The organism is Massilia sp. SYSU DXS3249, from assembly GCF_053668055.1.
The window spans coordinates 56,081-110,631 of sequence record NZ_JBSIPX010000017.1; the positions used below are offsets into that span (position 1 = coordinate 56,081).

The 54,551-nt window shown below is 67.1% G+C and carries 54 protein-coding genes (2 of these 54 running past the window's edge); 25 read left to right on the forward strand and 29 right to left on the reverse strand.

The genetic code is table 11. The annotated features are described in order from the left end of the window. The 5 genes from ACWCIA_RS18345 to phbB all read left to right on the forward strand — a co-directional run. Positions 1-451, forward strand: the 3' portion of a protein-coding gene (locus ACWCIA_RS18345) for a winged helix-turn-helix domain-containing protein (RefSeq protein WP_454165567.1). 155 nt of this gene lie to the left of the window's left edge; 451 of the gene's 606 nt are visible here — the last part of the coding sequence; its start codon lies off the left edge, out of view; it ends in the stop codon at positions 449-451. A gap of 229 nt (positions 452-680) precedes the next feature. After that, complete coding sequence (locus ACWCIA_RS18350; RefSeq protein ID WP_454165569.1) at positions 681-1,430, forward strand: glutathione peroxidase; 750 nt, start codon at positions 681-683, stop codon at positions 1,428-1,430. 37 nt (positions 1,431-1,467) lie between these two features. Beyond that, complete coding sequence (locus ACWCIA_RS18355; protein ID WP_454165571.1) at positions 1,468-2,334, forward strand: M90 family metallopeptidase; 867 nt, start codon at positions 1,468-1,470, stop codon at positions 2,332-2,334. Between the two features lie 132 nt (positions 2,335-2,466). Then, positions 2,467-3,021, forward strand: coding sequence for a hypothetical protein (locus ACWCIA_RS18360; protein ID WP_454165692.1), 555 nt, complete (start codon positions 2,467-2,469; stop codon positions 3,019-3,021). A 158-nt stretch (positions 3,022-3,179) separates the two neighbouring features. Next, on the forward strand, positions 3,180-3,926 hold the full coding sequence (phbB, locus tag ACWCIA_RS18365) for an acetoacetyl-CoA reductase (RefSeq protein ID WP_454165572.1): 747 nt from the start codon (positions 3,180-3,182) through the stop codon (positions 3,924-3,926). On the opposite strand, the gene ACWCIA_RS18370 is transcribed toward phbB, so the two are convergent. From ACWCIA_RS18370 to ACWCIA_RS18405, 8 genes are all read right to left on the reverse strand, one after another. Then, positions 3,923-4,294, reverse strand: coding sequence for a TraR/DksA family transcriptional regulator (locus ACWCIA_RS18370; protein WP_454165574.1), 372 nt, complete (start codon positions 4,292-4,294; stop codon positions 3,923-3,925). The genes phbB and ACWCIA_RS18370 overlap by 4 nt on opposite strands. A 219-nt stretch (positions 4,295-4,513) precedes the next feature. Further along, positions 4,514-5,125 carry a hypothetical protein gene (locus ACWCIA_RS18375; RefSeq protein WP_454165576.1) on the reverse strand — a complete coding sequence of 204 codons (612 nt, stop codon included), beginning with the start codon at positions 5,123-5,125 and terminating at the stop codon, positions 4,514-4,516. Between the two features lie 16 nt (positions 5,126-5,141). Continuing rightward, complete coding sequence (locus ACWCIA_RS18380) at positions 5,142-5,999, reverse strand: hypothetical protein (RefSeq protein WP_454165578.1); 858 nt, start codon at positions 5,997-5,999, stop codon at positions 5,142-5,144. 146 nt (positions 6,000-6,145) lie between these two features. Next, complete coding sequence (locus ACWCIA_RS18385) at positions 6,146-6,442, reverse strand: hypothetical protein (protein ID WP_454165580.1); 297 nt, start codon at positions 6,440-6,442, stop codon at positions 6,146-6,148. A 2-nt stretch (positions 6,443-6,444) separates the two neighbouring features. Further along, on the reverse strand, positions 6,445-6,810 hold the full coding sequence (locus ACWCIA_RS18390; protein WP_454165582.1) for a VOC family protein: 366 nt from the start codon (positions 6,808-6,810) through the stop codon (positions 6,445-6,447). A 51-nt stretch (positions 6,811-6,861) separates the two neighbouring features. After that, positions 6,862-7,641 carry a 2-oxo-tetronate isomerase gene (gene otnI / locus ACWCIA_RS18395; RefSeq protein ID WP_454165584.1) on the reverse strand — a complete coding sequence of 260 codons (780 nt, stop codon included), beginning with the start codon at positions 7,639-7,641 and terminating at the stop codon, positions 6,862-6,864. Between the two features lie 335 nt (positions 7,642-7,976). Next, on the reverse strand, positions 7,977-9,392 hold the full coding sequence (locus ACWCIA_RS18400) for a DEAD/DEAH box helicase (RefSeq protein ID WP_454165586.1): 1,416 nt from the start codon (positions 9,390-9,392) through the stop codon (positions 7,977-7,979). A gap of 188 nt (positions 9,393-9,580) precedes the next feature. Beyond that, complete coding sequence (locus ACWCIA_RS18405) at positions 9,581-10,360, reverse strand: inositol monophosphatase family protein (RefSeq protein ID WP_454165685.1); 780 nt, start codon at positions 10,358-10,360, stop codon at positions 9,581-9,583. Positions 10,361-10,548: 188 nt separating this feature from the next. Between ACWCIA_RS18405 and ACWCIA_RS18410 the strand changes: the two genes are divergently transcribed. From ACWCIA_RS18410 to ACWCIA_RS18420, 3 genes are all read left to right on the forward strand, one after another. Beyond that, positions 10,549-11,298 (forward strand): RNA methyltransferase, encoded by a 750-nt coding sequence (locus ACWCIA_RS18410; RefSeq protein WP_454165587.1) that lies wholly within the window; start codon positions 10,549-10,551, stop codon positions 11,296-11,298. A 135-nt stretch (positions 11,299-11,433) separates the two neighbouring features. Continuing rightward, positions 11,434-13,653, forward strand: coding sequence for an ATP-binding protein (locus ACWCIA_RS18415; protein ID WP_454165589.1), 2,220 nt, complete (start codon positions 11,434-11,436; stop codon positions 13,651-13,653). Between the two features lie 40 nt (positions 13,654-13,693). Continuing rightward, positions 13,694-14,344 (forward strand): hypothetical protein, encoded by a 651-nt coding sequence (locus ACWCIA_RS18420; protein ID WP_454165591.1) that lies wholly within the window; start codon positions 13,694-13,696, stop codon positions 14,342-14,344. 395 nt (positions 14,345-14,739) lie between these two features. On the opposite strand, the gene ACWCIA_RS18425 is transcribed toward ACWCIA_RS18420, so the two are convergent. From ACWCIA_RS18425 to ACWCIA_RS18435, 3 genes are read right to left on the reverse strand one after another with little or no spacing between them, the layout of a single operon-like run. Continuing rightward, entirely contained in the window at positions 14,740-15,639 is a 900-nt protein-coding gene (locus ACWCIA_RS18425) for a DUF2145 domain-containing protein (protein WP_454165593.1), read from the reverse strand. Continuing rightward, a complete protein-coding gene (locus ACWCIA_RS18430; RefSeq protein ID WP_454165595.1) occupies positions 15,639-16,124 on the reverse strand; it encodes a hypothetical protein in 486 nt (161 codons plus the stop codon). Before ACWCIA_RS18430 ends, ACWCIA_RS18425 begins: the two co-directional genes overlap by 1 nt. Beyond that, positions 16,121-16,360 carry a hypothetical protein gene (locus tag ACWCIA_RS18435; RefSeq protein WP_454165597.1) on the reverse strand — a complete coding sequence of 80 codons (240 nt, stop codon included), beginning with the start codon at positions 16,358-16,360 and terminating at the stop codon, positions 16,121-16,123. Before ACWCIA_RS18435 ends, ACWCIA_RS18430 begins: the two co-directional genes overlap by 4 nt. Before the next feature lie 42 nt (positions 16,361-16,402). Here ACWCIA_RS18435 and ACWCIA_RS18440 point away from each other — a divergent pair, with 42 nt between their 5' ends. From ACWCIA_RS18440 to ACWCIA_RS18455, 4 genes are all read left to right on the forward strand, one after another. Then, a complete protein-coding gene (locus ACWCIA_RS18440; RefSeq protein WP_454165599.1) occupies positions 16,403-17,725 on the forward strand; it encodes an alpha/beta fold hydrolase in 1,323 nt (440 codons plus the stop codon). Positions 17,726-17,793: 68 nt separating this feature from the next. After that, positions 17,794-18,249 carry a phasin family protein gene (locus tag ACWCIA_RS18445; RefSeq protein ID WP_454165601.1) on the forward strand — a complete coding sequence of 152 codons (456 nt, stop codon included), beginning with the start codon at positions 17,794-17,796 and terminating at the stop codon, positions 18,247-18,249. 70 nt (positions 18,250-18,319) lie between these two features. Continuing rightward, the gene (locus ACWCIA_RS18450) at positions 18,320-19,006 is read left to right on the forward strand and encodes a TetR/AcrR family transcriptional regulator (protein ID WP_454165686.1); all 687 of its coding nucleotides are present in this window, start codon (positions 18,320-18,322) and stop codon (positions 19,004-19,006) included. 28 nt (positions 19,007-19,034) lie between these two features. Continuing rightward, entirely contained in the window at positions 19,035-19,586 is a 552-nt protein-coding gene (locus ACWCIA_RS18455; protein WP_454165603.1) for an LOG family protein, read from the forward strand. A gap of 135 nt (positions 19,587-19,721) precedes the next feature. Here ACWCIA_RS18455 and ACWCIA_RS18460 read toward each other — a convergent pair whose 3' ends face one another. From ACWCIA_RS18460 to ACWCIA_RS18495, 8 genes are all read right to left on the reverse strand, one after another. Beyond that, entirely contained in the window at positions 19,722-22,460 is a 2,739-nt protein-coding gene (locus ACWCIA_RS18460; protein WP_454165604.1) for a bifunctional diguanylate cyclase/phosphodiesterase, read from the reverse strand. A gap of 10 nt (positions 22,461-22,470) precedes the next feature. Beyond that, positions 22,471-22,863, reverse strand: a complete 393-nt coding sequence (locus ACWCIA_RS18465; RefSeq protein WP_454165605.1) for a phosphate ABC transporter substrate-binding protein — start codon at positions 22,861-22,863, stop codon at positions 22,471-22,473. Positions 22,864-22,922: 59 nt separating this feature from the next. Beyond that, entirely contained in the window at positions 22,923-24,170 is a 1,248-nt protein-coding gene (locus ACWCIA_RS18470) for a porin (protein WP_454165607.1), read from the reverse strand. Between the two features lie 194 nt (positions 24,171-24,364). After that, on the reverse strand, positions 24,365-24,883 hold the full coding sequence (locus tag ACWCIA_RS18475) for a YgjP-like metallopeptidase domain-containing protein (protein WP_454165609.1): 519 nt from the start codon (positions 24,881-24,883) through the stop codon (positions 24,365-24,367). A 206-nt stretch (positions 24,884-25,089) separates the two neighbouring features. Next, a complete protein-coding gene (locus tag ACWCIA_RS18480; RefSeq protein WP_454165611.1) occupies positions 25,090-25,473 on the reverse strand; it encodes a KGG domain-containing protein in 384 nt (127 codons plus the stop codon). A gap of 162 nt (positions 25,474-25,635) precedes the next feature. Continuing rightward, complete coding sequence (locus tag ACWCIA_RS18485) at positions 25,636-26,220, reverse strand: hemerythrin domain-containing protein (protein ID WP_454165613.1); 585 nt, start codon at positions 26,218-26,220, stop codon at positions 25,636-25,638. A gap of 27 nt (positions 26,221-26,247) precedes the next feature. Then, a complete protein-coding gene (locus tag ACWCIA_RS18490) occupies positions 26,248-26,670 on the reverse strand; it encodes a phasin family protein (RefSeq protein WP_454165615.1) in 423 nt (140 codons plus the stop codon). A gap of 152 nt (positions 26,671-26,822) precedes the next feature. Continuing rightward, entirely contained in the window at positions 26,823-27,848 is a 1,026-nt protein-coding gene (locus ACWCIA_RS18495; protein WP_454165617.1) for an NADP-dependent oxidoreductase, read from the reverse strand. 136 nt (positions 27,849-27,984) lie between these two features. Between ACWCIA_RS18495 and purU the strand changes: the two genes are divergently transcribed. The 3 genes from purU (at position 27,985) to ACWCIA_RS18510 (ending at position 30,063) form a co-directional block, all read left to right on the forward strand. Further along, positions 27,985-28,857, forward strand: coding sequence for a formyltetrahydrofolate deformylase (purU, locus tag ACWCIA_RS18500; protein ID WP_454165619.1), 873 nt, complete (start codon positions 27,985-27,987; stop codon positions 28,855-28,857). A 151-nt stretch (positions 28,858-29,008) separates the two neighbouring features. Then, positions 29,009-29,551, forward strand: coding sequence for a YaeQ family protein (locus ACWCIA_RS18505; protein ID WP_454165621.1), 543 nt, complete (start codon positions 29,009-29,011; stop codon positions 29,549-29,551). Between the two features lie 38 nt (positions 29,552-29,589). Next, positions 29,590-30,063, forward strand: coding sequence for a copper chaperone PCu(A)C (locus ACWCIA_RS18510; protein ID WP_454165622.1), 474 nt, complete (start codon positions 29,590-29,592; stop codon positions 30,061-30,063). A 48-nt stretch (positions 30,064-30,111) separates the two neighbouring features. On the opposite strand, the gene ACWCIA_RS18515 is transcribed toward ACWCIA_RS18510, so the two are convergent. Further along, complete coding sequence (locus ACWCIA_RS18515; protein WP_454165624.1) at positions 30,112-30,903, reverse strand: head GIN domain-containing protein; 792 nt, start codon at positions 30,901-30,903, stop codon at positions 30,112-30,114. A 209-nt stretch (positions 30,904-31,112) separates the two neighbouring features. On the opposite strand from ACWCIA_RS18515, the gene ACWCIA_RS18520 reads away from it, so the two are divergent. Together ACWCIA_RS18520 and ACWCIA_RS18525 are read left to right on the forward strand one after the other, a co-directional pair. Continuing rightward, the gene (locus ACWCIA_RS18520; RefSeq protein ID WP_454165626.1) at positions 31,113-31,586 is read left to right on the forward strand and encodes a DMT family transporter; all 474 of its coding nucleotides are present in this window, start codon (positions 31,113-31,115) and stop codon (positions 31,584-31,586) included. A 97-nt stretch (positions 31,587-31,683) separates the two neighbouring features. Continuing rightward, complete coding sequence (locus ACWCIA_RS18525) at positions 31,684-32,805, forward strand: type IV pilus twitching motility protein PilT (RefSeq protein WP_454165628.1); 1,122 nt, start codon at positions 31,684-31,686, stop codon at positions 32,803-32,805. Between the two features lie 133 nt (positions 32,806-32,938). Here the strand turns inward: ACWCIA_RS18525 and ACWCIA_RS18530 are convergent, their stop codons facing one another. After that, positions 32,939-34,207, reverse strand: coding sequence for a c-type cytochrome (locus ACWCIA_RS18530; protein ID WP_454165629.1), 1,269 nt, complete (start codon positions 34,205-34,207; stop codon positions 32,939-32,941). Further along, on the reverse strand, positions 34,204-34,911 hold the full coding sequence (locus ACWCIA_RS18535; RefSeq protein ID WP_454165631.1) for a c-type cytochrome: 708 nt from the start codon (positions 34,909-34,911) through the stop codon (positions 34,204-34,206). Before ACWCIA_RS18535 ends, ACWCIA_RS18530 begins: the two co-directional genes overlap by 4 nt. 226 nt (positions 34,912-35,137) lie before the next feature. On the opposite strand from ACWCIA_RS18535, the gene ACWCIA_RS18540 reads away from it, so the two are divergent. Then, entirely contained in the window at positions 35,138-35,929 is a 792-nt protein-coding gene (locus ACWCIA_RS18540; RefSeq protein WP_454165632.1) for a hypothetical protein, read from the forward strand. 42 nt (positions 35,930-35,971) lie between these two features. Here the strand turns inward: ACWCIA_RS18540 and ACWCIA_RS18545 are convergent, their stop codons facing one another. Beyond that, positions 35,972-36,568, reverse strand: a complete 597-nt coding sequence (locus tag ACWCIA_RS18545; protein ID WP_454165633.1) for a 3'-5' exonuclease — start codon at positions 36,566-36,568, stop codon at positions 35,972-35,974. Positions 36,569-36,587: 19 nt separating this feature from the next. Further along, a complete protein-coding gene (locus ACWCIA_RS18550) occupies positions 36,588-37,046 on the reverse strand; it encodes a ProQ/FINO family protein (protein ID WP_454165688.1) in 459 nt (152 codons plus the stop codon). 726 nt (positions 37,047-37,772) lie between these two features. On the opposite strand from ACWCIA_RS18550, the gene rpoD reads away from it, so the two are divergent. Together rpoD and ACWCIA_RS18560 are read left to right on the forward strand one after the other, a co-directional pair. After that, the gene (gene rpoD, locus ACWCIA_RS18555) at positions 37,773-40,481 is read left to right on the forward strand and encodes an RNA polymerase sigma factor RpoD (RefSeq protein ID WP_454165634.1); all 2,709 of its coding nucleotides are present in this window, start codon (positions 37,773-37,775) and stop codon (positions 40,479-40,481) included. Between the two features lie 234 nt (positions 40,482-40,715). Beyond that, the gene (locus tag ACWCIA_RS18560) at positions 40,716-42,929 is read left to right on the forward strand and encodes a family 10 glycosylhydrolase (RefSeq protein ID WP_454165635.1); all 2,214 of its coding nucleotides are present in this window, start codon (positions 40,716-40,718) and stop codon (positions 42,927-42,929) included. Between the two features lie 210 nt (positions 42,930-43,139). Here ACWCIA_RS18560 and ppc read toward each other — a convergent pair whose 3' ends face one another. Next, positions 43,140-45,983 carry a phosphoenolpyruvate carboxylase gene (gene ppc, locus ACWCIA_RS18565; RefSeq protein ID WP_454165636.1) on the reverse strand — a complete coding sequence of 948 codons (2,844 nt, stop codon included), beginning with the start codon at positions 45,981-45,983 and terminating at the stop codon, positions 43,140-43,142. 165 nt (positions 45,984-46,148) lie between these two features. Here ppc and hemC point away from each other — a divergent pair, with 165 nt between their 5' ends. The 5 genes from hemC to ppa all read left to right on the forward strand — a co-directional run bounded on the left by hemC (position 46,149) and on the right by ppa (position 51,235). Continuing rightward, positions 46,149-47,114 carry a hydroxymethylbilane synthase gene (hemC, locus tag ACWCIA_RS18570; RefSeq protein WP_454165638.1) on the forward strand — a complete coding sequence of 322 codons (966 nt, stop codon included), beginning with the start codon at positions 46,149-46,151 and terminating at the stop codon, positions 47,112-47,114. Beyond that, positions 47,107-47,874 (forward strand): uroporphyrinogen-III synthase, encoded by a 768-nt coding sequence (locus ACWCIA_RS18575; protein WP_454165640.1) that lies wholly within the window; start codon positions 47,107-47,109, stop codon positions 47,872-47,874. Before hemC ends, ACWCIA_RS18575 begins: the two co-directional genes overlap by 8 nt. Further along, a complete protein-coding gene (locus ACWCIA_RS18580) occupies positions 47,871-49,031 on the forward strand; it encodes a uroporphyrinogen-III C-methyltransferase (RefSeq protein WP_454165642.1) in 1,161 nt (386 codons plus the stop codon). The genes ACWCIA_RS18575 and ACWCIA_RS18580 overlap by 4 nt, the downstream gene beginning before the upstream one ends. A gap of 17 nt (positions 49,032-49,048) precedes the next feature. Then, positions 49,049-50,245: a heme biosynthesis HemY N-terminal domain-containing protein gene (locus ACWCIA_RS18585; RefSeq protein WP_454165644.1), complete on the forward strand. Its 1,197-nt coding sequence runs from the start codon at positions 49,049-49,051 to the stop codon at positions 50,243-50,245. Positions 50,246-50,695: 450 nt separating this feature from the next. After that, a complete protein-coding gene (ppa, locus tag ACWCIA_RS18590) occupies positions 50,696-51,235 on the forward strand; it encodes an inorganic diphosphatase (protein WP_454165645.1) in 540 nt (179 codons plus the stop codon). Between the two features lie 197 nt (positions 51,236-51,432). On the opposite strand, the gene ACWCIA_RS18595 is transcribed toward ppa, so the two are convergent. The 4 genes from ACWCIA_RS18595 to ACWCIA_RS18610 all read right to left on the reverse strand — a co-directional run. Further along, the gene (locus ACWCIA_RS18595; protein ID WP_454165647.1) at positions 51,433-52,854 is read right to left on the reverse strand and encodes a PA domain-containing protein; all 1,422 of its coding nucleotides are present in this window, start codon (positions 52,852-52,854) and stop codon (positions 51,433-51,435) included. Then, positions 52,847-53,278, reverse strand: coding sequence for a post-PEP-CTERM-1 domain-containing protein (locus ACWCIA_RS18600; protein WP_454165649.1), 432 nt, complete (start codon positions 53,276-53,278; stop codon positions 52,847-52,849). The genes ACWCIA_RS18595 and ACWCIA_RS18600 overlap by 8 nt, the downstream gene beginning before the upstream one ends. 105 nt (positions 53,279-53,383) lie before the next feature. Further along, a complete protein-coding gene (locus ACWCIA_RS18605) occupies positions 53,384-54,043 on the reverse strand; it encodes a choice-of-anchor J domain-containing protein (RefSeq protein WP_454165650.1) in 660 nt (219 codons plus the stop codon). A 313-nt stretch (positions 54,044-54,356) separates the two neighbouring features. After that, positions 54,357-54,551: the 3' end of a branched-chain amino acid ABC transporter permease gene (locus ACWCIA_RS18610; protein WP_454165652.1), read on the reverse strand. 879 nt of this gene lie beyond the right edge of the window; only the last 195 of its 1,074 coding nucleotides appear in the window; the start codon falls outside the window, past its right edge; the stop codon is at positions 54,357-54,359.

A 54,551-nucleotide genomic window follows, 5' to 3' on the forward strand; every position in this document is an offset into this window, starting at 1 on the left:
TACGCAGCGTCGGATCGAGAACATGCAAAAGCTGATCAACGAATTGTCGACCCATGAGATGCTCGCCGACGAGATCGCATGGTTCCTGAAGTTTTCGCCTTCCGGCGCCCGCAAATACATCCGCGACCTGCGCGAAGCCGGCGTCATCGAACTGGCCCGCTACATCGAAGGCACCGCCACCTACCTGGGCAAGGCCGTGTACCAGATCTGCCCCGACCAGGAACGTGTCAAGGCCTTCCTGGCAGCGATCTGCCAGCCGAAGCGCGAAGGCGCCGCCCCGCGCAAGGAGCGCCCAGGCCTGCGCGAGCAGAGCATGGCAGGCAGCGGCCGCCACTTCCACATCCTGGCCGACGACACCCACTACGCCATCCGCGTTAACCGCAGCCCGGTCACCCGCGATCCGCTGGTCGCCGCCCTGTTCGGCCCGGCCCCGGGCCAGGTCGCCAAATAAGGCGTCCGCGCTTCTACCGGAGGCGCGCGGCGGTGGAGACCTGCCGCACGCCTGCCGCTACCGACGATCGCTGTCGTCACGCAAACGCCGCGCACTGCGCGGCGTTTGCCGTTTACGTCCCCGGGCTTCCCTGGACGTGCTCGGGACAACATTGAAAACCCGGCAACAGGCCCCACCTGCGGGCGAGTGCGGCCCCCGTGCCGCGTTCCCACCTACAAAAGGAGTGCCCATGCTGCCGAGTGCCGAATCGCTGGAAGGAAAGCCCGTCCCCCAGGTCGCGTTCAAGACGCGTTTTGAAAACGGCTGGCGCGACCTGAGGACCGACGAGCTGTTCAAGGGCAAGACGGTGGTCCTGTTCTCGCTGCCCGGCGCCTACACGCCGACCTGTTCCTCGACCCATTTGCCACGCTATAACGAACTGGCCCCCGTGTTCCGCCAGAACGGCGTCGACGACATCCTCTGCGTGTCGGTCAACGACGCCTTCGTCATGGACGAATGGAAGCAGGGCCAGGATGCGGCCGACATCACCTTCGTCCCTGACGGCAACGCCGATTTCGCGCGCGGTATGGGCATGCTGGTCGACAAGCGCGAGCTCGGCTTCGGCATGCGCTCCTGGCGCTATTCGATGCTGGTGCGCGACGGCGTCATCGAGAAGATGTTCATCGAGCCGGAGGTGGAGGGCGACCCCTTCGAAGTCTCGGACGCCGACACCATGCTGCGCCACATCAATCCGGACGCCCGCGCGCCGGACCCGATCGTCATGTTCTCGCGCCCCGGGTGCCCATTCTGCGCGCGCGCCAAGGCGGCGCTGGCCGAGCGCGGCCTGCGCTATACCGACATTTCGCAGTCGCAGAAGATCAACACCAGCGTACTGCGCGCGGTCAGCGGACGCATGACCTGGCCGCAGGTCTTCATCGGCGGGCGCCTGGTCGGCGGCGCCGACGAGCTCGAATCGCACCTGGCCCAGGCGGGCCTGTGAAGGCCGCGGGAACCGGATTGCCAGCGGGGGAGGGACCATGGAAGCCGTGCTGACGCTCTCCCTGCTGGGAGCCCTGGGCCTGGCGCTCTGGGCGGTGCCGCGCTGGCGCCTGCGCCGGGCGCTGGCGCGCCCGCTCCAGCCGCACGAGCTCGCCATCCTGGAACGCAATGTCGCGCAGTACCGCGCCATGGACGGCGCGGCGCGTACCCGCCTCGAACGCCTGGTGCGGCGCTTCCTGCACGAAAAAACCTTTGTCGGCTGCGCCGGCCTCGACATCACCGACGAGATGCGCCTGACGATTGCCGGCCAGGCCTGCCTGCTGCTGATGGGCACGCGCGGCGATGCGGCGTATCCGACCCTGAACGCGGTGCTGGTGTATCCGGGCGCCTTCCTGGCGCCGCGCCGCCAGGTCGACACGGCGGGCGTCGTGACCGAGGAGCGCCAGGACCTGCTGGGCGAATCCTGGGGCGACGGCCGCGTCATCCTGTCCTGGGACCACGTGCGGCGCGCCGGCATGGCTGAACCGCCGGCCCACAACGTGGTGCTGCACGAGTTCGCGCACCAGCTCGACAGCGAGTCGGGCGCGACCAACGGCGCGCCCTACCTGGGCAGTCCCGAGCGTTACCGCAGCTGGTCGGAAGTGCTGTCGCGCGACTTCGCCGCCCTGCGCGAGGATGCCTGGTTCGGCAGGGAAGGCGTACTCGACCATTACGGCGCGACCGACCCGGCCGAGTTCTTCGCGGTCGCCACCGAGGCCTTCTTCGAGCAGCCGCACCGCCTGGCGAGCCGCCATCCGGCCCTGTACGAGGAATTCCTCAAGTATTACCGGGTCGACCCGCGCGCCTGGCAGGCCGCGCCCGAGGAACCTTCGTGGAACCCCGGTATCTACGGGCAATGGCAGTAGGAGCATCAGGCCGATGGCCTCGATGACAGGTTCACCGTGCGGCGCGAGCCGAACAGACTGCGTGCGTTTGCGTACAGAGCTTACTGTCCAGCAGGCGCATGCTTGTCAATACTATCGATGCAGGAGAAATCCATGTCCACCATTATTGCAGGGCATTTCCAGACACAGGAAGAAGTCGACGTGGCGCGCCGGGCGCTGGGCGAGGCCGGCTTTGCGCAGGAGCGCATCAGCGCCTTTTACCTGAGCCAGCCGGGCCAGCACGACATGACGCCGATCGGCGGCGACAACATCCAGTCGCCAGGCGCCAAGGAGGCGCCGATCGGCCTGGCCCAGGGCAGCGCCACGGGCGGCGCGGTCGGGGCCGTGGTCGGCGCCGCCACCTCGCCCCTGACCGGCCCGGCCGGCCCGATCGTCGGCGGCCTGCTCGGCGCCCACGTCGGTTCGCTGTTCAGCTTTTCGAAGATGAAGGAAGCCGGCGAAGCCGAGGCCGGCGGCCGTGCCCCGCTCGAGGTGCGCAAGGCCGGCATGCTGGTGGCCGTCGCCTTCGACGACGCCGGGATGGAAGGGCAGGCGGTCGACCTGCTGCGCCGGCTCGGCGCCTTCCAGATCGAGCGTGCACGCGGCAATATCGTCAACGGCGACTGGGCCGACTTCGACGCTTCCAGTCCGCCGGACGTCATCGCCTGAGCTTTTGCCGGGCACGGTGGTAGCCTGATGGGTCCTCGCGGCGTGCCGCGGGGACATGCTTTTCCATCATCCAAGCTTTGATCCATGTCAAAGGCGCCCCTTTCCAGACTCCTAGACTTGTCGCTTTCGGCCATTTGGCCGCTCGACAGGGGAGAAAAATGGAGAAGAAGAAATTGGCGCTGGTCACCGGCGGCATGGGTGGACTCGGCACGGCGCTCTGCCGCCGCCTGCATGACGCAGGCTTCCAGGTTGCACTGACCTATTCGCCAAGCAACACCACACCCGAAGCCTGGCTCGCTGCGCAGCGCGACGAGGCTTACCGCTTCAGCGCCTACCGCCTCGACGTCACCGACGACGCCGCCTGCGGCGCGATGATGGAGCGCCTGCTGGCCGAGCACGGCCGCCTCGACGTGCTGGTCAACAACGCCGGCATCACGCGCGACCGCAGCCTGCGCAAGATGAGCCTGGACGACTGGCACGCCGTGCTGCGCACCAACCTCGACAGCGTGTTCCACCTGAGCCGCCGGGCGATCGAGCCGATGATCGCGCAGCGCTGGGGCCGCATCGTGAATATCTCGTCCGTCAACGCCAATGCCGGCGCCTTCGGCCAGGCCAACTACGCCGCCGCCAAGGCCGGCATGCACGGTTTTACCAAGGCGCTCGCGCTGGAAACGGCGCGCCACGGGGTCACGGTCAACACCGTGTCGCCCGGCTACCTGCGCACCAAAATGGTCGAGGCCGTGCCGGAAGAGGTCATGAAGACCAAGATCCTGCCGCAGATTCCGGTAGGCCGCCTGGGCGAACCGGACGAGGTCGCCGCGCTGGTGGCTTACCTGGCCTCGGATGCCGCCGGCTTCGTGACCGGCGCGGACATTGCCATCAATGGCGGCCAGCACATGCGTTAACGTTTTTCCAGCCTGGTCTGGCAGGTAATGCACAGGCGCGCCTCGGGGCGTGCCTGCAGGCGCGAGAAGCCGATGTCGCCGCCGCACTCTTCGCACAGGCCGTAGCTGCCGTCGTCGAACTTGGCCAGCGCGTGGCGCAGCACCTGCATCTGGGCCGCATTGTGTCCGGCGGCCTCGAGCGCGAGGTCGTTGAGCAGGCGCACGGTGGCCTTGTCGGCGGGCGAGGTTTCGATTTCGGATACCGGCAGGTCGCGCGCGCTGCCGGACGCCTGCGGCTCGCTCACGCCGCTCAGCGCCGCCAGGCGCGCCTCGAGCGCGGCGCGCAACTGGGCCAGTTGACCCTGGTCGAGGGGAGGCATGGCGGTCATGGCGAAAGCATCGCGCATGCGTGGGAAGCGGCGTCGCCTACGGTCGCGCCGCGTGCGGGGAACATCGGTAAGCCGTCCATTGCGCACTCCCCACATGAACTGGTGTGGGGCCAGTGTAGCGCGATGCGGCGGCGAAGGCCATGGGCGCACGTGGAGGACAAGGAACAAGAAAACAGGCAAGGGCGGCGCTTTGGCGACGCCCTTGCCTGTCGATCCTCTTCAAGCCTTCTTGGGCGTGGCCGGCGCGCGTCCCGCCTCGACCGCCTTCAGTTGCGTATGGACCTTGTCGAGCGCCATGATGATCGGCACGGCTTGGCCGGTGGCGGCGGCGCCCGCCAGGTGCAGCAGGCCGGCGACCAGGCTGGTCGCATTGCCGATCTGCCCGATCTTGCGGATCTTCTCGGCGGCCTGGGTCGTCAGCGCCACGATGTTCTGCTGCGACTTGCCGAGCGACTTGACGATGAAGGTCGCGGCGTCCGCGTACAGGCCGTTGGCGCGCTGGCGCAGCAGCAGCTCGTCCTCCAGCAGGGCGCGCGCCGTCGCCTGCACCTTGTCCGGCACCGGGCCGCCGTCATAGGCGCGCAGCTCGCGCATGATGCGTTCGTGCAGCTGGTCGGCGCAGGCCGACAGCTGGTCCGCCAGCTCCACGATCTGGGGCACGCTGGCCAGGCCGTTGGCGTCGGCCTTGCCGACTGCCGGCGCGGCGCCGGCCTTGGCCGCTGCCGGGCCGCCACCCGCCGCAGCCGCGTTGCCGGCCTCTTCCACATCGGCCATCCCGCCCGTGCTGGCGGCCTCGTTTCCGGCCTCGTTCGCATTCGTTTCGTTGCTCATGCCGTCTCCTCCGTGATCAATCGCCCGCCAGGCCTTCGCGGATCAGCTTCAGGTCTTTTCCATAGTTGCCCAGCATGCGCCGCACGTCCGCTTCCGACAGCCGGTGCAGGTTTTCGCGCAGTTTCTGGTGCCCGAGTGCGACCTTGGTCAGCCCCTGCAGGGCCAGGTCGTAGCGCCGGTCGATGAGCTTGTATTCGCTCGCCTTGTTCAAGTAGTGCACCTTGGCCAGCGTAACGAGCATGCGCTCGTCGCGGCCCTTGGCGAAGGGCAGCTCGACGTCGAAAATGCCGAGGATGGTCTTCTTCTCGTTTTCGTTGGTCTTGTAGTAGAGCCGGGTCAGCGAAATCATTGCTTCCAACAGCACCTGGACGTCGGCGTCGCCGTCGCGCACCATGGTTTCCACGCTGCGGTTCTGGTAGCCGGAGGCGATCACGCGGGTGAGCAGGCGCGTCAGCCCGGTATAGGCCGTGACGTGGCGCTGCTGCAGGCCGGACTCGGTGTTGGCCTTGAGCCCGTTCCCGAGGTCGTCGATCTGCGCGCTGAGGTCGTAGCGGGTGTCGCCGGCCAGCAGGCTCAGCGTCTGCATGTAGAGCACCAGCGCCTTCTGCACGCTGACGAAATCCTCGTACACCGCGCGCCGCTTGGCGTCGTTCTCGCGCGCGAGCTTGTCGGCGCCGGCGGGCAGGTAGGGCTGCTCGCGCTCATAGGTGTCGCGGTAGCGGCGCGACAGTTCGGCGTAGCCGCCGAGCTTGGCCGAAGCATCGGCGAACTCGCGCACTTCGGTCAGGCTGACGGAGCTGCCGGGGGTGCCGCAGCCGCCCAGCAGCAGGTTGATCCCGAGCAGGCAAGAAGCGAGTCCAAGGCGAAGGGTCATTCGAAGTGAAGTCATCGGGTCCTCTCGAACCGGCGAAGATGCCGGGCGGAAAGTCCCCATTCTTGCAAACGCCGCGCGCGACGACGTTGCCGTGAATCAATGGATGATTCGGCAGTGCGTACTCCAGGCTGGAATGTGCGCGAGCGTCAGCTGCCGAGATACAAGTTCTCGGTCGCCCGCTTCAATTCGGCCTGGGGCAGGAATTGATCCGAAATGGTCAGGATGGCGTGCAGGTTGTTCTTCAGCTTGTCCAGTTCGATGTCGCCGGGCTTGATTGCCGTCTGCAACAAGTGGACGGCCATGTCCGCCAGCAGCAGGCGCTGCTTCTCCTTCCACTCGGCGGGCGACTGTTTGCCGGCTGGATGGGCCAGGTAAGCCGCTTCCACCGCGCCATGGATCTCCCAACCCATGCGCACGAGTTCGCTTCGCCTGCTGTCATCCATGTTCAGGCTACCTTGCTTGCGTCGAAGTGCGGATTCTCGATGATGCCGAACAGGTTGCCGTACGGGTCGCGGACGGTCGCGACCTTGATCCCGTCGCCGACGTCCTGAATCGGCGAATCGACCGTGGCCCCCAGGCTGGTGAGGCGCGCCAGCTCCGCCTGCGCGTCCGGCGTGCCCCAGTAGGCGGTGGCGCCGGCTGGGCCCGGTACGCCGTCCGGCACCAGGCCCAGTTCGAAACCGCCGACCTCGAAGCCGACGTAGAAGGGCTGGTCGAAATAGGGCGCGCGCTCGAGTACCTGGCGGTACCAGTCGGTCGCTTCGGCCAGTTGTGTCACGGGATAGATGACGGTGCGCAGACCCTGGATCATTGCCATGCTCCTTGAAAAAGAAACAATGCTGCCCCAAGCGCGCAGTCTTGTCTAGCCCGGCAGTGCGGAACGCCAGCCGAAGCTGTCGGCGGTGGCCGCGCGCGGGGTGTATTCGCAGCCGACCCAGCCTTCGTAGCCGAGCTCGTCGAGCAGGTCGAAGAGCCAGGCGAAGCGGATTTCGCCCGTGCCTGGTTCGTGGCGGCCCGGCACGTCGGCGAACTGCACGTGGCGAATCAGGGGCAGCAGGGTGCGCAGGCTGTTGCCGAGGTCGCCCTCCATGCGCTGCGCATGATAGATGTCGAATTGCAGGAAGAGGTTGTCGGCCCCGCATTCTTCGATGATGGCGGCGGCCTGGCGCGAGCCGGTCAGGAAATAGCCGGGCACGTCATGGTTGTTGATCGGCTCGATCAGGAGGTCCAGCCCGCGCTCTTTCAACTTCCCGGCGGCGAATTTGAGGTTGCCGACATAAGTCTCGTGGGCGCGCTCCTGCGGCACGTGGGGCGGGATCTTCCCGGCCATGCAGTGGAGCATCCTGACGCCGAGGTCGTCGGCGTAGTCGAGCCCGAGCTCGACGCTGTCCTGGAACTCCTGCACGCGGCGTGGATCGCAGGCCATGCCGCGGTCGCCGGCGGCCAGGTCGCCCGGCGGCAGGTTGTGCATGATGAGCTGCAATTGATAGCGCGCCAGCCGGCCCGCGATCCATTCCGGTTCGCAGGTGTAGGGGAACTGGAACTCGACCGCGTCGAAGCCCGCCGCCCGCGCGGCCGCGAAGCGGTCGAGGAAGCTGAGCTCGGTGAACAGCGTGCTCAGGTTGGCGGCAAATTTGGGCATGGACGGGCTCGGATGTTGTCAGACCGTTATCGTAGCATTTGGGCGGCGAAGATGCAGGAGCCGGGCAATCGTGCGGGTAGGTTTTTGTAGGGTGGACTCCCGAGTCCACGCGGAAAGTGGCGCGTTGACGGCAGGTGCCACAGCCCGGACCGGTGCGTACCAATACAGGCACCCGGGACATTCCGCCAACGCCTCCAACGGTTCGCGTACGTCCCCCGCGTTCAAGCGTTAACACGACGCGAACGTCCGCGTGGGCTCGAGAGCCCACCCTACGAAAAGCAAAAAGGGCAGGCCGGCGAACCGGACTGCCCCTTGATGCTCAGCTTACGCGGCGATTAACGGCCGCGGTTGCCCTGGCCCGAAGCACCCGCCGGGCGCGGGCCGCGGCCCTGGCCGTTGCCGCCACGGCCACCGCCGTTGCCGGCCGCAGCCGGGCGCGCGCCGCCGTTGCCGCCGCCACCCGAGCGGCCACCGCCGTTGCCGCCAGCAGCAGCGCGCGGCTGGCCCTGGCCACGGCCACCGCCGCCTGGACGGCCGCCACGGTTGCTGTGGCCCGGCGCGCCGCTGCGCAGCTGGATCGGCTGGGCACGTGCGGTCGGGTCCGGCTCGAAGCCCGGGATCACATGGCGCGGCAGGGTCTGCTTGATCAGCTTTTCGATGTCCTTCAGCATATCGTGTTCGTCCACGCAGACCAGCGACACGGCTTCGCCGGTGGCGCCGGCTCGGCCGGTACGGCCGATGCGGTGCACGTAGTCTTCCGGCACGTTCGGCAGGTCGTAGTTGACCACGTGCGGGAGCTGGTCGATGTCGATGCCGCGCGCGGCGATGTCGGTGGCGACCAGCACCTGCAGGCTGCCGTCCTTGAACTCGGACAGCGCCTTGGTGCGCGCGGTCTGGCTCTTGTTGCCGTGGATCGCCATCGCGCCGATGCCGTCCTTGCCGAGCTGCTCGACCAGCTTGTTCGCGCCGTGCTTGGTGCGGGTGAACACCAGCACCTGGCTCCAGTCATTTTCCTTGATCAAGTGCGACAGCATCGGGTGCTTCTTGTCGCGGTCGACCGGGTGGATCTTCTGCGAAATGACTTCGACGGTCGAATTGCGGCGCGCCACTTCGATCGATGCCGGGTTGTTCAGCAACTTGTCGGCCAGGGCCTTGATCTCGTCCGAGAAGGTGGCCGAGAACAGCAGGTTCTGGCGCTTCGGCGGCAGCACGGCCAGCACCTTCTTGATGTCGTGGATGAAGCCCATGTCGAGCATGCGGTCGGCTTCGTCGAGGATCAGGATCTCGACTTTCGACAGGTCGACCGTGCGCTGGCCGACGTGGTCGAGCAGGCGGCCCGGGGTGGCGACGAGCACGTCGACACCCTGCTTGAGCAGCTTGATCTGCGGGTTGATGCCGACGCCGCCGAAGATCACGGCCGAGTTCAGGTTGGTGTACTTGCCGTACAGGCGCACGCTTTCCTCGACCTGGGCCGCCAGTTCGCGGGTCGGGGCCAGGATCAGGGCGCGGATGGCGCGTGGGGAATTCTTGCTTTTCAGGCCTGCGCCGACGGCGTCCGAGGACAGGCGCTGCAGCAGCGGCAGGGTGAAGCCGGCGGTCTTGCCGGTGCCGGTCTGGGCGCCGGCGAGCAGGTCGCCGCCGCCCAGGACCGCAGGGATCGCCTGCGACTGGATCGGGGTCGGCGTGGTATAGCCTTGTTCAGTGACAGCACGAACGATAGCGTCGGACAAGCCGAGGGTAGCAAATGACATAGACTCTTCTGGTGAGGTTGATTCCGCCGCGGCGCGAGCGGCGCCAGGATCGGAGGGGATGACCGAAGCGGCTCAAGAAAGCGGCGGGGTCATTATAGTGAATTTTGTTGCGCTATGGAAATAGCTGGGATGGGTGCCGTGGTGCGCAACGCGCCACGGCAACAAGCTAGACCGCTATTTTACGCCAATTACGCGAACGGGACCATCAGCGGGATCATCTGTGCGAACACCTTCGGGCCGGCGGCGATGATGTCGCCCTTGTTCAGGTAGCTCGATTCGCCGTTGAACTCGCCGACGATGCCGCCCGCTTCGGTCACCAAGAGGGAACCTGCGGCGATGTCCCAGATCTTGAGGCCCTTCTCGAAGTAGCCGTCGACGCGGCCGGCGGCGACGTTGGCCAGCTCCAGCGCGGCCGAGCCGCTGCTGCGCACGCCGTGGCAGCGCGAGGCGACGACTTCGTACATGCGCAGGTATTCGGCCAGCGCGCGCGGGTCGGCGCCATGGCCGGCGGCGATCAGGGCCTTGCCGATGCGGTCGTGGTTGCGCACGCGGATGCGCTTGTCGTTGAGGTAGGAACCGGCGCCCTTGCTGGCGGTGAACAGGTCGTTGCGGACCGGGTCATAGATGACGGCTTGCGTGATCACGCCGCGCTGCTGCAGCGCGATCGAGATGCAGAAGTTCGGGTAGCCGTGCATGAAGTTGGTGGTGCCGTCGATCGGATCGATGATCCAGACGTATTCACTGTCGTCGTTCAGGTTGCTCGACGGGCCGGACTCTTCGCCGAGGATGGCGTGGCCGGGATAGGCCTTGAGCAGGGTTTCGACGATTGCTTCTTCCGCCGCCTGGTCGACGTCGGTGACGAAATCGTTGTGTTGTTTTTCAGAGACCGTAATACGGTCGAGGTCGAAAGACGCGCGGTTGATGACGGTGGCGGCGCGACGAGCGGCCTTGATGGCCGTATTGAGCATTGGATGCATGTTAGCTTTTTCCCTGAAAAAAACGCCGACGCCCACGGGCTATGCAGCGCCGCGGACCGTCCGGGTCGAGATTGAATACGAGAGTGAATTAAAGAGCAAAGCGGCGCCGAACCCGTTAAAATCCCGGCCTTGTCTGCCAGAATTGTCCTGTTCGTCGCCGCGCGATGGCGCTATTTTAAATGAACCCGCTAGAAACCGATACGTCTCTGTTCACCCGCTTACGGTTTGTGCTCGTCGAAACCAGCCGCGCCGGCAATATCGGCTCGGTGGCGCGCGCCATGAAAACCATGGGTTTCAGCGAGCTCGTCCTCGTCGCCCCGCGCGGCGACGATCCCTTGAACGACCCGGAAGCGGTGGCCTTTGCCAGCGGCGCGGGCGATATCCTGCAGGGCGCGCGCATCGTCGGCACGATGGCCGAGGCGCTCGAAGGCTGCAATTTCGCGGCGGCCGTGTCGGCGCGCCTGCGCGAGTTTTCGCCGCCGGTCTGGACGCCGCGCAACTTCGCCAGCCATGTCGTGGGGCAGGGCGAGCTGAGACCGGCGCTGATCTTCGGCAACGAGCGGGTCGGCCTGCCGAACGAGATCGTCGAGAAGTGCAATGTCCTGATCAACATCCCGGCCAACCCCGGCTACTCCTCGCTCAACCTGTCGCAGGCGGCCCAGGTGCTGGCCTACGAGTGCCGGATGGCGGCCATCGGCGACAGCCTGCCGGAAACGGGTATCGGCTTCCAGGGCGACGCCGCCAGCCTGGACCAGGTCGAAGGCATGTATGCCCACCTTGAGGAAGCGCTGGTATCGATCGGCTTCCTGAACGCCGACAATCCGAAAAAGCTCATGCCGCGCCTGAAGCGCCTGTTTGCGCGCACCGGGCTGGAAACGGAAGAGGTCAACATCCTGCGCGGAATTGCGCGGCAGATCCTCAAGCGCTAGCGCCGGCTGCGATTCGGCTGCGATTCGGCTACATTCGTGCTTGATGTTTCCGCGATGAATTATGATGGCAGTGCGGACCGGGGTGGCCTGTCCGCGAACGATGCCGCACCTTCCAGGCTTACGATGAAGATTTCCATGAACGGCAGCAGCATTTCGAAGCAACTGATGCTGTTGCTGGCCGGTTTTGCCCTGATCATCACCCTGGTGCTTGCAGGCGTGCTCGACAACCTGTTTTCCGGCCGGGCGCAAGCCGATATCGGCCACGAGTACTCGGAACTCGCCCTGCAGACCACCGACACGCTCGACCGCAGCCTGTTCGAGCGCTACCGCGAGGTGCGGCTGCTGGCCGACCGGGCCGGGCTCGGCGGCCCGGACGCGACCGACGCCGAAAAGCGGCGCCTGCTCGAGGAAATGCAGCGCACCTATGCCAACTATGCCTGGCTCGGCCTCACCGACATGGACGGCCGGGTCCTCGTTTCGGCCAACCGGCTGCTCGAGGGCGCGGACGTGTCCCAGCGCCCCTGGTTCGGCAACGCGCTCAAGGGTGTCCACCTGACCGACGTGCACGACGCCAAGCTGCTCAGCAAATTGCTCAAGCCCGGCGCCAGCGAGCCGATGCGTTTCGTGGACATCGCCTTTCCCTACCGCGATGCGAACGGCCGCGTGGCCGGCGTGTTCGGCGCCCACCTGAACCTGGACTGGGCAAGGGAAATCGAAAAATCGGTCACCCTGCCTCTGTTGACGCGAAAGCATGTCGACACCCTGGTGCTGGCCAGCGACATGACGGTCATCATCGGGCCCAAGCCGCTGCTGGGCACCCGCATCGCCTTGGCGGACCCGGCTTTCAGGGCCGGGCAGCTGACCGGCTATGCGCTCGAGCGCTTCGCCGACGGCAGGACCCACCTGGTCGGTTACAGCAAGAGCCAGGGCCACAGCTTCTCGCCCGGCCTGGGCTGGACGGTGCTGGTGCACCAGGACGTCGAGGAGGCCTATGCCCCCGTCGCCCAGTTCCGCCGCCAGGTCGTCGTGGCCGGCGCCTGCATCGCCCTGCTGTTCGCTGCGCTGGCCTGGTGGCTGGCCCGGCGCATCTCGCGGCCGCTGATGGGCCTGGCCGAATCGGCGCGCCGCATCGAATCGGGCGAGTCGGACAACATCGGCCCGGTCAAGGTCGGCTACCGCGAGATCGGCATGCTCGGCGCCTCGCTGCGCTCGCTGATCGGCAAGCTCAAGGCGAACGAAGCGTCGATGCGCGAGGCGGACCGGCGCAAGGACGAATTCCTGGCCACCCTCGCGCACGAACTGCGCAACCCGCTGGCGCCGATCAGCAGCGCCGCCGACCTGCTGCGCCTGACGCGCGTGGACGAGGCCCAGCAACGCCGTATCGGCGAGATGATCGGCCGCCAGACCCGCCACATGACGGGCATGGTCGACGACCTGCTCGATGTCGCGCGCGTGACCCGCGGCCAGGTGACGCTGGAACGGCAGCCGGTCGGCATGCAGGACGTCGTATCGGAGGCGGTCGAACAGGTGGCCCCCCAGATCGCGGCAAAGGGCCACCGGCTCGCGTCGCAGCTGCCAGCGCAGGCGCTGATGGTCATGGGCGACCGCAAGCGCCTGGTGCAGGTCGTGGCGAACCTGCTCGACAATGCGGCCAAATACACGCCCGGCGGCGGCCACATCGCGCTGGCCCTGGCCCTGGAAGAGGGCCGGGTCGTGCTGCGGCTGCGCGACGACGGCATCGGCATGTCGGCCGACCTGATCGAACATGCCTTCGAACTGTTTACCCAGGAGACGCGCAAGGTGGACCGCTCGACCGGCGGCCTGGGCGTCGGCCTGGCCCTGTCGAAGCGCCTGGTCGAGCTGCACGAGGGGAGCCTCACTGTCCATAGCGGCGGGCCGGGGCAGGGCAGCGAGTTCGTCGTCGCGCTGCCAGCGCTCGCGCCCGAGGACGCGCCCGGACCGGCCGCCGCCGAGGCGGCCCAGGCAGCCCCGGCGCAGGGCCTGCCCGTGCTGATCGTCGACGACAACACCGATGCGGCCGATACGCTGGGCATGGTGGTCGAGTCGCTCGGCTATCCGGTGCACATCGAGTATGAGCCGCTGGTGGCGCTCGAGTATGCGCGCACGCATCCGGTCAGGGTGTGCCTGCTCGACATCGGGATGCCGGTGATGGACGGCTACGAGCTGGCGCGCCACCTGCGCGCACTTCCCGGCATGGAGGGCGCGCTGCTGGTCGCGGTGAGCGGTTACCGCCCGGGCAGCACCGGGGAGGGCAACGCGCCCTTCGACCACAGGCTGGTGAAACCGGCCGATACGGACCAGCTGGCGGCGCTGCTGGCCGAGACCGTGGCCTGAACGGGCCGCCACTTCTTTTATTTCATCCTCGAACGGGATCATGACGATGTTGCGACACCTGCTGCGCACCCTGGCTGCGCTGGCCTTCCTCCTTGCCGGCCAGGCAGCGGCACAAGACACTTCGATGGGCTCGCACGGCATGACCCTGTTCGGCGACCGCGACGGGCTGTACGCCTCGCACCTGCCGATGTTCCACGCGCCGCACGACCACCAGGTGGTGCTGCAGGTGCGCCTGGCCGACCCGCAGCTCGACCGCGCCCTGCGCGCGCGCATGCAGGACACGACCGCGCTGTGGACCATCGACCCGGAACGCTTCCCGCTCTCGCGCCTGGGGTCGGCCAGCGCCTCGCCCCTGGCCGGCTTCAGCGCCGACATCTACAGCGGTCATTTCGAGCGCGGCGGGGAGCGCGTCCATGTGCGCGTCCCATTCGTGGTCGAAAAAGTGGTGTATTTCCAGCGCCTCGACCCGGCCACTCGCACGCGCGGTGAGGCTCACTACCTGCCGGTCGGGAAGTACCTGTTCAAGCGGATCGACAGCCGGCCGGATGTCGACCACATCGTCAAGCTGGCTGCACCGGCGGCCGTGCCGCTGACTGTGCGTAAAGAGGGCCTGTCCAATCCGGAAGAAGCGCTCAGGCAGCACGCGCCGGTCGTCGGCACCGTGTATTTCGAGACGGGCGACCTGCGCTGAGGCCATTGTCCAGCGGCGCCGCGTTTTCGGGATCTTGGCACCCGGAAAATGCAGCCCGTCGGCAGCATGGTTGTGTGAGCTTCTTGTTTTTCCTATATTGTCGAGTGGAACTTGCTCATCAATAAGAGGAACATCACTCGATTCATGTCATCTTTGGCGAGGCATCCAGCTGTGGTTGAACGCGTGGACGGCAAAGCCGTCCACCCTACACAGGCATAAGCGGCCGGCATGAGGCCAGGCATGTAGGGTGGACACTTGTGTCCACGCGGTATGGCACGGGTGAGCGATCGAAACGCATGAGAGCGGCGACCATGCTGGCCAGCCGAGCGAGACACCCGAATGCCCAGCCGAGCGATCCGCGTGGGCAGAGCCCACCCTACGAACCCCCGTCAGACTCAGGGCCCCAGCGCAATCACCTCGTCGCCCGGCCCCGGCGTGCACTGCGCCCCGAGCGGCTCCCAGCCGCGGCGCACGACGATGCGTTCCTTGTCGTGGCAGAGTTCGACACGTTGGGCCGCCGGCGCCTGGCGCTTGACGAAGGCTTCGATCGCCGCGGGCGTGCTCACCTGCAGGGCGAGGGCATGGATGTCGTCGAGCGGGTGGTCGTTGACGTGCACCAGCGGCACGAACTGGCCGGCGAACATCATCAGGTGCGAGGGCACCTTGACCGGCCCGGCCTGGTAATCGCGGGTGCGCAGCCAGGCCTGGGCCTGCTGGCGGGCGTCGGTACGCGCATCGAGGCCGCCCCAGGCGCTGGCGAGGAGTTCGGCCACCCAGCCGTTGCAGTTCTGGTAGCGGGTGCCGAAGGCATAGGCGTTGGCGCTGTACTGGCCGGAGAGCAGGGCGAGCGCCAGCGGCTTGTCGAGGGCAGCCTTGGCCAGCCGCGCGCCGTCCTCGCCGGGCAGGAAAACGAGCGACATGTGGCCGCGGGTCGGCGCCTCGGCGCCGAGGGCGAAGCCCGCCACGCCCTGGTCGAACAGGCGCGGGCGCGACTCGTCGCAGGCGTAGTAGAGCTGGCGCACGGCCCAGGGGCTGCCGGGATTGTCGCGCAGCGCGATGCCGGCGTGCGAATACAGCAGGCCGAAGCGGCTCAGGTCGAGGCCGGCGCGCGAGATGAGGGCCGACTGCGCCCCGGAGCGCTCGAGTTCCTTCCTGACGAGGCCGGCGAAGCGCAGCACGCGGTCCTGGTCGGCGGCCGAGATCTCGACCGTGCGTTCGCAGAAGGTGGGGATGCCGGCGAGGGCGCCGCCGCTCGCGCACAAGCCCAACGCGGCGGCGAGTGCGCGCTTGAACATCAGATCGCGACTTTTTGCGAGCCCAGTTCGCGGTACCAGGTGTCCTGCAGCGCCAGGAAGAAAGCCTTGTTGGTATCGGCATGGGCGAATTCGTAGCCGTACACGCGCTCGTTGACCTGCACCATGTCGCCGGCGTTCACGCGGCGTGCGGCCAGGGCGCGGTTCGGCACGTCGAGGGTGAACTCGCGCGTGGCATCGCCGGCGGCCATGCGCAGGGTCATGCGCGTGGTGTCAGCCTTGGCCGGGGCCTGGGCGATGTCGATCACGCGGTACTGGCCGGCGGCCACGCGGTCGTCGTCGCCCGAGCTGTTGCTCGACGCACCGATCGAGTCGGACACGCTGCCCGACGAGGCCGAGCCGGCGCTCGATGCCGAGGAAGCGGCCGTGCTGGCGGCCTGGGCGGGCAGGATGGCGATGGTGGCGATGGTAGATGCAGCGGCGAAGGCGGCCAGGCACAGTGTGCGGGAGAGCAGGGGGAAGGTCATGGAAATCTTTCGTAGTCGAGCTGGATACCGCTATGGTACAAGTCCCGGGCACTGCTGAGAAGGAGTGCGGCAATCGAACCGGGCTTCGCGCGGTACAAAATATGCGTGGATTGCCATGCAAACAAAATTTGCCCGCACGCCCCAGCGTGCAAAGGATATTTGCACAAGAGGTCCTGTTCCTGCAGCGCCGTTTCTTTGTCGTACACTGCTGCCATGACCACGAGGACGCCGAGCATGCACATCCTTCCTGACCGCAGCGCGGTGAAAGGCGTAACGCGATGAGCGCGCGCAGGATGCTGCGGCGCCTGCTGCTGGTGCAGGCCGTGGCGGGAAGCGCGATCGGACTGGCGGCATGGCGCTGGCTCGGCGCGACGCCCCTGGAGGCGTTCGGGCTGGGCCTGGGGAGCGTGGTGCTGGTGCGCCTCGCGATCAACATGAACAACTTCCTGGTCAGCGCCTGCTTCGCCAGCCCGACGCCGCCCGAATTCCGGCTCGGACGGGGCGCGCGCCTGCGCCTGCTCGCCGAGGAATTCATTTCGAGCATGCTGCACACTTCCTGGTTCATGCCGCGGGCGGCGGCTTGCATGCGCACCTACGACACCGACCACGTACCTGTGCTGCTGGTGCACGGCTATGGCTGCAATAGCGGCTACTGGGCCTACCTGATCCCGCGCCTGGACCGTGCCCGCATCAGCCACGCGAGCGTCGACCTGGAGCCGGTGCTGGGCGATATCGACGGCTACGTCCCGCTGGTGCAGGACGCGGTCGAAGCGCTGTGCCGCGCGACCGGGGCCGCCCGGGTTGCGCTGGTCGCGCACAGCATGGGCGGGCTGGTGGTGCGGGCCTGGATGCGCGCCCACGGCACGGCGCGGGTCGCGCGCGTCATCACCCTCGGCTCGCCGCACCACGGCACCGGCATGGCGAAGTTCGGCCGCGGCCCGAACGTGGTGCAGATGCGCTGGACCCGCGGCGTCGCCAGCGACTGGCTGCAGGAACTCGAACGCGCCGAAGACCCGGCCACGCACGCGTTGGTCACCTCGATCTACACGCACCACGACAACATCGTCTCGCCGCAGACCTCGAGCCTGCTGCCGGGGGCGCGCAACATCGCTTTTGGCGGCATCGGCCACGTGGCGCTCGGCTGCAACGCGCGCGTGCTCGATACCGTGATGGCCGAACTGGCCGCGCTGACGCCGCAGGAACCCGAGGACGCCGCGCCGCCCGGCCTGCTGCTGGTGGACGACGACGCCTTCATGCGCGAACTGCTGCAGGATGCCGTGCAGGGACAGGGCTGGCGCGTGTTCGCGGCTGCGTCGGGCGAGGAAGCGCTGGCCCTGCTGGCGCGCGAGCCGGTCGCGGTGGTCCTCAGCGACCATGTCATGCCCGGCATGCGCGGCGCCGAATTGCTGGAACAGGTGCGCCGGCATTATCCCGGCACCTGCCGCATCCTGCTCTCGGGCCGCCCGGACGAGCCCGGGATCGCCGCGGCGCTGGCCAGTGGCGCCGCCGACCGTTTCGTGGCCAAGCCCTGGCAGGGCGCCGCGTTGCTGGCCGTCCTGCGCGACGCCTTCGCGCGGCAGCGGGGGCGCGCGGCGGTTTAGAATGCGATCTCTATCGGGCGCGCCTACAATGGGCGCAGACCCATGTGCACACCCAAGAGCAGGCATCGATGAGCAAGAATCTCAAGGAACTCGAACAGGAAGAAGAAGCGCTGTCGCGCGCCGTGCGCAGCTCGGCCCAGCAGATCTGGCAGGCCGGCCTGGGCGCCTTCGCCAAGGCCCAGCAGGAAGGCGGCCGTGAGTTCACCCGTTTGGTCCGCGACGGCAGCGAGCTGCAAAAGCGCGCGCGCCAGGTCGAGGACGCGACCGAGACGGTGGCGCGCAAGGCCGAGCGCGCGAGCCGGCGGTCGTCCGGTTCCTGGGGCAAGCTGGAGCAGGTATTCGAAGAGCGCGTGGCGCGGGCGCTGGCCACCATCGGCGTGCCGGCCGCGGGAGAGATGGAGGCACTGAAGAGCCGCGTCGAGGAGCTCGAACGCCTGGTGGCCGGGCTTGCGGCAGGCGGCGCCCGTCCCGCCGCGAAGAAGCCGGCGGCCAGGCGCGCACCGAAGGCAGGCAAGGGCGAATAAGCTTCCCGAACTGCCGTGGGCGGCGGGTTCGATGATATGCTTGCGGGTGACGCCAACCATGCCACCTTCCATGCTACAAAAAGCTCCACGCCGCACCCGTGAACGCATCCTCGAGCTCTCGCTCAGGCTGTTCAACGAGTTCGGCGAGCCGAACATCACGACGACCGTCATTGCCGAGGAGATGAACATCTCGCCCGGCAACCTGTACTACCACTTCCGCAACAAGGACGACATCGTCAATTCGATCTTCGTGCAGTTCGAGGCCGAGATCGAGCGCATCCTCACGGTCCCGGCCGGGCGGCGCTCGAACATGGAAGACGTCTGGCTCTACCTGCACCTGATGTTCGAGCTGATCTGGCGCTACCGCTTCTTCTACCGCGACCTGAACGACCTGCTCTCGCGCAACCGCAAGCTCGAGCTGCACTTCAAGGCCATCCTCGCCCACAAGATCAAGGTCGCGCGCCAGCTGTGCGAAGACCTGCGCAGCGAAAACTCGCTCGAGGCCAGCGACCAGCAGATCGGCGCCATGGCCACCAACATGGTGGTCGTGGCCACCTATTGGCTTTCCTACGAATACGTGCGCAACCCGAGGAAGTACAGCGAGCAGCAGGCGATCGCCGACGCCCTCGCGCGCGGTTGCTACCAGGTGCTGTCGATGCTCGGCCCCTACCTGCGCGGCGACACGCGGCTGCTGTTCGAAAAGCTGTCCGAGGAATACTTGAAGAAACTGGCCGACGACGGCCGCGAGGCGCCCTGACGCCCTTTTTCCTCTACCGACACCACCCATGAAATCGATCGCTGTCTACTGCGGCGCCTCCGACGGCGCCCGTCCCCTCTACGCCGATGCGGCACGCGCCCTGGCGCGCGCGCTGGTCGAGCACAACATCGCCCTGGTCTACGGCGGCGGCAAGGTCGGCCTGATGGGCGTCATCGCCGACGAAGTGCTGCGCCTGGGCGGCGAAGCCACCGGCGTGATCCCGAAGGCCCTGGTCGAGCGCGAGGTCGGCCACGCCGGCCTGACGCGCCTGTTCGTCGTCAAGGACATGCACGAGCGCAAGGCGATGATGGCCGAGCTCTCCGACGGCTTCATCGCCATGGCCGGCGGCATGGGCACGCTCGAGGAACTGTTCGAGATGGTCACCTGGGCCCAGCTCGGCATCCACGCCAAGCCGATCGGGCTGCTCAATACGGACGGCTTCTACGATGGCTTAGTTAGCTTCGTGCGCCACCAGCAGGAAGAGGGCTTCGTGCGCCCGGCGCACGCGGGGCTGATGAATGTGGATGCGGATCCGGAGGCGCTGGTGAAGCGCTTGCGGGAGGCGGCAGGTATCAAATAGCTCACGTAGGGTGGACGGGTCTCCCGTCCACGCGTTCAACCAGTGCTGGAAGAATGGCAGCGCGACGATGCGACGCGCTGTTGAACGCGTGGACGGGGAACCCGTCCACCCTACCGGACCATGCGGACGGGGCACTCACGCCGCCAGCGACATCCCCGCCATCTGACGGTCGAACAAGGCCTCGATCTCGTCGGCCGGCACCGGCTTGCTGAACAGGTAGCCCTGCATCTCGTCGCACTCGTTGGCGCGCAAGAACGCCCGCTGCTGCTCGGTCTCGACGCCTTCGGCGATCACGCGCAGGTTCAGCTTGTGGCCGAGCGAGATGACGGCCATCGCGATGGCCTGGTCGTCCGGGTTGTCGGCCAGTTCGCTGACAAAGCTCTTGTCGATCTTCAGGCGGCTGATCGGGAAGGTCTTCAACGAGGACAGGCTCGAATAACCCGTGCCGAAATCGTCGATCGACAGCGACACGCCCATCGCCTTCAGTTCGCGCATCTTCGCGACCGACTTCTGCAGGTCGCGCATGATGAGGCTTTCCGTCACTTCCAGTTCCAGCAGCGCCGGATCCAGGCCGCTTTCCTCGAGCGCGGCAGCGACGCGTTCCACCAGCCGCGCTTCCTCGAACTGGCGCGCCGAGACGTTCACCGACATCGTCACCGGCGGCAGGCCGGCGGCGATCCAGGCCTGGGCTTGGCGGCAGGCTTCGCGCACCACCCAGTCGCCGATTTCCACGATCAGGCCGCTTTCCTCGGCCAGGCCGATGAAGCGCTGCGGCGGCACCATGCCGTGTTCCGGATGCTGCCAGCGGATCAGGGCCTCGACGCCGAAGATGGCGCCGTCCTTCAGGTCCACCTTCGGCTGGTAGAGCAGGCGGAACTGTCCAACGGCGCCCCGGGCGGCGGTGGACAGGCCCGCTTTCGTCTCTATCGTTGCCTGCACGGCGTTGCGCAGGCCGTCGAGCAGCACCAGCTTTTCCTCGACGCTGGCATTCATCTCGCGGGTGTAGAACTGGAAGTTGTTGCTGCCCAGGTCCTTGGCGCGGTACATGGCTGCGTCGGCGTTCATCAGCAGCGCATTCGCATCCATGCCGTCGCGCGGGTACATCACCACGCCCATGCTGCAGCTGACCTGCACCACCTGGCCGGCCACCTCCACCGGTTCGGTGACGGCAACCCGGATCTTTTCCAGCAGCGGCGCCAGCGTATGTTCGTCGCCGTTCTGGTCGGGCAGCAGGACCACGAACTCGTCGCCGCCGAAGCGCGCCAGCGTGTCGCTGCGGCGCAGGCAGCCGCCCATGCGCTCGCTGACCACCTTGAGCAGCTCGTCGCCGGCCTTGTGGCCGAGGCCGTCGTTGACGAGCTTGAAGCCGTCGAGGTCGATGAAGGCCAGCGCGACCGACTTGCCGTGGCGCTCCGCGTTCTGGATCGCCTGATCGATGCGGTTGTGCATCAGGTTGCGGTTCGGCAGGCCGGTCAGTTCGTCGTGGTGGGCCATGTGGAAGATGCGCTCCTCCACCTGCTTGCGCTCAGTGATGTCGCGCACGATGATGACCACGCCGCCCTCGACCGCCACCACCTGGCGATGCAGCCAGCGGCCGGCGGCCCGGCGGTCGGATGCCTGCCACTCGCCTTCGCGCGGCTTGCCGTCGGTCGCCACCTGCGCCACGTCTTCGAAGATGCCGTTCTCGCGGTAGTGCGGCAGCACGTCGCACATCAGCATGCCCTGCATCTTGGCGCGCGACAGGCCGATGATGGCTTCGGCGCGCGAGTTGGTCGCTTCGACCAGGAAGTCTGCGACCTTGCCGTCGGCGTCGCGCACCGCGCGCAGCACGAAGAAGGCGTCCAGACTGCCTTCGGAGGCGGCGGCATAGGTTTCCTGGGCGCGGCGGGCGCGGCGCCGCGCCTTGGCCAGCTGCCAGGACCAGACCGAGACCAGGGTCACCACCACCAGCAGCAGCGCCGAGGCGCCGCCGGCAATCGCCAGCCAGGTGCGCCGCGTCTCCTCGTAGGGCGCGAACTGTTCCGGTTGCGAGAGGCCGGCGACGATCGCCAGCGGGAAGCCGTGCAGGCGCTTGACGCTCGTGTAGCGCTTGATGCCGTCGGGGCCGCGGTGGATGGTGACGGTGCCGTCCGGCGCGTCGCCGAGCCCGATGCGCTGGCCCCAGCTGACCTGCTCGCCGATGCGCATGGCGCGCATCACGCCATCGGTCCCGGCCAGGCCGAGCATGCCTTGCTGGCCGTCGCGCGCGCTCTCGTAGGCGCTGGTGAAGTACGAGGGATCGGCTTCGACGATGGCGATGCCCGCGAAGCGTCCCGCCGCGTCGTTGATGCGGCGTGTGAAGTGCAGGTGCGGCTCGCTCTTGGCGCTGTCGGCGACGGTGGCGCCCACGAAGGGCAGGCCGAGGTCGTTGTCGCGGTGGTACAGGAAATAGGCGGCGTTCGAGACGTCTTGCCCGACGGCGTCGGGGTTGCTGGCGACGACGCGCCCGCCGCCGTCGGCAATCGCGACCACGAACACCAGGCCCGGCGGCAGCAGGTCCTGGCGGCGTAGGGCGGGCAGGGCGCCGGCGGGTCCTTCCAGTTCGACCGCGTACTTGAGCACCTTCAGGGTCTGGTCGATGCCGCCCAGGCTGCGCGCCATCTGCGCTTCATAAGTGTCGATGCGTTCGCGGGTGGCGGCGCGCGCGGCGGCGCCGGCCGCGAGGTGGTGGCCTTCGACGAAGCGCAGCGTCAGTCCCCAGATGCCGATCAGCAGCACGATCGCGAACAGCGGCAGCGAGATGTGCGTGTCGAGGCCGCGCCCGAGGAGGCGGGCGAGGCGCGTGCGGCGGGAGCGGGGCGCTTGCTTCGGCAGGGCGGCGGGCGCGGATCTCATGCGTTTCCTTTCAAGGCACCAGCAGGACCTGGCGCACGCTCGGGTCGAGTGCTTCGCGGTCGATGTAGGCGATGGCGCCCGGATCGGCGGCGACGGCCTGGCGCACGGCGGCGTTGCCGGCCAGTTCGCGCGGCGGCTGGCCGCGTCCGGTGAAGACCATCTTCGACCAGTGGGCCTTCAGCAGGGCCGGCGTCTTGCCGGTCAGCCGCTGGTAAAACCCGTCGCGCTGGCTCGAGCCGATCGGCTGGTCGATCGCGGCGGTGACGCTACCGTCGGGAAAGCGCGGCGACTGGCCCAGGAAAATGGCGGCCACCTGGTCCGGGCGCAGGGCCTCGACCGGGCTGCGCGCGGACACGATGACGACCAGTTCGCCGGCCTCTGCCATCGAAGCGGTGAGAAACATGGCCGCCGCCAGTGTGCCGGCGGCGAGCGAGCATAGAGTGTGTTTAACCATGGGCCGCCTCAGAACACGAAGTCGACGACGGCGCTGCTGACCTGCGCCGTGCGGCCCGAGCGGAAGTCGGGAGCGGCATTGATCAGCATGCCGCGCGAGCCGCTGCGCGGCGTCACCCGTTCGTACTGCAGCTTGAGCGCCACATTGGACATGACATCCCAGCGCAGGCCCACGGTGAGCGTCGATTGCGATGGGACGGTCCGCAGTATCGCAGCCATGCCCGCATTCAGGATCGCGCCGGCACGGGCATAGGGCGGCGGCAGGCCCGCCAGGGACAACGCCGCCGGACCTTCGGGCAGCGTGCCCCATACGCGCGCGTAGCCGGCATACGGCGTGACATTCTTGTACCGGTAACCGCTGCTGACATAGATGGATTTGGTGCTGCCGAGATAGGACGCGGTCCTGGAGCGGCCGGCTTCACCCATCACGAACCACTGCCCCGGATCGTAATTGAGGCCGATGCTGTAGCCGGTCGCCCGCTTGTTGTCGGTCGCGAGGCGGGCGGCGATGTCGCGTCCCTGCGCGCCGAAGGCGTTCAGCCCCTCGAACAGTTCCGGGAACAGGGTCATGGTCACGCGCGTGGTGATCAGCGAGGCGCGTGCGCTGAACGCGCCCTGTTCGACGGTGTGCGACAGGCCGGCGATCGCGTTGCCGCGCAGGCGTGCGCTGCCGAACAGGCGCATGTCGGTGTAGCCGTAGAAGGCTTGGGTGGTGCTGCGCAGCGCATCGCCTTCCCAGTGCCAGGTCAGGTCGGCGCCGTCGCTGTTACTGATCGGCAGGACGCCGTAAACTTCGAGCGGCGTGCGCGCCCAGGGATAGGCGTAGCCCACCTTGCGGTAGTCGGCGGCGATGAACATCGGCAGCGCGATGCGTCCCAGGCGCAGCGCCAGCTCCGGGCTGACCTGGTACTTGACGTTGGCCCACTCGACGCGTGGCTCGTAGCTGTTGTCGAGCCGCTGCTCGCTGACCACCTGGACCACGGCCGACCAGCGCGCGCCGAATTGGAGGTCGAGCTGGGCGCCCAGCCGGCTGTCGACGTGGCGGCTCCACGCATTGGTGCGGCCGGCGCCGTCGGCTTTCATGGCCGACGAGGCGAAGTCGGCTCCCTGTTCGTCCGAATGCACGACCCCGGCCGTGCCGAAGCCCGAGAATTTCCAGCCGGGCGAGGCCTCGGCGGCGTGGGCGCCGATGGGCAGGGCGAACAGGAAAGCGGCGCAGGTGGCGGGCAGGAAACTGGCTTGCTGGGTGAGGTACATGGGTGGCTTTCGTCCGTCGGCGTGCTCGTCCGCCGCCCCTGCAGGCGCTGCGGACCCGCATGGCCGGCGGGCGCATGCGTGCTGCACATTACGGTGAGGACTGTAGTGTACGCACTGCGGAAAGTCGAATATATTTACTTACGGAAACGCTTTTTGGTAAGCGAATGTTGCGAACGGGCAACGTCAACCGGATCTCAGTTTTCGCCCAGCCAGAGCCGTTCGCCGCCGTGTTCCATGTGGGTGAGGTAGAGGCGCAGGTCGAGTTCGAACTGGTGGTATTGCGGCTCCATCCAGCAGCACAGCTTGTAGAAGGCCTTGTCGTGCTGCTTTTCCTTCAGGTGGGCCAGTTCGTGCACGGCGATCATGCGCAGGAACTCGAGGGGCGTGTCGCGGAACACGCTGGCGATGCGGATTTCGTGCTTCGCCTTCAGCTTGCCGCCCTGGACACGCGAAATGGCCGTGTGCAGGCCGAGCGCGTGCTGGACCACGTGGATCTTGCTGTCGTAGGCCACCTTGGCGACCGGCTCGGCGTTGCGCAGGTAGTCGGCCTTCAGGTCCTGCACGTAGTCGTAGAGCGCGCGGTCGGTGCGCAGGCCGTGGGCGCGCGGATAGCGCGAACGCAGCACGGCGCCCAGGCGTCCCTCGCCGAGCAGGGTGGCCGCCTGCTGGCGCAGGCCTTCGGGATAGGCGGTGAGGTAACGGAGCTCTTGCATAGGGGCGCGAATGTACCACAGCGCCGTTGCCCTTGCAGAGTCCGGGAAGGTAGATGAAGGAAGAGGGAGGGAGAAGGAAGGAAAGGAAAGGCGGCGCGGGCCCCGGCCAGATCCTGCAGCGATTCCGGCAGCGAATCGGGCAGTGTATCTGGCCGCTGGGTCGTGAGGCCCGCGCCGGCCTGGCGCACCCGGATGCGGTGCGCCTCTTACTGTTCCTTGCTCCCCTGGCGGCTGCCCTTGGACGTACTGGCCGACGCACCCGCCGACGCACCGGCTGCCGCCGCCGCCCGGCTGGCCGATTGCCGGCTTTCGCCGCCCTTGCGGCCGATGTCCGCCATGTGTGCACGGTTGCGGCTCACGGCCTCCCCGCCTTTCTGCCCCGCGCGGCGCGCTTCTTCGGAATCGAATTCGTGCGCCGTGCCTTTCTGGTGTGCGGCCTGGCCGCCCTTGCTGGCGATCTCGCGCTGCTGGTTCTGGTCCATCGCCGCGAAACCGCGCTTGGCCGGTCCGCTACCGCTGCCGCCACCGCTCTTTTGCGCGCTGCCGCCGGAGCTGCCCGCGCTCTTGCCGCTCTCCTTGCTTGTCGCCATGTCGCTCTCCTGGTTGCCCTGCAGTGAAGGGATGAAGTTCGAAGCGCCGCATTGCTGCGCTCGTGCGGTTAGAGACACCGCCTGTTTGATAGTTCCCTGAGCTTGCCGCTCCTGTCGGCCAGGCGCCGGTTTCCAGCCCGGCCGCGAGGGCGGTCCTGTCCTTCAATCGGGTACGCGCGGCGGCGTGCGCCGCCCCTCGTGCGGTTCCATCGCGTCGATCGCACCAGGCAGCGTGTCCGGCGGCGTGTCCAGGCCGTCGAGTTCGGCCCGCCGCGCGGCCAGCGCCCGCGCCAGCTGCCCCAGGTCGAGGCTGGAGGCGCGTGCCGCGTCGAACATCTCGCTTTCCTCCATGGCCACGTGGTGCTCGACCTCCTCGGCCAGCACCGCGATGGTGGCCTCGAAATGTTCGTCGCCCGGGTACATGACCTCAAGCTGGCTGATCAGCTCGCGCGTGCCGGCGTGATCCTGCTCGGCCTCGTCGAGCATCTCGTCGAGCATGTGGTCGTGACTCATTGCCGCGCGCAGGGCCGGATAAAAAATCTCTTCTTCGAGCATGCTGTGCACGGTCAGCTCGTAGCAGATGTCGTCGACCAGTTCGGCCTTGCGCTCGTCTTCGTCTTCGATGTCGCGCAGGCTGTCGAGTTCGCCGAACAGCAGGCGGACCCGCTGGTGGTCGCGCTGCAGCAGCGCGAGTGCGTCGGGGGGCGCGTCGTCGAGCGCGTCCTGGCGTGTGCCGGTGGATGCCATGATGCCTCCGTCAGGGTCGTGGCGCCGCTAGGCGGAGGCATGGGCCGTGCCGGCACGCTCGGCGGCGGTGGCGGCGGCGGTGGTGGCGGTAGCGGCGGCGGCGGTGGCGCCGCGCGCGGCCTGCCAGCCGCCGTCGTTGGCGTCGTGGGCGAAGGTGGCGCCGCTCGAGGCCAGTACGCGCATGACGCCGCTTTGCCAGGTGCGCCAGTGCTCGGCGGCCGGCTGGCCCGCGCGCATCGCGATCGAGACCATCTGGAACGGGTCCTTGCAGGCGGCCAGGGCGCGCCCGAGCTCCATGCCGTCGTCGACCAGCTGGCGCGTCGCCTGCAGGTTCAGGGTGCCGAGCTGGCCGATCGCTTCGACGGTATGGCGCGACAGTTGGGTAAGGAAATCGACCTGCGTCTCAAGCTGCGCGTGCAGGGCCGGACTGTTGGGGGGGAAGGCTTGCATGGATTCCTCGACGTGAACGGTGGATGGATGAGCGCGCCGGTAAGGGCGCGCGCGGCCGCATCGAATGGGGCGTCGGGATAGACGCCGCCAGACCGGTCAAGTTCAAGGATAGTACGCGCATCACCGATATGCTCAATGAGTACGCGATTTATTCAGGCCTCGCTTACCTTCAGCACCAGCTTGCCCAGATTCTTGCCCTCGAAAAGCATCAGCAGGGCGGCCGGGAAGTTCTCGAAGCCCTCGACCACGTGTTCATGGCTCTTGAAGCTGCCCTCGCGCATCCAGCCCGCCAGCTTCGCCACGCCCTCTGGGTAGCGCGCGGCGTAGTCGGTGACCAGCATGCCTTCCATGCGCGCCCGGTTGACCAGCAGCGACAGGTAGTTGGCCGGGCCCTTCACCGGCGCGGTGGCGTTGTACTGCGAGATGGCGCCGCAGATGACGATGCGCGCCTTCATGTTGATGCGGGTGAGCACGGCGTCCAGGATGTCGCCGCCGACGTTATCGAAATACACGTCCACGCCCTGCGGGCAATGCTCCTTCAGCCCCGCATGCACCGGACCGGCCTTGTAGTCGATGCAGGCGTCGAAGCCGAGCTGCTCGACCACGAAGCGGCATTTCTCAAGCCCGCCCGCGATGCCGACCACGCGGCAGCCCAGGTGTTTCGCGACCTGGCCGACGGTCATCCCGACCGCGCCGGCCGCGCCCGACACCACGACCGTGTCGCCGGCCTTCGGCTGGCCCACCTCGAGCAGGCCGAAGTAGGCCGTCATGCCCGGCATGCCCAGCGCGTTCAGCCAGGTCGGCAGCGGCGCCATGGCCGGATCGACCTTCGCCAGCATCGCGGCCTTGTCGTCGGCGGGGCCGGTCCAGAAGCGCTGCACGCCCATCACGCCCATGACGTGCTCGCCCTGTTGAAAGCGCGGCGACTTCGACTCGACCACGATGCCGACGCCGCCGGCGCGCATCACTTCGCCGATGGCGACCGGGCGCACGTAGGATTTGCCTTCGTTCATCCAGCCGCGCATGGCCGGGTCGAGCGACAGATAGAGCAGCTTGACGCGCACTTCGCCATCGAGCAGCTCGGCCAGGCGCGGGGCGGCGCGCTGCCAGTCGCTGTCCTTCGGCAGGCCAATGGGGCGGGCGGCGAGCAAAAACTGGTCGTTGGTGGCTAGTGTCATGGTGGCTCCACAGTGTTGGTCGAAGCGACAACTATACCGAAACAGCCACAAACACGCTGCGCCTCCTGCCGGTTTGGCAAGCCCGTGCGACAATGGACGAGCCCCTTCCCAATGAAAGCCTAACGAGCACGCAGCCATGACGACGTATCCCGAGTACATCCTGACCCTGTCCTGCACGGACCAGCGCGGCATCGTGCTGCGCGTTGCCGGTTTCCTGGCCGAGCACGGCTGCAACATCATCGATTCGGCCCAGTTCGGCGACCCGGAGTCGCACCTGTTCTTCATGCGCGTGCACTTCGCGCTGGAGGACGCGAGCGTGCTGGACGGCGACCTGCGCGGGGCCTTTGCCGCCCTGTGCGAGCAAAGCGGCATGCGCGGCCAGCTGCACGACGCCCATGCCAAGCCGCGCGTGCTGATCATGGTCTCGAAGATCGGCCATTGCCTGAACGACCTGCTGTTCCGCTACAAGAGCGGCCTGCTGCCGGTCGAGATTCCGGCGATCGTCTCGAACCATATGGACTTCTACCAGCTCGCGGCAAGTTACAATATCCCGTTTCACCACTTGCCCCTGGCCTCGGGTGCGAGCGAGTCGGCCAAGCTGGCGCAGGAAGCGCGCATGGTGGAGCTGCTCGATACGCACCAGATCGACCTGGTGGTGCTGGCGCGCTACATGCAGATCCTGTCGCCCGGCTTGTGCGAGGCCTTGAAGGGAAGGGCGATCAACATCCATCATTCCTTCCTGCCGAGCTTCAAGGGCGCGCGGCCGTATGCGCAGGCCCACCAGCGCGGCGTCAAGCTGATCGGCGCCACCGCGCACTTCGTCACGGGCGACCTCGACGAAGGCCCGATCATCGAGCAGGACGTCGAGCGGGTCGACCATGCGATGACGGCCGAGGAACTGACCGCGATCGGACGCGACGTCGAATGCGTGGTGCTGGCGCGCGCGGTCAAGTGGTTCGTGGAACACCGCATTTTGCAGAACGGCGACCGCACGGTCGTCTTTAAATAATTGGAGGAACCTCGATAAACCTACTGCGCGTTGTCCTGGCGGTCTGCGATGCTCGCTGTACTACTCGTACAGCTGCGCTTCTCGACCACCAGGCCTGCCGCTCGCTACGGTTTCTCGAGGTCCTGATAAGGTAACAAGGAACTTGGTATTAATGGCGCTAAAAGCAACGATTTATAAAGCAGACCTGCAGATCGCGGACATGGACCGCAACTATTACGCGGAGCACGGCCTGACCATCGCCCGCCATCCGTCGGAAACCGACGAGCGCGTGATGGTCCGCGTGCTCGCCTTTGCGCTGCACGCGAGCGAATCGCTGGCTTTTACCAAGGGCCTGTTCGATACCGACGAGCCCGACCTGTGGCAGAAGGACCTGACCGGCGCCATCCACACCTGGATCGAGATCGGCCAGCCGGACGAGAAGCGCCTCCTGAAAGCCTGCGGCCGCGCCGAGCACGTGATCGTCTACAGCTACAGCGCGACGAGCCACATCTGGTGGAAGGGCATCGCCAACAAGGTCGACCGTGCGCGCAACCTCACCGTCATCAACATTCCGGCCGAGGCCAGCGCCGGGCTGGAAAAGCTGGCCAAGCGCTCGATGCAGCTGCAGTGCACGATCCAGGACGCGCAGATCTGGCTGACCGACAGCGTCGACACGGTGCTGGTCGAGCGCGAGACCTTGAAGGCCGCTGCCTGAAGCCTATAATCCCTTTATTCATTCTTCCTGAGTCCGCCATGACCCGTTCCTTCCTCGCCCTGCTGGCCGCCGGCCTGTTCTCCACCAGCGCCCTGGCGCAAGTGACCGTGACCGACCCCTGGGTGCGCGCGACCGTGCCCCAGCAAAAGAGTGCGGGCGCCTTCATGCGCGTGCAATCGGCTGCAAACGTGCGCCTGGTCGGCGTCAGCACGCCGGCCGCCGGCCGCGCCGAGCTGCATGAGATGGCAATGGAAAACAACACGATGCGCATGCGCCAGGTCGACGGCATCGACCTCCCGGCCGGCCAAGCGGTCAACCTGGCCTCGGGCGGCTACCACGTGATGTTCTTCGACCTGAAGCGCCAGTTGAAGGAAGGGGAGACGGTGCCGGTGACCCTGGTCGTCCAGGACGGCGCGAAGAAGCGCAGCAGCGTGACGGTCGAGGCGCAGGTGCGGCCGCTGACCTATGTTGCGCCGAAAGCGACGCACGCGGCGGGGCACCACGGGCATTGAGAAGAGGCCTTGCGGTGGAGGCGCCCCCACCGCAACACATCAATCCGCTTATTGCGGCGCGCCGCCCAGACGGCGCACGTCGCCCGAACCGACGCTCGACTTGCTGACGCGCGGGTCGCCGTAATAATGCACGTCGCCCGAGCCGGCGACGGACACCGACAGCTCGCTGCGCGGCCAGACGGTCGCGTCGCCGGAGCCGGCGATCGACACCTTGGCGCTGTCGGCCTGCACGCGGCCGAGGTCGACGTCGCCCGAGCCACCGATCGAGACCGACAGTTTGCCGGCCGTGCCGGAGGCGGCTTTCACGTCGCCGCTGCCGCCCACGGACACCGACAGCGCGTCGCTTTGCACGCCTTGCAGGTTGATCGAGCCGGAGCCGCCGATGGCGACTTTCAGGCGCGGAGTGCGCAGCGTGTCGGCGTCGATGCTGCCCGAGCCGCCGACCGCCAGGTGCTCGATCGAGCGCGCCTGCACCACCACGCGGATCGACTTCGAACGGAAGTTCAGGTTGCGGCGCGCCGGGCGAATCTCCAGCGTGCCGTCTTCGACCACGGTCTCCAGCAGCGGCAGCAGGTTGTCGTCGGCTTCGATGGTGACGCTCTCGGTGCTGCCGATACGCAGTTCGACGTGGCCCGGCACGGACAGCGACAAGCCGTTGAAATTGCCGACCTGGCGCGCCTGCTTGACGACGCGGCCGCTGCCTTGCACCTGCTCGCCGTTGCCCCAGGACCAGGGCGCGGCGACGGTATGCGTGGCGGCGGCCAGGCTGCCGGCGATGCAGGCGGCGAGCAGGGTGCGGCGGGCGATGATGGAGATGCGGCTGGAGAGCGTTTTGTTCATGATGTTGTCCTCACGGTGATCGATGTGTGGACTGTAGCGCCGGCTGTTCTGGCAGGACACGGTTTTGCGACAGAATGCACGCACGCGCGACCAGAATGCAGCCCGGCGGGACGGCGCCGCCCCGGAACGGTGCACCGGGCAAGCGCCATCGGCCCACTTCCACTACAATCTTGCCCTTTTGTTTCCGGCAGTCCCGGTAAGGATGATGTATGAATGCGGCCCTGTTTCTCCTGGCCTTTTGTGTCGGTATTTTCATTTCGGTGCAGGCGGCGGTAAATAGCCAGCTCGCCGGCGCCCTGCACGCCAACTCGGTGGTGGCGGCCCTGATTTCGTTCAGCGTCGGCACGCTCGTGCTCGGCATCGCGGCCTTCGCGCGCGGCGGCGTCGGCGAGGCGGTCGGCGCCCTGGCCCAGCAGCCGCTGTGGAAGCTGAGCGGCGGCGTGCTCGGCGCGGCCTTCGTGTTCGGCACCGTGTTCCTGGCGCCGCGCATCGGCCTGCTCAACCTGGTGGTGCTGGTGATTGCCGGCCAGCTCATCATGTCGATGGCGATCGATAACTTCGGCTTGGTGCACATGGCGGTGCGCAAGGTGTCGGCCGTGCGCATGGCCGGCGCCCTGGTGGTCGTGGCGGGTGTCTGCCTGACCCTGTTCGGCGACAAGATTGTTGCGGCGTTGGAACGCTAAATAATTTCTCGGTTGCACCTGCAATTTCTGGCGGGCATGGTTCTATAATGGTCGGTATTGTCTGAACGACACCCTGATTAGAAGAGCGCCACGCCCGATGGAATTCCACCAGTCCTCGCAAATCCCCACGCTGTCGTATGTCGAAAACGAAGACCACCCGGTCTTCGGCACCCTGGTCGAGCAGATCCTGCACCTGCTGAACTCGCGCCTGGTGTTCTCCGACATCATCATCCACCAGAACAGCCCGCTGATGCTGCGCCAGCCGAAAGGCCTGGTCGCGGTCACCGACTCGCCGATCACGCGCGAGGAGCTGGAAGAATTTTTCGAAGTCATCGAACCGAACTGGGCCGAGCGCATCGCCGACCGCGCCTTCGACCGCTCGATCGACCTGCACACCGCGCGCATCCGCGCCAACTGCTTCACCTTCCAGGGCAAGAAGCGCCTCGGCTGCGTGATCCGCCGCTTCCCGAAGGAGCCGCTGCCGCTGGAAAACCTCGGCCTCGGCGCCGACGCGCAGGAATTCGCGCGCCTGACCAGCGGCCTGGTGCTGATCATTGGTGACACCTGCCAGGGCAAGTCGACCACCATCGCCTCGATGCTCGACGAGATCAACAAGCGCCGCTCGGGCCACATCATCACCATCGAAGACCCAGTCGAGACTCTGATCCCGCAGCGCAAGTGCATCATCACCCAGCGCGAAGTGGGCATCGACGGCGACGTCGAAAGCTATTACCTGGGCGCCCTCGACGCGCTGCGCGAGCGCCCGGACGTGATCGTCATCGGCGAAATCCGCGATGCGCAGACGGCGCAGGAAGCGCTGGCCCTGGCCGAATCGGGCCCTCTCGTGCTGGCTACTCTTCATGCGCGCTCGACCGAAATGGGACTGCAGAAGATGCTGCGCCTGCTCGGCAATTCGGACGCGCAATCGCAGGCCCTGGCGCACGCGCTGCGCGGCGTCCTGTGCCAGGCGCTGCTGCCGTCGAGCGAGGGCAACCGCTACCACCTGGCCACCGAATGCCTGACCCCGAGCCCGGCGGTGGCGCGCCTGATCGAATCGGGCGACCTGGGCGCGCTGCGCACCCACATGAACAGCGGCCGCGACCCCGGTTGCCATACGATGAACTCCTCGCTCGAGGGGCTGCTGGCCGGTCACAAGATCAGCGTCGAGGATGCACGCGCGGCGACCACCGACCGCGTGGGATTCGCCGAGCTGGTTTGAACTCAGGGGGAGACTTTGCGAAGTCTCTCCTGCTGGTTGACGCGTGGAGTCGGGACTCCACCCTACATATCGCGCCAGGCGTAGGGTGGGGTCCCGACCCCACGCGTTGACGTGCCGTCGTGAACCCTACGGGTCAGTCCAGCGGCACATTCCGATAACGGTTCACCTGCGCACTCGACACCGGACCGGCCCCGTTGCCCCAGCTGGCGCGCAGGTAGGTCACCAGGTTCGACACCTGGCCGTCGTCGAGCAGGTGGCTGAAGGGCGGCATGCCGTAAGGGCGCGGATTGCCGGCCGTCCCCGGCGGGAAGCCGCCGTTGAGCACCACGCGGATCGCGTTCACCGGTTCGCCCATGGTCAGGGCGCGGTTGCCGGCCAATGCAGGGTAGGGACCCTTGCCCTCGCCGCGCTCGCCATGGCAGGCGGCGCAGTGCTGGCCGTAGAGCTTCGCACCCGCCTGCATGACCGGTTCCGGCGGCATCGGCGCGGCTTCGCGCACCGGCGTCGAGCTGCCTGGAAGCGACTTCAGGTAGCGCGCCATCGCCGTCAAATCGTCCTTCGTCATGTGCTGCAGGCTCTGCGCCACCACCTCGGCCATCGGCCCGGTCACGCTGGCGCCCGGCGCCACGCCCGTCCCCAGCAATTGCACGATGTGCGCTTCGCTCCAGCTGCCGAGGCCCGCTTCCGCATTCGAGGTCAGCGCGGGCGCGTACCAGCCCAGGGTGGCGATCAGGCCGCCGCCGAGCGTGTCTTCGGTCGCGCCGAACTGGTTGCGCGTGCTGTGGCAGGCGCTGCAGTGCCCCAGGCCCTCGACCAGGTAGGCGCCGCGGTTCCAGGCGGCGTCGCGCGACGGATCCGCCGCCTGCACGCCCGGCTTGAAGTAGAGCAGGCGCCAGCCGGCCAGGGTCAGCTGCTGGTTGTAGGGGAAGCGCAGGCCGTGCGGCAGGCTGGGCTGGCGCACCGGCGGCAGGCTGCGCAGGTAGGCGAACAGCGCGTCCGAATCGGCGCGCGTGACCTTCGTGTAGTTCGTGTACGGGAAGGCCGGGTAGAGCAGGCGGCCGTCGCGCGACTTGCCGTTGTGCAGGGCGCGCCAGAAATCGTCGGCGCTCCACAGGCCGATGCCGGTGGTCGGCTCGGGCGTGATGTTGGGCGCATGCAGGCGCCCGAAAGGCGTGTCGAGGGCGCGTCCGCCGGCATAGGGCACGCCGCCGCGCGCGGTATGGCAGGCCATGCAGTCGCCGGCACGGGCCAGGTAGGCGCCGCGCGCGATGTTGGCTTCAGTGGGCGCAAAGTCGGCGGGCGAGCGCGAGGCGATGAACTCCTCGCGCGGCCAGGCGACCGCGGCCGCCACCGCCAGCACGGCGAGGATGGCGAGCAGTACGACACCGAGACGGCGCTTCATGGCGCGCTCCCGCAAGGCATGGGCAAGGGTTCGGTCAGGCGTGCCGCCGGACGCGCATCCGGCGGCGTCGGTTGCGCCGCCAGCCAGGCGGAAATGGCGGCCACGTCGCCCGGCGCCAGGCGCTCGGCGATGGTGGCCATGCAGTCGGGCGCATGGGCCCGGCGTACCTTGTTGCGCCAGGCGCCGAACTGGGCGTTGACGTAGTCGCGCGGCAGGTTGAGGAGGCCCGGAATGGCGGGCGCTACGCCCGCCAGCTGCTGCCCGTGGCAGGACACGCAGGCCGGCACCTTCAAGCCCTCGTCGCCGCGCCGCACCAGCTGCTCGCCGCGCGCCAGCACGGCGGCAGGTGCAGTCGAGGGCGCCGGCGCCGGAACCGGCGGATGCTGGGCCGCGAAATACTCGGCCATCTCGAGCAGGTAGGGATCGGGCAGGTGGTTGACCATCCAGGTCATCAAGGGATAGCCGCGCCGGCCCTCGCGGAAGTTGACCAGCTGGTTGTACAGGTAGCCGCCAGGCTTGCCCGCGATGCGCGGGAAATACACGCCGCCGACGCGGGTGCCCGCGCCCGCCTTCGGCGCATGGCAGGCGATGCAGGGCGCGAGGCGCTGTTCGAGGGTATCGGGTACGCGCTGCTGTGCCATGGCCGGCAGGGTGGCGCAGGCAAGCAGGGGTAGAACCAGGCGTAGCGGTGTGGGCAGCGGCATACGGATTTCCAAGGTGTCAACTGTCGGAATGATAACGCATCCGTGAATGCAGGATCCTCAGGCCGGCCTTGAGCGCTCACTGTTCATGTATCGTCGACACGGTTTTCCTGACGCACCGGCCGCGGTGACAAAAAGTGAAAATTTCGCCAATTTCTTTTTGTAAAATATTGGCGTCGATTTGATAAGAAAAGTCGCGCTACCTTCACTCTCACTCATCAAGGCCTCAATGCACGCCAGGACTATCGCACTGCTCACCCCGCTGCTGCTGCTTGCAGCTTGCGGCGGCGGAAATGGAAACGAGCCGCCGCCGGATTTGCAGGGAATCTGGTTTCCGGTCGATCTGAGCATTACAGGGCAGCGCAACTTTCCTGTTCTTTTCACACAGACCGGGAACGATATCGTACTCAAGCAGTGTGACCGTTCAACGACCCAACTGCGGTTCGAGGACGGCGTCCTGCTCGGCCCGGGCGGTACGCCCTTTGTGATGCAGCCGGCGGGCGAAGGCATGCTGCTGGGGCGCAGGGGGGCAAGCGCAGGCGAGGAGTTGCGGCGCTACTCGCGCGCCACCGCATTTGAATCGGGAACGGTGTCGCTGGCACTGCCATCATTGCCCCCGCTACAGGCGACGCAAGATGTTTGCGCAGGCAAGGTCTATATGTCAACTGCAGGCAATGCGGCAGTGACGGCAGCCAGTGTCATGATCGCCGCCCCCTACCAGGGAAGCCACGCCGAAATCAGGTTGACCTTGCCCGTGTACCCCAATGTATTTCCACTTGCGGTGCGCACCGGCGAATTTGTCGTCCGGGACAGCGCCGGGTTCCTGCAAAACCCCGACAGCAGCATTCAGGTGGAACTTTGGTCGCAGGCGTTTGTATCGGCCTTCGGGCAGCAATCCATACAAATCAGCACAGGCAGCGTACGCGTCAGCACGTCGGGCAACGGCGTTTACAGCTTCCAGGGGTCGATGAGCACCTCCTCAGGCGCGCCCGTGTCGTTCAGCGCCGAGGTGAAGATCTGAAGAAGGCGGGCGCGGCAGCAGGGCAGGCGTCCTGCCGGACGTTTACTTCGCGGCCGCCGTCGCCCGCCAATGCCGGTACACCCGCAGCGCCACATGCGCGTCATCCGCCGCGTAGAGGATCTGCTTTTCCGACAGGCGCGGCTGGGCCCAGTTGGTGGTGGTGATGCGTTTCGACTTCTGCAGTTGCTGGCCGAAGAAGCGGGCGACCGCGGTCTTGGCGCCGAGGGCGTTGCGTTCGCCGCGGCGCAGGGCCGTCGACAGGTCGATCACGTTGTTGGTTTCGATGCCGAGCTTGCTGCGCAGGCGGCGGATGTCGTCGCCCAGGCCGAAGCCGACTTTCAGGATGCCGGGCGCCTCGAGGACGGCGCGCAGCATGTCGCGCAGGTGTTCGCTGAGGGGCGGGCCGACCTGGATCAGCCAGGCGCGGTCGTCGGTGGCCAGTTGCACCAGGTGGGGGCCGGTCGATTCCTCGCCCTTGGCGAAGGTGGGCTTGGATTCGGTGTCGAAGCCGATCACGTCTGCCTGCGAGAGCGCGGACAGCGCCGCGGCCGCGTCGCGCTCGGACTTGACGAGCACGACATCGGCCAGGGCGATGCCTTCGTACGGCGGCAGCGATTCTACGTCGGGAGCGATGCTCATCGGCGGCGCTGGGTGCCGCTCAGTTACGCGAGAACTTCGAGGCGAGCTGCTGCAGCTTTTCCTGGCGCTGGCGCGCCGCTTCGGCTTCGGCGGCGGCGGCTTTCTCGGCCTTCTTGCGCTCGGCTTCCTTCTTGAAGCGCAGTTGCAGCTGTTCCTTCGCGTGGCTGCGGTGGGTGTCGGTCACTTCCGCGCCGGCAACGCCGTCGAGGTCGTAGCGCACGGTGGCCTTTTCCATCGAACGCAGGTAGCGCATCGAACCGGTGTGGATGCCGAGCGCGGCGCGCATGGTCTTGCGGTCGAGGCCGGGCAGGCGCGCAAGCAGCTGCTTGTCGATGCCGATGGCCAGCGGCAGGCAGTCGCGGAAGGCCGGGAACTGCTGCTGCAGCTGCTTGAGCAGGGCGCGTGCCGATGGTGCCTGGGCCTGTTGCTGGGCTTGCGCGGCCGGCGCGTCGGGCGACTCGGCAGCCGATGCGCTCATTGGCGCACTTTCCGGCACACTTTCCGGCGCGATGTCGGACGCAAGGTCGGCGACGTTCGCTGCCTCGGTATTCGGGTTTTCGGCTGGGGTAGGGGAGGTAGCGTCGACAGGCTCGGCGGCAGGACTGATGGTGTTCATTGACTTCATGGTAATAACAGGAATCCGAAGGATAGCATGCTGGCTCGCACTAGTGGCGCGGTCTATCGTGTGACTTCCGCTGAGTGTGTCCGGCTAACCGGATGTCAGCGCGGCGATCGGCGCCAGGCCCCGGGTCGGGCCGTGCGCCGCCGATCGCGAAATCGTGTATGATCCGCCTCTTGCCCTGCGTGCGGCTTGCGTGTACGCAGACGGAGCTAAGTGTCGTCGCTGGACGAAAAAGCATCAATATGCGATTTGTTTATATCCCATATGGGATATTTCAATTATCACCAATTCTTGCTTTGAGGCATAATCCTCCTCTTCAGTCCCAGAGACAGATGCAAGCCCGTTTCATCCGACGGGCTTTTTTTCATTCCGACATGCACAGCGCGATCTTAACTACTGCCTCTCGAATTCCTGCCACGAACGGACCCGGCCATGCCGGAGGCCGCCGCAGGGAAGGCATGCTTGATTTCGGCCTGTCCGCCCTTAAGTAGGGCCATTCCCCGATTCGTTCCCCGGCCCATGCGGGCCATGCGCAATTTTTGACCTCGCAGGCGCGCACCGCCTCGACAGGAGAGTTTTTTCATGAAGAACACCGCCAAGACACTGACACTGACAGCAAAGAAAGCCCCGGCCAAGAGCGCCGCGGCGCAGCTGGCGGTGCCGAAAACCGCGACCTCCTACTTCCTCGAAACGGAAGCGGCGGCCAAGGTGACGGTGGTTAAGAGAGGTTCGCGCCTGGCTTCCCTGAAGGCCCAGGCCGACAACGCGACCGCTGCCGAGCCGGCGGCGGTCGAGGCAGTCGAGCCCGTGCAAGCCGAAGCGGCGGCCGAGGCGCCGGTCGAGGCGTCCGCGCCTGCGCCTGCGCCGGCAGCCGAGCCGGTTCAGCCGGCCGCAACCCCAGCCGCACCCGAGGCCGAGTTCACCGACTACCTGGTCGCCGCGCCTGCCGCGGCGGCCGTGGTCGTGCGCAAGCGCGGCTCCAAGCTGGCTGCCCTGAAAGCAGCCGAGGAAGCGCCTGCGGCCGCAGCGGCTCCAGCTCCAACCTCAACTCCGGCGCCTGCAAAAGCACCGGCCGCCGCCGTCATGGCCGAGGACGCGCCGAAAGTCGTGCGCGCCCGCACCGTGCGCCGCGTCGAGCCTGCCGTCAACCCTTCGACCGTCATCCAGACCGCCGGCAGCGCCGTCAGCCAGACCACCGACGCCGCCGCGCTGGCCGCGATCGACACCACCGGCTACCTGCTGCCGCAGGTGAAGGTGCCGGGCCGCCGTGGCCGCAAGCCAAGCGAATTCACGCCGGAAAACGACGAAGTTGCGGCGCTGAACGCCGTCGAGCGCGCCGAACTGAAGGCCGTCTCGAAGGCGCGCGAGCGCAAGGCAAAGGGCATGCCGTCGCTGGGCAGCGAGCAGGGCTTCTCGGAAGTCGAGCTGGAAAAGCGCCGTACCCAGTTCAAGAACCTGATCAACATGGGCAAGGAGCGCGGCTACCTGACCCATGCGGAGATCAACGACCACCTGCCGGAAAACATCATCGATCCGGAAGCGATCGAAGGCATCATTGCGACCTTCAACGACATGGGCATCGCCGTCTACGAGCGCGCTCCGGAAGCGGAAATGATGCTGCTGTCGGACAATGCCGTGACCCCGACCAGCGAAGACGAAGTCGAGGCGGCTGCCGCAACCGCGCTGTCGACCGTCGATTCGGACTTCGGCCGTACCACCGACCCGGTGCGCATGTACATGCGTGAAATGGGCGCGGTGTCGCTGCTGACCCGCGAAGGCGAGATCGAGATCGCCAAGCGCATCGAAGAAGGCCTGAAGGACATGGTCCAGGCGATTTCGGCCTGCCCGACCACGATCTCGGAAATCATCGGCCTGTCGCACAAGATCGCCGCCGACGAGCTCAAGATCGACGAAGTCGTCGACGGCTTCGTCGACCATAACGAGAGCAGCTCGCCGGCACCGGCGGCGAGCGTAGCGGCCTCTTCTTCTGAAGACGAGGAAGAGGAAGAAGAGGAAGTCGAGGAAGAAGACGGCGACGCCGCGGGCGGCGCGGCCGGCTACTCGACCGAACAGCTGGCGCAGTTAAAAAAGGGCGCGCTGGAAAAGTTCGCCCTCATCGAAGAGCAGTTCGACCGCATGGGCCACGCCTTCAAGAGCACCGGCTACGGCTCGAGCGCCTACATGAAGGCGCAGGAAATCATCTCGAACGAGCTGCTCGGCATCCGCTTCACGGCGAAAGTCGTGGAAAAGCTGTGCGACACCCTGCGCGGCCAGATGGACGAAGTGCGCTCGATCGAGCGCGCCGTGCTCGACATCTGCGTGAACCGCTGCGGCATGCCGCGCGCCCACTTCATCAAGGTCTTCCCGGGCAACGAGACGGACCTGGAATGGGGCGACCGCGAAGTCGACTGCGCCTACCCGTACAGCGCCGTGCTGGGCCGTAACCTGCCTGCGATCAAGGAACTGCAGCAGCGCATGATCGACCTGCAGGCACGCGTGGCCCTGCCGCTGGCCGACCTGCGCAAGATCAACAAGCAGATGGCCGCCGGCGAAAAGCGTGCCCGTACCGCGAAGCGCGAAATGACGGTCGCCAACCTGCGCCTGGTGATTTCGATCGCGAAGAAGTACATCAACCGTGGCCTGCAATTCCTCGACCTGATCCAGGAAGGCAACATCGGCCTGCTAAAGGCGGTGGACAAGTTCGAATACCGCCGCGGCTACAAGTTCTCGACCTACGCGACCTGGTGGATTCGCCAGGCGATCACGCGTTCGATCGCGGACATGGCCCGTACCATCCGCGTGCCGGTGCACATGATCGAGACGATCAACAAGATGAACCGCATCTCGCGCCAGATCATGCAGGAAACCGGCAGCGAGCCGGACCTGGCCACCCTGGCCCAGAAGATGGAAATGCCGGAGAACAAGGTTCGCGAGATCATGAAGATCGCGAAAGAGCCGATTTCGATGGAAACTCCGATGGGCGAGGACGGCGATTCGCAGCTGGGCGACTTCATCGAGGACAACACCACCCTGGCCCCGCTCGACGCCGCGCTGCACGCGTCGATGCGCAACGTGATTAAGGAAGTGCTGGACTCGCTGACCCCGCGCGAAGCAAAAGTGCTGCGCATGCGCTACGGCGTCGAGATGTCGAACGACCACACGCTGGAAGAAGTGGGCAAGCAGTTCGACGTGACCCGCGAGCGTATCCGCCAGATCGAAGCCAAGGCGATGAGCAAGCTGCGCCAGCCGTCGCGCTCGGACAAGCTGAAGACCTTCCTGCACGACAAGTAAGCCGTTTCAGCCTCTACGAAAGCCGCCCCGTCGCAAGACCGGGCGGCTTTTTTGTTACATCGCCATTCCCGGCAGTTATAGGTTTTGACAGCAATTTCATTGGAAGCAAGAATTTTCCCCGCGTAACCTCTTAAAAAGATGGCAATGCCGCGGCCCCGTTTGGAGAGACGGGACGGGAGAAATCAAGAACGACGCATACGGGCCGTCGGTATGCGGATTTTCACGCACACAACAATGAAAAAGAACATCCTGCTTGCCGCGATCGCATCGCTATTCGTCGTATCCACCGCCGCCCAGGCCCAGGCCACATCCGCATCCCCACCCGCCCTCAAGCGCGAGCTGCGCGGCGTCTGGATCAGCACCCACCTCAGCCTCGATTGGCCGAACCGCACCCACACGCCCCAGCAGCAGCGCGACGCCCTGGCCGGCATCCTCGACCACAACAAGGCGACCGGCATGAACGCCGCCTTCTTCCAGGTGCGCAGCCAGTCCGACGCCATGTACCCGAGCGAGCTGGAGCCGTGGTCCTACTACCTGACCAACAACCAGGGCAGCGCTCCGGCGCCGATCTGGGATCCGCTGCAGTTCGCGATCGACGAGTCTCGCCGGCGCGGCATGGAATTCCACGCCTGGATCAATCCCTACCGCGCAGTCGCCACCGCCACCAGCGCCGGCAATACGGCCCAGTACGCCGCCAACCACGTCTCGCGCACCCATCCGGAATGGATGCTCACCGTCGGCAACGTGATCATCCTCAATCCCGGCCTGGCCGCCGTGCGCGAGCACGTGACGACCGTGATTATGGACATCGTCAACCGCTACGACGTCGACGGCATCCATTTCGACGATTACTTCTACCCGGCCGGCACCATCAACGACGACGCGGCCTATGCGGCCGACCCACGCGGCTTCCCGGCCACCGCGGCGGGCCGTGCCGACTGGCGGCGCGACAACATCAACCTGCTGATCGCCGGCGTGAACGAGCGCATCCGCGCCGTCAAGCCCTGGGTCAAGTTCGGCGTCTCGCCTTCGGGCATCTACCGCAGCAGCACCGACCCGGCCATCGGCTCGCCCACTTCCGCCGGCGCGTCCCAGCACTACCTCGGCAACTTCGCCGACACCCGCAAGTGGCTGCAGCAGGGCTGGGTCGACTACCTGGCGCCCCAGGTCTACTGGTATATCGGGCAGACGGGCTCCGACTACAAGCTGCTGGTGCCATGGTGGAACCAGAACAGCTTCGGCCGCCATATGTACATCGGGATCGCCGACTACAAGATGAACACCGCCGGCTGGCTTGATCCGAAACAGGTCGCCAACCAGATCGCGCTCAACCGCGCGCAGGGGAACATCGCCGGGCAGGTCCACTTCCGCCACGCCTTCCTCGCCGCCAATCCGCTGGGCTACCGCACCGACCTGCAGCAGAACGTCTACCACCGCCCGGCGCTGGTCCCGGCGATGCCGTGGAAGGACGCGCTGGCGCCCGCCGCGCCGCAGGGACTCGCTGCTTCGGCCGGCGACAACGCGGTCGTGCTGTCCTGGGCGCCGGCAGTCGATACGCATGACGAGATGGAAAAGGTGCGCCGCTTCGCCGTCTACCGCTCGCCCGTGCGCGAATTCGACATCGAGGCGGGCGAGAACCTGGCCGGGGTGACGGAAGCCGCCACGCCCGCGTTTGCCGACACGAAGGCCGAGGCGGGCAAGTACTATTACTATGCCGTCACCGCCCTCAACCGCCTGAGCAACGAGAGCGCGCCGTCGAACCTGGTCACCAACGATTTCGAGGCGCCGGTTGTGCGCACGCGCGACGTGTCGGTGACGCTGGCCAACGGCACGGCGGGCCTGCAGGCGGCCGACATCGACGGCGGCTCGCAGGACAACTGGGGTATCGAATCGCTGAGCGCCTCAAAGGCGAGTTTCAGCTGTGGCGACATCGGCGCGCAGCAGGTGACGCTCACCGCGGTCGACAAGGCGGGGCTGAGCGCGACCGGCACGGCAACCGTGAATGTGCTGGGCCGCATCCCGCAGCCGGCGATCGCGCTCAGCCGCCAGGATGCGACGCCGACCGGCGCGCCGGACAACACCATCGTGCTGGGTTATGGTGCGCAGAGCCTGACCCTGCAGGCCAGCGATGGCGGCGATGTCGATTCCCGCACCAGCTTCGCGTGGACGCCGGCCGCAGGCCTGTCGGCCTCGGGCGCGGTCGCCAACTTCGCACCGACCGGTCCGGGAACCTTTGCCTTCACAGCCCAGGCCATCAGCGCAAACGGCTGTCCGGCGCAGGCGACCGTCACCGTCCCGGTGATCGACGCGCGCTGCGGCGACGGCAAGGTGGCGGTGTGCCAGAAGCCGGGCAGCGGCAATGCCATCGGCGGCACCGTGTGCGTGGCGCCGGCAGCGGTGCCGGCGTTCCTGCGCAAGGGGGAGACGCTGGGGAGCTGCGCGCAATAAATAGGTGACGCTGCGCGTAGGGTGGGCGCTCCGTGCCCACGCGAACGCCGGCGTCGCGTTACCGTGGATGCGCGGCCAAACACCGCGAAAAAACGGACACGGTATCGTGGACCATCTGGATATGCGTCCGATGTGCGCACCGCAGGGTGCACACACCGGTAACACCAGGCGACCTTCCGCGTGGGCACGGAGCGCCCACCCTACGTCTCGTCACCCCGTATTCCGCAATCCCGCCGCCACCCCGTTGATCGACAGGTGAATCCCCCGGTGCACGCGCGGATCCATTTCGCCAGGCTCACGCGACATCGCCCGGTGCCGGTGGATCAGCTCGACCTGCAGGTGGTTCAGCGGATCCAGGTAGGCGAAGCGGTTCTGGATCGAGCGGGCCAGCAGCGGGTTGCCCTCGAGGCGTTCGGTGGCGCCGGTGATCGCTTCCAGGCGGCGCAGCGTCTCTCCATGCTCGGCCGCGATGCGCTTGAAGATGCGCTCGCGCAGGGCGACGTCCGGCACCAGCGAGGCGTAGCGCGAGGCGATCGCCAGGTCGGTCTTGGCCAGCACCATGTCCATGTTCGAGAGCAGGGTGGCGAAGAACGGCCACTCGCGGAACATGCGCTGCAGCGTTGCCAGTCTGGCTCCGTCCGCATCACCTTCCAGCCAGCCGGCCACCGCCGACCCGAAACCGTACCAGCCCGGCAGCAGCAAACGGCACTGGCCCCAGGAGAAGCCCCAGGGGATCGCGCGCAGGTCTTCGATGCGGCGCGTCTTCTTGCGCGAGGCCGGGCGCGAGCCGAGGTTCAGTTCCGCAATCTCGGCGATCGGCGTGGCGGCGAAGAAGTAGTCGGTGAAGCCCGGGGTCTCGTAGACCAGGTCGCGGTAGGCGGCGTAGGCGCGGTTCGACAGCTCGGCCATGACTGCCTCGAAGGAGGCCAGTTGCTCAGCCTTGTCGCCTTCGGCTGGATGCGGCGTCAGGCTGGCCTCCAGCGTGGCGGCGACCAGCAGTTCCAGGTTGCGGCGGCCGATTTCCGGGTTCGAGAACTTGGAGGCGATGATCTCGCCCTGTTCGGTCAGGCGGATCTGGCCGTTGACGGTGCCCGGCGGCTGCGCCAGGATCGCCTGGTAGCTCGGGCCGCCGCCGCGGCCGACGGTGCCGCCGCGGCCGTGGAACAGGCGCAGGCGCACGCCGGCGCGCTCGAAGACGTCGACCAGCTTCAGTTCGGCCTGGTAGAGCTCCCAGTTCGAGGTGAGGAAGCCGCCGTCCTTGTTCGAGTCCGAGTAGCCGAGCATGACTTCCTGCAGCCGGCCCTGGTTGTGGATCAGGCGGCTCACCAGCGGGATCGCCATCCATTCTTCCATGATGGCGCTGGCGCGCTGCAGGTCGGGGATGGTCTCGAACAGCGGGATGACCATCACGTCGGAAACGCCCTTGGCCGGGTGCAGCAGGCCCGCTTCCTTCTGCAGCAGCAGCACTTCGAGCAGGTCCGACACCGCCTCGGTATGCGAGATGATGTAGTTGCGGATCGCCCGCACGCCATAGCGCTCGCGGATCTCGCGCGCGGCGCGCACGATGGCCAGTTCCGACTGCGTCTCCTCGGTGTAGCCCTGGTAGGGCGAATACAGAAGGCGCGGCTGCGCCAGTTCGCCCAGCAGCAGCTTGACCTTGGCCTCTTCGGACAGGGCCGCGTAGTCGGCTTCGACCTGGGCCTTTTCGAACAGCTCGGCCAGCACGCGCTCGTGCACGTCCGAGGTCTGGCGCATGTCGAGCGAGGCGAGGTGGAAGCCGAAGATGCGGGCGGCGCGCATCAGGCCCGCCAGGCGCGGCAGGATCAGCATGGCGCCGTGGTTCAGCGTGAGCGAGTCGCTCAGCACCTGCAGGTCGGCCGCGAATTCGGCGGCGTCGCGGTAAGGAGCCGCGTGACCGACTTCCTTGCGCAGGATGTTGGTCGCGCCCAGTTCGCGCGCGCTGGCGGCCAGCCGGGCGTACATGCCGATCAGGGCGCGCCGGTAGGGCTCGTCGGCGCGGTGCTCGGACTGGTCGGTCGAGCGGTCGGCCAGCGCCTGCATGGCGGGCGTGATGTCGACCATCAGGGTCGAGGTCGAGAGCTCGGCGCCGAGCGCATGGGTTTCCTCGAGGTAGAAATCGAGGATGGTGGTGGCATGGCGCATCACCGCGTGGCGCATGGTGTCGGCGTTGACGTTCGGGTTGCCGTCGCGGTCGCCGCCGATCCAGCTGCCCATCTGCACCCAGGCGGCGTCGCCCAGTTGCGCGGGGGCGCCGTGGTACTGGGCGCCGATCTCGTCCTCGATGTCGTCGTACAGGGCCGGGAGCTCGCGCAGGAAAGTGATGCGGTAGTAGGAGAGGGCGTTTTCGATCTCGTCGGCGACGGTCAGCTTGGTGTAGCGCAGCATGCGCGTCTGCCACAGGGTGGCGATGCGGGCATGCAGCAGCTGCAGGTTGCGCACCTGCTCCTTGGGCGTCAATGGCAGGTCGCGCTCGGCCAGCAGGCGGGCGATGTCGTGCTCGGCGTCGAGGATGCTCTTTCGCTGCACTTCGGTCGGGTGGGCGGTGAGCACGGGGGCGATCAGCGCATTGCGGAAGAAGGTCTCGACCGTCTTCTGGTCGACCCCGGCGCCGCGCAGCTTGCCCAATGCGTAGCCGACGCTGCCTTCGCGCGGACGCGAGCCGGCCAGCAGGTGGGCGCGGCGGCGGCGGTTGTGGTGCTGGTCTTCGGCGATGTTGGCCAGGTGCGAGAAGTAGGAGAAGGCGCGCACCACCGAGATGGTCTGGTTGCGCGTCAGCTTGTGCAGCAGGGTGGTCAGTTCCTCGCCGGCCTCGGGATCGGCGTCGCGCCGGAAGCGCACCGCGGTCTGGCGGATGGTCTCGACGACGTCGAACACGGCGTCGCCTTCCTGGTCGCGCAGCACGTCGCCCAGCAGGCGGCCGAGCAGGCGGATGTCTTCTTTCAGCGGCGCGTCCTTGTCGGGCGTAGAGGAGAGGGCAGCGGAACTGTCTGCGGGAGCGCCCGCGATGGTGCTCGGTACGGCAATTTTATCCATGTCGGCCATAGTTCTCGATTGTCAGGTACACCAAATGGGCGTGGTCATCGACCACGTTCTGCAGGTGGCCCCCATGCTAAAATTTGTGATCTTATGCAAGAGCCGTGTCTGCCGCCGCCGGTAGGCGCAACGACAGTGAATGAAACCGTTTTTGAAAGCAAAGACATGACGCAGCAGGTGCCGTCGAAGTTGATTATCGCATCGCGCGAGAGCCGCCTGGCCATGTGGCAGGCGGAGCACGTGCGCGACCGTCTCGCCGCATTATATCCACAGTGTCAAATCAGCATCCTCGGGATGACGACGCGTGGCGACCAGATCCTCGACCGTACGCTGTCCAAGGTGGGCGGCAAGGGCCTGTTCGTGAAGGAACTCGAGGTGGCCATGGCCGAAGGCCGCGCCGACCTCGCCGTGCATTCGCTGAAGGACGTGCCGATGGACTTGCCGGAAGGCTTCCAACTGGCAACCGTGCTCGAGCGCGAAGACCCGCGCGACGCCTTCGTCTCGAACGACTACGCCTCGCTGGCCGACCTGCCGCCCGGCGCCGTGGTGGGCACCAGCAGCCTGCGCCGCCAGGCGCTGGTGGCGGCGCGCTATCCGCACCTGGTGATCCAGCCGCTGCGCGGCAACCTCGACACCCGCCTGGGCAAGCTCGACCGCGGCGACTACGCGGCCATCATCCTGGCCGCCGCCGGTCTCAAGCGCCTGGGCCTGCCGCAGCGCATCCGCAGCGTGCTCGAACCGGAACTGTCGCTGCCGGCGGCCGGGCAGGGCGCGATGGCAATCGAAATCGCCAGCGGGCCGCGCACTGACGGCGCCGACTTGCAGGCCTTGCTGGCGCCGCTGAACCACGTCGCGACCGAGCAGGCCGTGCTGGCCGAGCGCAAGGTGTCGAAGGTGTTCGGCGGCAGCTGCCAGATCCCGCTGGCCGCGCACGCGGTCGTGAACGGGGACAGCATGCACCTGCGCGCGATGGTCGCCACGCCGGACGGCAAGCGCAGCGCCTACGCGGAACTGAGCGGCCCCGCCGTGCAGCCGGAGCTGCTGGGCGAGCAGGTGTCCGCATTATTGGAACAGCAGGATGCGCAGGCGATCCTGGCTGTGTGCAAGCAGGACGCGGCTGTCGATGCCTGACGGCGTCGTCATCACCCGCCCGCTGGCCCAGGCCGAGGGCCTGGCGCGCGCCGTGGCCGCCATCGGGCGCACGCCGGTCGTGCTGCCGCTGCTGGAGATCGCGCCGCTCGACGATAGCTCGGCGCTGCGCGCGGCATTGGGCGAACTGGAGCGCTATGCGCTGGTCGCCTTCGTGTCGCCGAACGCGGTCGACGCTGCCCTGGCCGAGCTGCCTGAATGGCCGCGTGCCGTGCCGCTGGCCGTGCTCGGCGAAGGCAGCCGCGCCGCGCTCGCGCGCCATGGGCTGCGTGAAGACAACGCCACCATCCTCGGCCCGCTCGACCCCACCCGCAGCGATTCGGAACACCTGATAGCAAGCCTCGACCTGGCGGCCCTGGCCGGCAAGCGGGTGCTGATCGTGCGCGGCGAGTCCGGGCGCGAACTGATGGCCGACAGTTTCCGCGCGGCCGGCGCCGAGGTCAGCGTGGTGCCGGCCTACCGCCGCAATGTGCCGCGGCTGACCCCGGAGCTGGCGGCCCGGCTGCGCAGCCTGCTGGCCACGCCGCACGACTGGATCGTCACCAGCTCGGAGGCGCTGCGCGGCCTGTTTTCCCTGTTGGCCCAACTCGACCCCGGCTGTGTCAGCCAGATGCGGGGCCAGCACGTTATCGTGCCTCATGCCCGGATCGCCGCCACTGCGACCGATCTGGGAATCGCCCGCGTGACCCTCACCGGCTCGGGCGACGACCGTTTGCTTGCCGCGTTACAATCTCAAGAATGAACGAACTGCCGAATCATCCAGAGCTGCCCCAAGGTCAGCCACCCTCGCAGCCACCGGGCTTGCCACCTCCTGCGCACAAGGCGCCGGATGCCGACCACTATCGCACGCGCGCACCCGAGCGCAGGGCGGGCCCCGGCCTGTCCGAGCAGCTGACGCGTCCGCTGCCGCTGGCCGTGATGGCCCTGGCGGTGCTGCTGGCCGCCCAGACCTGGTCGAGCCATAGCCGCATCAACACGCTGCGCCAGGAAATGGCGCGCAGCCTGCAGAAGGGCAACGAGATTAATGCCGAGACGGCCTCGCTGGCGCGCGACGTTGCCGAGCAATCGAAAGCGCTGCAACTGAAGGTCGGCGTGCTGGAAAGCCGCCAGCTCGAGAACCAGAGCCAGCAGCTGGCGCTCGAACAGCTCTACCAGGACCTGTCGAAGAGCCGCGACGAGTGGGCGCTGTCGGAAGTCGAGCAGGTGCTCTCGACCGCCAGCCAGCAATTGCAATTGGCCGGCAATGTGCAGGGCGCCCTGATCGCGCTGCAAAACGCCGACCGCTCGCTGTCGCGCTCGGACAAGCCGCAGTTCATCTCGGTGCGCCGCGCGATCGCCGCCGACATGGAAAAGCTCAAGGCCATGCCGTCGGTGGACCTGGCCGGCGTCGCCTTGCGCCTGGACAGCGTCATCGCCCAGGTCGACACCTTGCCCTTGTTGTCGGACGAAAAGCCCCTGCTGCCGGCGGCGCCGGTGCGCGCCCAGCGCGGCCAGGCCCAGGCGGACACCGCGCCGCTGGGGATCGGCGAGCGCATGCTGGCCACCTGGCGTAACTGGAGCGCGGAAATGTGGGACGACGTGCGCCAACTGATCCGCGTGCGCAGCGTCAACACGCCGGAAGCGCTGATGCTCTCGCCCGAGCAGAATTATTTCGTGCGCGAAAACCTGAAGTTGCGCCTGCTCAACGCACGCCTGGCGCTGCTCTCGCGCGACGAAACCAGCTTCGCCGGCGACCTTGCCGCAGCCCAGGAAACGCTCGACAAATACTTCGACACGCGTGCGCGCACCACCCAGCAGGCGCTGGCGGTGCTGCGCCAGGTGCGGGCGAACAACCTGGCGATCGAGATGCCGACGCTGGCCGACAGCCTGGCGGCTGTCCGCAATTACAAGAAGCCTTGAACAAAGCTTAATACTCCATGCGTTTACTCCTCTGGTTAGTCGCCCTGATGGCCGCGGCCATCGGCATCGCCGTGACGGCGCGCTTCAATCCGGGCAACGTGGTGCTGTTCTACCCGCCGCACCGGATCGACATGTCCCTGAACCTGTTCGTCGTGCTGCTGGCGCTGCTGTTCCTGATGCTCTACGGCCTGGCACGCGCGATCGTCGCCACGCTGCGCATGCCCGACCGCGTCGCCGCCTACCGCCTGCGCAAGCGCGAGCGCGAAGGCAACAAGGGCCTGCGCGACGCCCTGAAAGCCTTGTTCGAGGGCCGCTTCGGCCATGCCGAAAAGGCCGCGATGCGCGCCGCCGAGCTGCCCGAGAACGCCGGCCTGGCCGCCCTGATCGGCGCCCGCGCCGCGCACCGCATGCGGGAACCGGCCCGGCGCGACGCCTGGCTGGCTGGCATCGCCCACGACAACAACATGAAGACCGCGCGCCTGATGACGGTGATCGAGCTGCTGGTCGACGACCACCAGCCGGAAGCGGCCCTCGAAGCCGTGGCCGAACTCAATGCCAGCGGCCAGCGCCACATCCACGCGCTGCAATGGTCGATGAAGGCCAACCAGCAGGCGCGCAACTGGCCGGAAGTGCTGCGCCTGGTGCGCATCCTGGACAAGCGAAAAGCGCTGCACCCGGCCCTGTCGAGCCGCCTGCGCGAGCTGGCCTACGAGGCGCTGCTTTCGAAAGAGGGGCGCGATCCCGAAGCGATCCGCCGCGTATGGGCCGGCGTGCCGGCCGCCGACCGCACCAAGCCGTATATTGCGGCACGCGCCGCGGCCGCCTTCAACGCCAGCGGCCTGCAGGACGAGGCGCGCGTGATCGCCGAAGAGGCCTTGCGCACCGGCTGGGACGAGCGCGTGATCCGTGCCTACGGCGACGCCGCCGGCCCGGCCGGCTCGCCGACCCTGCTGGCCCAGATCGAACACTGCGAAACCTGGCTGCGCGGGCGCCCGAACGACCCGGAACTGGCCTTCACGCTCGGTTCCCTGTGCCTGCGCCAGAAGCTCTGGGGCAAGGCCCAGCGTTACCTGGAGCAGGCGCTGTCCGACGCCGTCGACTCGGCCATGGTGCGCGACGTCCACCTGAAGCTTGCCCAGCTGCACGAGGCGCTGGGGCAGGAAGAGCAGGCGGCGGGGCATTACCGGCAGAGCGCGCTGGCGAATATGTTGTAAGGCGGAATCGTGTTGTGGTCCGGGCCGTGCCGTAGGGTGGACGGCTCCACCGGATCGCATGACCATACGCGGCGCTTCTGCCGTCCACGCGTTCAACCCGTGCGTGCACATGGCAAACGTTTCGGCCCGCACCTGTGCGTTGACGCGTGGAGTTGGCATGGATGCCCCCGGCATCCATGCCTCCACCCTACAATTGCGGTGTGCGTAGGGGTGGAGGAGGCCAGTGGCCTCCTCCACGGCTTCACCGGAGTCCCGACTCCACGCGTTTTGAAACGCTTGCACAGCCGTACCGCCTGGCCTCAGCCGAATTGGCTTCATTGACCGGCCTCGACCCCGCCTGACGTTTCCCACTTAATCGATCCGCACGGCAAGCTGCTGCGCCGCACAAGCCTATGCCTATTCGATATAATGCTTCCCTTTATTGAATCTTCAGCAACCAAGGACTAACCCATGAGCTTGAACAACGTCCCAGCCGGCCGCGACGTGCCGAACGACTTCAACGTCATCATTGAAATCCCGATGAACGCCGATCCGATCAAGTACGAAGTCGACAAGGACACCGGCGCGATCTTCGTCGATCGCTTCATGGGTACCGCGATGCACTATCCGTGCAACTACGGCTATGTGCCGCAAACCCTGTCGGACGACGGCGACCCGTGCGACGTGCTGGTCATTACCCCGTTCCCGCTGATCCCGGGCGTGGTCGTGCGCTGCCGCGCAATCGGCATGCTGAAGATGACCGACGAAGCCGGCGGCGATGCCAAGATCCTGGCTGTGCCTGTCGACAAGATCCTGCCGATCTACAGCCACTGGCAAAAGCCGGAAGACCTGCAAGACCTGCGCCTGCAGCAGATCCAGCACTTCTTCGAGCACTACAAGGACCTCGAAAAAGGCAAGTGGGTCAAGATCGAAGGCTGGGTCGGCCCGGATGAAGCCAAGGCCGAGATCGTCAACGGCGTGGCCAAGTTCAAGGAATCGGCGAAGCAGTAATCCTGCGGCCCGAAACGGGAAAGGTCCGGCACCTCTTGGGGTGGCCGGGCCTTTTTTTATGGTTGCTACGTATTGGGCGGTACTAACACCCGCTGCCAACGGCTGACGGCTGATGGCCAACCGCCAACCGCCAACCGCCAACCGCGAACCGCTGTGGGCACACCGCTCGCCGCTCGCGGCATGCCCACCCGCTCCACTTACCAGCCTATGTCCTGCAGCAAGGGGTAGGTCAGGTCGCGCGGCGGCGTGACCGTATGCGACAGGTCGGAGTTGATCGACGGTTCCATCAACTGGTTCGGCCTGGCTTCCGTGGTGTAGTGCGACACCGAAGAGCCCGGCGCATTGGTGGTCGGCGTGTACATCAGGATGCGGCGCCGCGGGTCGGTGCCGGCCAGGCGGGCCGGGTCGATGCCGAGGCTGGCGACGACGCCGGAGCGGGTGCGCGAGCGCGCCTGCAGGGCTGCGCGCAGGGTGACGCCGGCTTCCTGGGTCACGCGTACCGAGGGGATCGTGATGCTCGGGTCGCTGCCGCTCAGGCCGGTTGGATCGCCCGGCGCGTTGTCCGCCAAGATCATGCCGATCGCCCCGGCGGCCTGGACATTGCGCGCCTTGTCGACGAAGGGGCATTCGCCGCGCGAGACGAGGGCGATGTTGCCGCGCACCGCCAGCGCATTGTTGGCGTTCAAGGGAGTGCAGGCCAGGCCCGTGCCGTCCGGCTGCTCGACGACCGGCATGAGCTGGCCGGTGACGGGCGTGGCCCCCAGCGGCGGACCGAAGGACGCGTCGCCGACGTCATAGTTGCCGGCGGCGCCGCCGGCCGCGCTGCCGCTGATGGTCAGGCGCGAGCGCGGGTCGAGCACGCGGGGCACGGCGGCAGTGACGACCGGGCCGTTCCACGACAGCCGGTCGCCGCTGATGGCGGAGGCGACGCGCTCGGCGTTCGTCATGTTGACCCAGAGCTGTTCGGTGCGGTTGTCGACCAGGAAGTGGTCCCAGATCGAAGGAATGTCCAGGATCTCGGCGCCGGTTTCGTCGTCGGTGAAGGTCTGGAAGCCCAGGCCATGCGCCATTTCGTGCAGCAGCACGGTGACCAGGTCGATAGCGGCGCCGGCATTGTTGTCCAGCCCGAGGTAGAAGCCGGGCCCGGGCAGGCAATCGGGGAACAGGCCGAGCCGCGAATTGAAGCGCGAGATGATGTGCGGCTCGCCCGGCGTGGCCACGTCGGTGCCGGCGAGCTTGCTCGCGAGGGCCGACGGGTACCAGGTGTTCGGGCGCGGCGCATTGGTGAAGTCGGACCAGATTTCGTTGGCCCCGGCAGAACCGAGCACGGCGCTGTTTTCGGTGCACGACAGCGGCACGAAGGAAGCGCCGATGCGGATCGGCACCGCGCTGGTGAGGGTGGCGCCCCAGATGTCGGCCGCGTGCTGGAAGGCGTCCAGGCGCTGCTGGCCGAGCGTGGTGCCGGTGTTGCCGCCCACCGGGGTGACCGGGGTCGGGTCGTTGAAACCGATGCCCGGCGCGTTCTGGTTGACGATGATGATGGTCGCCGCCTGCGCGCTGGCGGCGACGGCGCACGAGAGGACGAGGGCGGCAATGGCGCGCAGTGGCGATTTACTCATGGCGGTGTCCTTCGTGGTGCGCGGCGGAGGGAGTGGAAGCGTGGACGGCCTGCTCGGCGGCCGTGCTGCCGTGGACGCACTGCTCGGCGAGCTTGCCGTCGGCGCCGCGGGTGACGACCGAATAGACGAGACCCCGTTCGCCGAGCCGCACCTGGCGCCCGCCGCCCGGATGGGTGATCAGCGTCGGCTGCGACGGCGCACTCATCCGTACTGACGCCGATGGCGGCGTCAATGCGCGGATTTCGGCCGGGGTCGGGGCGCGCAGCTGCCCGGTCTGGGCGTCGCGCACGACGACCATGCCTTGCTGCGCAGCTTGCGGCTGCGACTGCGGCTGTTGCTGCGGCTGCTGGGCTCCCGCTTTCGGCGGCAGGGCGGCCCAGAGGGCGGCGCACGGCAAGACGGCGATGAGTTTTTTATATGACATGGTGGGGTTCTCCGATCGATCTACAAATGAGCTGCAAACGAGGCTACAAATGAGCCTCCAAACGAGGCTCCGAACGAGGCTCCGAACGAGGCTCTAAACGGGGCTTCAGATCTTCGACTTGCGGCGCACGACACCGAACGCGCCCAGGCCGAGGGCCAGCATGGCGAACAGCGAGGGTTCGGGGACTGCGGTGACTACTCGGACAGTGTCAAGGCCGATGTAGTTCAGGGTGTCGGCAGCGCCGACATAACGGAAGGCGAAGCGGCCTTCGCCTTCGACGTTGAGGTTGCCGCTCCACTGGGTCCAGTCGGCCGGGTAGCCGGACTCGCCGCCGATGGTGCCGAGCAGGGTGGTGAAACTGCTGGTGCCCCCGTCGCTGCCGGAGGCGAAGCGGACCTCGAGCACGTCGTTGAAGCCGGCCAGCGCTTCGTTGCGGGTCCAGAACGACAGGTTGGTGATGCCGGTGAGCGAGAGCACGGGCGTGATCAGCCAGTTGTCGACTACGCCGAGGCCGGCCTCGGCGCCGAGGTAGCTGGCGGCGGCGTAGGAATCGGCGGCGCCCGATTGCGCACCGAAGATAGCGGCATTGCCCTGGAACCAGCTGTTGCCGGCAGGGACGCTGTTGTTGGTGAAAGTCCAGCCCGGCAGGGCAGGGACGTTGTCGAAGCCTTCGTTCAGCACCTGGACGGCCGCGTTGGCGGCGCCGGGTGCGAAGACGGCCAGCGCGAGCGCGCCAGCCGCAACACACGACTTGAGAGTTTTCATGGATGAGCTTTCATGCGGAGCCAGAAGGATGGCGGTCCACTCGCGCTGGCATTCACGAGGCCATGGTTGAGTTCATCATATGAGCTGAACGGTAACGAACATTGATATCAATTCAATGTGCGCGGCAACTCAGCGGTATGGGAAAGTGTCTAAGCTGAGTGCGCGCGAGCGCGTGCGCCGTTGCAGCGCGCGGGCGGCGAGCCGGTGTTGCGGGAGGTGAAGGGAATCGAGCGGAAGGGGAAACCGCCGCAACCGTGAACGGCCGCGGTAAAACACGCGCAGGCGGTAGTGCGCCGCCCGCGCGCTAAAACGGTCAGCGCCGGGCCAGGAGGCTGCGCTGGCGCAGCTTGCCGACGATCCCAATCGGGAAGAAATAGATCGACAGGATGAACAGCACGCCCAGCCACAGCATCCAGCGGTCCGGGTGCAGGGCGGCGGCCAGCATCGGCAGGCCTTCCAGCGCGCTCGAGGCGTCCCCCATCCGGTCCTTCAGGTAGTTCTGGGCCAG

What these genes read in the sequence shown, in the direction of transcription:
- ACWCIA_RS18415 (WP_454165589.1), top strand. Translation starts at nt 11,434, where the DNA reads ATGAACGGCAGCAGCATTTCGAAGCAACTGATGCTGTTGCTGGCCGGT.
- ppa (WP_454165645.1), top strand. Translation starts at nt 50,696, where the DNA reads ATGAGCTTGAACAACGTCCCAGCCGGCCGCGACGTGCCGAACGACTTC.
- ACWCIA_RS18490 (WP_454165615.1), bottom strand. Translation starts at nt 26,670, where the DNA reads ATGCAAGCCTTCCCCCCCAACAGTCCGGCCCTGCACGCGCAGCTTGAG.
- ACWCIA_RS18385 (WP_454165580.1), bottom strand. Translation starts at nt 6,442, where the DNA reads ATGGATGACAGCAGGCGAAGCGAACTCGTGCGCATGGGTTGGGAGATC.
- ACWCIA_RS18460 (WP_454165604.1), bottom strand. Translation starts at nt 22,460, where the DNA reads ATGAGATCCGCGCCCGCCGCCCTGCCGAAGCAAGCGCCCCGCTCCCGC.
- ACWCIA_RS18380 (WP_454165578.1), bottom strand. Translation starts at nt 5,999, where the DNA reads ATGACCCTTCGCCTTGGACTCGCTTCTTGCCTGCTCGGGATCAACCTG.
- ACWCIA_RS18375 (WP_454165576.1), bottom strand. Translation starts at nt 5,125, where the DNA reads ATGAGCAACGAAACGAATGCGAACGAGGCCGGAAACGAGGCCGCCAGC.
- ACWCIA_RS18515 (WP_454165624.1), bottom strand. Translation starts at nt 30,903, where the DNA reads ATGAACAAAACGCTCTCCAGCCGCATCTCCATCATCGCCCGCCGCACC.
- ACWCIA_RS18360 (WP_454165692.1), top strand. Translation starts at nt 2,467, where the DNA reads ATGTCCACCATTATTGCAGGGCATTTCCAGACACAGGAAGAAGTCGAC.
- ACWCIA_RS18450 (WP_454165686.1), top strand. Translation starts at nt 18,320, where the DNA reads ATGCTACAAAAAGCTCCACGCCGCACCCGTGAACGCATCCTCGAGCTC.
- ACWCIA_RS18520 (WP_454165626.1), top strand. Translation starts at nt 31,113, where the DNA reads ATGAATGCGGCCCTGTTTCTCCTGGCCTTTTGTGTCGGTATTTTCATT.
- ACWCIA_RS18480 (WP_454165611.1), bottom strand. Translation starts at nt 25,473, where the DNA reads ATGGCGACAAGCAAGGAGAGCGGCAAGAGCGCGGGCAGCTCCGGCGGC.
- ACWCIA_RS18465 (WP_454165605.1), bottom strand. Translation starts at nt 22,863, where the DNA reads ATGTTTCTCACCGCTTCGATGGCAGAGGCCGGCGAACTGGTCGTCATC.
- purU (WP_454165619.1), top strand. Translation starts at nt 27,985, where the DNA reads ATGACGACGTATCCCGAGTACATCCTGACCCTGTCCTGCACGGACCAG.
- ACWCIA_RS18535 (WP_454165631.1), bottom strand. Translation starts at nt 34,911, where the DNA reads ATGCCGCTGCCCACACCGCTACGCCTGGTTCTACCCCTGCTTGCCTGC.
- ACWCIA_RS18605 (WP_454165650.1), bottom strand. Translation starts at nt 54,043, where the DNA reads ATGAAAACTCTCAAGTCGTGTGTTGCGGCTGGCGCGCTCGCGCTGGCC.
- ACWCIA_RS18530 (WP_454165629.1), bottom strand. Translation starts at nt 34,207, where the DNA reads ATGAAGCGCCGTCTCGGTGTCGTACTGCTCGCCATCCTCGCCGTGCTG.
- ACWCIA_RS18435 (WP_454165597.1), bottom strand. Translation starts at nt 16,360, where the DNA reads ATGCTCGGCGTCCTCGTGGTCATGGCAGCAGTGTACGACAAAGAAACG.
- ACWCIA_RS18405 (WP_454165685.1), bottom strand. Translation starts at nt 10,360, where the DNA reads ATGCTCAATACGGCCATCAAGGCCGCTCGTCGCGCCGCCACCGTCATC.
- otnI (WP_454165584.1), bottom strand. Translation starts at nt 7,641, where the DNA reads ATGCCCAAATTTGCCGCCAACCTGAGCACGCTGTTCACCGAGCTCAGC.
- ACWCIA_RS18505 (WP_454165621.1), top strand. Translation starts at nt 29,009, where the DNA reads ATGGCGCTAAAAGCAACGATTTATAAAGCAGACCTGCAGATCGCGGAC.
- ACWCIA_RS18370 (WP_454165574.1), bottom strand. Translation starts at nt 4,294, where the DNA reads ATGACCGCCATGCCTCCCCTCGACCAGGGTCAACTGGCCCAGTTGCGC.
- ACWCIA_RS18585 (WP_454165644.1), top strand. Translation starts at nt 49,049, where the DNA reads ATGCGTTTACTCCTCTGGTTAGTCGCCCTGATGGCCGCGGCCATCGGC.
- ACWCIA_RS18440 (WP_454165599.1), top strand. Translation starts at nt 16,403, where the DNA reads ATGAGCGCGCGCAGGATGCTGCGGCGCCTGCTGCTGGTGCAGGCCGTG.
- ACWCIA_RS18600 (WP_454165649.1), bottom strand. Translation starts at nt 53,278, where the DNA reads ATGTCATATAAAAAACTCATCGCCGTCTTGCCGTGCGCCGCCCTCTGG.
- ACWCIA_RS18390 (WP_454165582.1), bottom strand. Translation starts at nt 6,810, where the DNA reads ATGATCCAGGGTCTGCGCACCGTCATCTATCCCGTGACACAACTGGCC.
- ACWCIA_RS18540 (WP_454165632.1), top strand. Translation starts at nt 35,138, where the DNA reads ATGCACGCCAGGACTATCGCACTGCTCACCCCGCTGCTGCTGCTTGCA.
- ACWCIA_RS18455 (WP_454165603.1), top strand. Translation starts at nt 19,035, where the DNA reads ATGAAATCGATCGCTGTCTACTGCGGCGCCTCCGACGGCGCCCGTCCC.
- ACWCIA_RS18410 (WP_454165587.1), top strand. Translation starts at nt 10,549, where the DNA reads ATGAACCCGCTAGAAACCGATACGTCTCTGTTCACCCGCTTACGGTTT.
- phbB (WP_454165572.1), top strand. Translation starts at nt 3,180, where the DNA reads ATGGAGAAGAAGAAATTGGCGCTGGTCACCGGCGGCATGGGTGGACTC.
- ACWCIA_RS18560 (WP_454165635.1), top strand. Translation starts at nt 40,716, where the DNA reads ATGAAAAAGAACATCCTGCTTGCCGCGATCGCATCGCTATTCGTCGTA.
- ACWCIA_RS18355 (WP_454165571.1), top strand. Translation starts at nt 1,468, where the DNA reads ATGGAAGCCGTGCTGACGCTCTCCCTGCTGGGAGCCCTGGGCCTGGCG.
- ACWCIA_RS18580 (WP_454165642.1), top strand. Translation starts at nt 47,871, where the DNA reads ATGAACGAACTGCCGAATCATCCAGAGCTGCCCCAAGGTCAGCCACCC.
- ACWCIA_RS18430 (WP_454165595.1), bottom strand. Translation starts at nt 16,124, where the DNA reads ATGACCTTCCCCCTGCTCTCCCGCACACTGTGCCTGGCCGCCTTCGCC.
- ACWCIA_RS18475 (WP_454165609.1), bottom strand. Translation starts at nt 24,883, where the DNA reads ATGCAAGAGCTCCGTTACCTCACCGCCTATCCCGAAGGCCTGCGCCAG.
- ACWCIA_RS18495 (WP_454165617.1), bottom strand. Translation starts at nt 27,848, where the DNA reads ATGACACTAGCCACCAACGACCAGTTTTTGCTCGCCGCCCGCCCCATT.
- ACWCIA_RS18445 (WP_454165601.1), top strand. Translation starts at nt 17,794, where the DNA reads ATGAGCAAGAATCTCAAGGAACTCGAACAGGAAGAAGAAGCGCTGTCG.
- ppc (WP_454165636.1), bottom strand. Translation starts at nt 45,983, where the DNA reads ATGGATAAAATTGCCGTACCGAGCACCATCGCGGGCGCTCCCGCAGAC.
- ACWCIA_RS18550 (WP_454165688.1), bottom strand. Translation starts at nt 37,046, where the DNA reads ATGAGCGCATCGGCTGCCGAGTCGCCCGACGCGCCGGCCGCGCAAGCC.
- ACWCIA_RS18400 (WP_454165586.1), bottom strand. Translation starts at nt 9,392, where the DNA reads ATGTCATTTGCTACCCTCGGCTTGTCCGACGCTATCGTTCGTGCTGTC.
- hemC (WP_454165638.1), top strand. Translation starts at nt 46,149, where the DNA reads ATGACGCAGCAGGTGCCGTCGAAGTTGATTATCGCATCGCGCGAGAGC.
- ACWCIA_RS18595 (WP_454165647.1), bottom strand. Translation starts at nt 52,854, where the DNA reads ATGAGTAAATCGCCACTGCGCGCCATTGCCGCCCTCGTCCTCTCGTGC.
- ACWCIA_RS18545 (WP_454165633.1), bottom strand. Translation starts at nt 36,568, where the DNA reads ATGAGCATCGCTCCCGACGTAGAATCGCTGCCGCCGTACGAAGGCATC.
- ACWCIA_RS18575 (WP_454165640.1), top strand. Translation starts at nt 47,107, where the DNA reads ATGCCTGACGGCGTCGTCATCACCCGCCCGCTGGCCCAGGCCGAGGGC.
- ACWCIA_RS18350 (WP_454165569.1), top strand. Translation starts at nt 681, where the DNA reads ATGCTGCCGAGTGCCGAATCGCTGGAAGGAAAGCCCGTCCCCCAGGTC.
- ACWCIA_RS18485 (WP_454165613.1), bottom strand. Translation starts at nt 26,220, where the DNA reads ATGGCATCCACCGGCACACGCCAGGACGCGCTCGACGACGCGCCCCCC.
- ACWCIA_RS18470 (WP_454165607.1), bottom strand. Translation starts at nt 24,170, where the DNA reads ATGTACCTCACCCAGCAAGCCAGTTTCCTGCCCGCCACCTGCGCCGCT.
- ACWCIA_RS18525 (WP_454165628.1), top strand. Translation starts at nt 31,684, where the DNA reads ATGGAATTCCACCAGTCCTCGCAAATCCCCACGCTGTCGTATGTCGAA.
- rpoD (WP_454165634.1), top strand. Translation starts at nt 37,773, where the DNA reads ATGAAGAACACCGCCAAGACACTGACACTGACAGCAAAGAAAGCCCCG.
- ACWCIA_RS18420 (WP_454165591.1), top strand. Translation starts at nt 13,694, where the DNA reads ATGACGATGTTGCGACACCTGCTGCGCACCCTGGCTGCGCTGGCCTTC.
- ACWCIA_RS18510 (WP_454165622.1), top strand. Translation starts at nt 29,590, where the DNA reads ATGACCCGTTCCTTCCTCGCCCTGCTGGCCGCCGGCCTGTTCTCCACC.
- ACWCIA_RS18425 (WP_454165593.1), bottom strand. Translation starts at nt 15,639, where the DNA reads ATGTTCAAGCGCGCACTCGCCGCCGCGTTGGGCTTGTGCGCGAGCGGC.